Annotated in this window: 41 protein-coding genes and 1 riboswitch (1 of these 42 running past the window's edge); of the genes, 23 read left to right on the forward strand and 18 right to left on the reverse strand. The window is 40.0% G+C overall.

What is annotated here, in order from left to right:
* Positions 1-619 precede the first annotated feature (619 nt).
* Genes AACZ73_RS16125 through AACZ73_RS16135 form a run of 3 tightly spaced genes read left to right on the forward strand, consistent with a single transcriptional unit; the run spans position 620 to position 3,820 of the window.
* Positions 620-916 carry a hypothetical protein gene (locus AACZ73_RS16125; RefSeq protein WP_339879417.1) on the forward strand — a complete coding sequence of 99 codons (297 nt, stop codon included), beginning with the start codon at positions 620-622 and terminating at the stop codon, positions 914-916.
* 2 nt (positions 917-918) lie between these two features.
* Positions 919-2,754 carry a tyrosine/phenylalanine carboxypeptidase domain-containing protein gene (locus tag AACZ73_RS16130; protein ID WP_339879419.1) on the forward strand — a complete coding sequence of 612 codons (1,836 nt, stop codon included), beginning with the start codon at positions 919-921 and terminating at the stop codon, positions 2,752-2,754.
* Between the two features lie 22 nt (positions 2,755-2,776).
* The gene (locus tag AACZ73_RS16135) at positions 2,777-3,820 is read left to right on the forward strand and encodes a glutathione synthetase (RefSeq protein ID WP_339879421.1); all 1,044 of its coding nucleotides are present in this window, start codon (positions 2,777-2,779) and stop codon (positions 3,818-3,820) included.
* Positions 3,821-4,023: 203 nt separating this feature from the next.
* Here the strand turns inward: AACZ73_RS16135 and AACZ73_RS16140 are convergent, their stop codons facing one another.
* Positions 4,024-4,974, reverse strand: a complete 951-nt coding sequence (locus AACZ73_RS16140) for a succinylglutamate desuccinylase/aspartoacylase family protein (protein ID WP_339879422.1) — start codon at positions 4,972-4,974, stop codon at positions 4,024-4,026.
* Positions 4,975-5,508: 534 nt separating this feature from the next.
* On the opposite strand from AACZ73_RS16140, the gene AACZ73_RS16145 reads away from it, so the two are divergent.
* From AACZ73_RS16145 to AACZ73_RS16210, 14 genes are all read left to right on the forward strand, one after another.
* Positions 5,509-5,892 carry a hypothetical protein gene (locus AACZ73_RS16145; protein ID WP_339879423.1) on the forward strand — a complete coding sequence of 128 codons (384 nt, stop codon included), beginning with the start codon at positions 5,509-5,511 and terminating at the stop codon, positions 5,890-5,892.
* A 453-nt stretch (positions 5,893-6,345) separates the two neighbouring features.
* Positions 6,346-6,458, forward strand: a riboswitch (TPP riboswitch).
* A 30-nt stretch (positions 6,459-6,488) separates the two neighbouring features.
* A complete protein-coding gene (gene pnuC, locus AACZ73_RS16150; protein ID WP_339879425.1) occupies positions 6,489-7,115 on the forward strand; it encodes a nicotinamide riboside transporter PnuC in 627 nt (208 codons plus the stop codon).
* Positions 7,093-8,166: an acyl-CoA dehydrogenase family protein gene (locus tag AACZ73_RS16155; protein ID WP_339879427.1), complete on the forward strand. Its 1,074-nt coding sequence runs from the start codon at positions 7,093-7,095 to the stop codon at positions 8,164-8,166. The genes pnuC and AACZ73_RS16155 overlap by 23 nt, the downstream gene beginning before the upstream one ends.
* Positions 8,167-8,308: 142 nt before the next feature.
* Positions 8,309-9,811 carry a rhamnogalacturonan acetylesterase gene (locus tag AACZ73_RS16160; RefSeq protein WP_339879429.1) on the forward strand — a complete coding sequence of 501 codons (1,503 nt, stop codon included), beginning with the start codon at positions 8,309-8,311 and terminating at the stop codon, positions 9,809-9,811.
* A gap of 57 nt (positions 9,812-9,868) precedes the next feature.
* A complete protein-coding gene (rhaM, locus tag AACZ73_RS16165) occupies positions 9,869-10,186 on the forward strand; it encodes an L-rhamnose mutarotase (RefSeq protein ID WP_339879431.1) in 318 nt (105 codons plus the stop codon).
* Positions 10,187-10,197: 11 nt separating this feature from the next.
* Positions 10,198-12,978, forward strand: a complete 2,781-nt coding sequence (locus AACZ73_RS16170) for a glycosyl hydrolase (RefSeq protein ID WP_339879433.1) — start codon at positions 10,198-10,200, stop codon at positions 12,976-12,978.
* Positions 12,979-13,421: 443 nt separating this feature from the next.
* Positions 13,422-14,849: a hypothetical protein gene (locus tag AACZ73_RS16175; protein WP_339879435.1), complete on the forward strand. Its 1,428-nt coding sequence runs from the start codon at positions 13,422-13,424 to the stop codon at positions 14,847-14,849.
* Between the two features lie 2 nt (positions 14,850-14,851).
* The gene (locus AACZ73_RS16180) at positions 14,852-15,043 is read left to right on the forward strand and encodes a hypothetical protein (RefSeq protein ID WP_339879436.1); all 192 of its coding nucleotides are present in this window, start codon (positions 14,852-14,854) and stop codon (positions 15,041-15,043) included.
* A 256-nt stretch (positions 15,044-15,299) separates the two neighbouring features.
* Positions 15,300-16,577: a sugar isomerase gene (locus AACZ73_RS16185; protein ID WP_339879437.1), complete on the forward strand. Its 1,278-nt coding sequence runs from the start codon at positions 15,300-15,302 to the stop codon at positions 16,575-16,577.
* 400 nt (positions 16,578-16,977) lie between these two features.
* Positions 16,978-17,208 (forward strand): acyl carrier protein, encoded by a 231-nt coding sequence (locus AACZ73_RS16190; protein WP_339879438.1) that lies wholly within the window; start codon positions 16,978-16,980, stop codon positions 17,206-17,208.
* A 105-nt stretch (positions 17,209-17,313) separates the two neighbouring features.
* Positions 17,314-18,525, forward strand: coding sequence for a hypothetical protein (locus AACZ73_RS16195; protein ID WP_339879439.1), 1,212 nt, complete (start codon positions 17,314-17,316; stop codon positions 18,523-18,525).
* A 171-nt stretch (positions 18,526-18,696) separates the two neighbouring features.
* A complete protein-coding gene (locus AACZ73_RS16200; RefSeq protein ID WP_339879441.1) occupies positions 18,697-19,278 on the forward strand; it encodes an RNA polymerase sigma-70 factor in 582 nt (193 codons plus the stop codon).
* A gap of 4 nt (positions 19,279-19,282) precedes the next feature.
* On the forward strand, positions 19,283-20,266 hold the full coding sequence (locus AACZ73_RS16205; RefSeq protein WP_339879442.1) for a FecR domain-containing protein: 984 nt from the start codon (positions 19,283-19,285) through the stop codon (positions 20,264-20,266).
* Between the two features lie 93 nt (positions 20,267-20,359).
* Complete coding sequence (locus AACZ73_RS16210) at positions 20,360-22,129, forward strand: hypothetical protein (protein WP_339879443.1); 1,770 nt, start codon at positions 20,360-20,362, stop codon at positions 22,127-22,129.
* Between the two features lie 204 nt (positions 22,130-22,333).
* Here the strand turns inward: AACZ73_RS16210 and AACZ73_RS16215 are convergent, their stop codons facing one another.
* Positions 22,334-23,278 (reverse strand): DUF4097 family beta strand repeat-containing protein, encoded by a 945-nt coding sequence (locus tag AACZ73_RS16215; RefSeq protein ID WP_339879445.1) that lies wholly within the window; start codon positions 23,276-23,278, stop codon positions 22,334-22,336.
* Between the two features lie 300 nt (positions 23,279-23,578).
* Between AACZ73_RS16215 and AACZ73_RS16220 the strand changes: the two genes are divergently transcribed.
* Positions 23,579-23,896, forward strand: coding sequence for an antibiotic biosynthesis monooxygenase (locus AACZ73_RS16220; RefSeq protein ID WP_339879447.1), 318 nt, complete (start codon positions 23,579-23,581; stop codon positions 23,894-23,896).
* 113 nt (positions 23,897-24,009) lie between these two features.
* On the opposite strand, the gene AACZ73_RS16225 is transcribed toward AACZ73_RS16220, so the two are convergent.
* Positions 24,010-24,576, reverse strand: a complete 567-nt coding sequence (locus AACZ73_RS16225; protein WP_339879449.1) for a hypothetical protein — start codon at positions 24,574-24,576, stop codon at positions 24,010-24,012.
* Positions 24,577-24,732: 156 nt separating this feature from the next.
* Between AACZ73_RS16225 and AACZ73_RS16230 the strand changes: the two genes are divergently transcribed.
* Together AACZ73_RS16230 and AACZ73_RS16235 are read left to right on the forward strand one after the other, a co-directional pair.
* Positions 24,733-25,302 carry a hypothetical protein gene (locus AACZ73_RS16230; RefSeq protein WP_339879450.1) on the forward strand — a complete coding sequence of 190 codons (570 nt, stop codon included), beginning with the start codon at positions 24,733-24,735 and terminating at the stop codon, positions 25,300-25,302.
* Positions 25,303-25,306: 4 nt separating this feature from the next.
* Positions 25,307-26,374, forward strand: a complete 1,068-nt coding sequence (locus AACZ73_RS16235) for an alpha/beta fold hydrolase (protein WP_339879452.1) — start codon at positions 25,307-25,309, stop codon at positions 26,372-26,374.
* 57 nt (positions 26,375-26,431) lie between these two features.
* On the opposite strand, the gene AACZ73_RS16240 is transcribed toward AACZ73_RS16235, so the two are convergent.
* The 12 genes from AACZ73_RS16240 to AACZ73_RS16295 all read right to left on the reverse strand — a co-directional run bounded on the left by AACZ73_RS16240 (position 26,432) and on the right by AACZ73_RS16295 (position 51,064).
* Positions 26,432-28,333: a sialate O-acetylesterase gene (locus AACZ73_RS16240; RefSeq protein ID WP_339879453.1), complete on the reverse strand. Its 1,902-nt coding sequence runs from the start codon at positions 28,331-28,333 to the stop codon at positions 26,432-26,434.
* Positions 28,334-28,428: 95 nt separating this feature from the next.
* Positions 28,429-30,174, reverse strand: coding sequence for a glycoside hydrolase family 9 protein (locus AACZ73_RS16245; protein ID WP_339879455.1), 1,746 nt, complete (start codon positions 30,172-30,174; stop codon positions 28,429-28,431).
* Positions 30,175-30,221: 47 nt separating this feature from the next.
* Positions 30,222-33,491: a VCBS repeat-containing protein gene (locus AACZ73_RS16250; protein ID WP_339879457.1), complete on the reverse strand. Its 3,270-nt coding sequence runs from the start codon at positions 33,489-33,491 to the stop codon at positions 30,222-30,224.
* A 198-nt stretch (positions 33,492-33,689) separates the two neighbouring features.
* The gene (locus AACZ73_RS16255) at positions 33,690-34,970 is read right to left on the reverse strand and encodes a glycan-binding surface protein (protein WP_339879458.1); all 1,281 of its coding nucleotides are present in this window, start codon (positions 34,968-34,970) and stop codon (positions 33,690-33,692) included.
* 27 nt (positions 34,971-34,997) lie between these two features.
* A complete protein-coding gene (locus AACZ73_RS16260; protein WP_339879459.1) occupies positions 34,998-36,662 on the reverse strand; it encodes a RagB/SusD family nutrient uptake outer membrane protein in 1,665 nt (554 codons plus the stop codon).
* Positions 36,663-36,680: 18 nt separating this feature from the next.
* A complete protein-coding gene (locus AACZ73_RS16265; RefSeq protein WP_339879461.1) occupies positions 36,681-39,839 on the reverse strand; it encodes a TonB-dependent receptor in 3,159 nt (1,052 codons plus the stop codon).
* A gap of 422 nt (positions 39,840-40,261) precedes the next feature.
* Positions 40,262-41,260 carry a glycoside hydrolase family 5 protein gene (locus tag AACZ73_RS16270; protein ID WP_339879463.1) on the reverse strand — a complete coding sequence of 333 codons (999 nt, stop codon included), beginning with the start codon at positions 41,258-41,260 and terminating at the stop codon, positions 40,262-40,264.
* 109 nt (positions 41,261-41,369) lie between these two features.
* Complete coding sequence (locus AACZ73_RS16275; protein WP_339879465.1) at positions 41,370-45,467, reverse strand: two-component regulator propeller domain-containing protein; 4,098 nt, start codon at positions 45,465-45,467, stop codon at positions 41,370-41,372.
* Positions 45,468-45,618: 151 nt separating this feature from the next.
* Positions 45,619-46,932, reverse strand: a complete 1,314-nt coding sequence (xylA, locus tag AACZ73_RS16280; RefSeq protein WP_339879467.1) for a xylose isomerase — start codon at positions 46,930-46,932, stop codon at positions 45,619-45,621.
* A gap of 45 nt (positions 46,933-46,977) precedes the next feature.
* Complete coding sequence (locus tag AACZ73_RS16285) at positions 46,978-48,477, reverse strand: FGGY family carbohydrate kinase (protein ID WP_339879468.1); 1,500 nt, start codon at positions 48,475-48,477, stop codon at positions 46,978-46,980.
* 11 nt (positions 48,478-48,488) lie between these two features.
* Entirely contained in the window at positions 48,489-50,132 is a 1,644-nt protein-coding gene (locus tag AACZ73_RS16290; RefSeq protein ID WP_339879469.1) for a sodium/sugar symporter, read from the reverse strand.
* Positions 50,133-50,251: 119 nt separating this feature from the next.
* Entirely contained in the window at positions 50,252-51,064 is an 813-nt protein-coding gene (locus AACZ73_RS16295; RefSeq protein ID WP_339879471.1) for an aminotransferase class IV, read from the reverse strand.
* Positions 51,065-51,231: 167 nt separating this feature from the next.
* Here AACZ73_RS16295 and sdaAB point away from each other — a divergent pair, with 167 nt between their 5' ends.
* From sdaAB to AACZ73_RS16310, 3 genes are read left to right on the forward strand one after another with little or no spacing between them, the layout of a single operon-like run.
* Positions 51,232-51,909, forward strand: a complete 678-nt coding sequence (gene sdaAB / locus AACZ73_RS16300; RefSeq protein ID WP_339879473.1) for an L-serine ammonia-lyase, iron-sulfur-dependent subunit beta — start codon at positions 51,232-51,234, stop codon at positions 51,907-51,909.
* 7 nt (positions 51,910-51,916) lie between these two features.
* Complete coding sequence (locus AACZ73_RS16305; RefSeq protein ID WP_339879474.1) at positions 51,917-53,266, forward strand: TolC family protein; 1,350 nt, start codon at positions 51,917-51,919, stop codon at positions 53,264-53,266.
* 3 nt (positions 53,267-53,269) lie between these two features.
* Positions 53,270-54,583 carry an efflux RND transporter periplasmic adaptor subunit gene (locus AACZ73_RS16310; protein WP_339879476.1) on the forward strand — a complete coding sequence of 438 codons (1,314 nt, stop codon included), beginning with the start codon at positions 53,270-53,272 and terminating at the stop codon, positions 54,581-54,583.
* 92 nt (positions 54,584-54,675) lie between these two features.
* Here the strand turns inward: AACZ73_RS16310 and AACZ73_RS16315 are convergent, their stop codons facing one another.
* The 3 genes in view from AACZ73_RS16315 to AACZ73_RS16325 are tightly spaced (at most 1 nt apart) and all read right to left on the reverse strand, a layout consistent with a single transcriptional unit that may run on beyond the window.
* Positions 54,676-55,263: a Maf family nucleotide pyrophosphatase gene (locus tag AACZ73_RS16315; RefSeq protein ID WP_339879477.1), complete on the reverse strand. Its 588-nt coding sequence runs from the start codon at positions 55,261-55,263 to the stop codon at positions 54,676-54,678.
* The gene (locus tag AACZ73_RS16320) at positions 55,232-56,542 is read right to left on the reverse strand and encodes a DUF1015 domain-containing protein (RefSeq protein ID WP_339879478.1); all 1,311 of its coding nucleotides are present in this window, start codon (positions 56,540-56,542) and stop codon (positions 55,232-55,234) included. The genes AACZ73_RS16315 and AACZ73_RS16320 overlap by 32 nt, the downstream gene beginning before the upstream one ends.
* A gap of 1 nt (position 56,543) precedes the next feature.
* On the reverse strand, positions 56,544-57,671 hold the 3' portion of the coding sequence (locus AACZ73_RS16325) for an acetyl-CoA carboxylase biotin carboxylase subunit (RefSeq protein WP_339879480.1). Its footprint extends 369 nt past the window's final position; the window shows 1,128 of its 1,497 coding nt (coding positions 370-1,497); its start codon lies off the right edge, out of view — the gene reads right to left on this strand; its stop codon occupies positions 56,544-56,546.

A 57,671-nucleotide genomic window follows, 5' to 3' on the forward strand; every position in this document is an offset into this window, starting at 1 on the left:
TCATATCAATCAAAAGCAGCTTAATCTATTGTCCAGTTTTTTGTTGCAAATCCACTCCATGTAATCATAATATCACTCCCTTTGCCGCCGTTCGTGTCTTCACGAATGGCTTTTGAATCGGGACCAGGTTTGATGGACACAGGTGGTTTGGTAAAATATAATTGGAATCATTTCCATCCTCCCACATCAACGTACGTTTCCATAGGACGATATTGGGCAGAGGTGAATCATTTGTTTATCTCTTTACCCCCAGTTGAAACCAGGGGCTATCGAAAAATTGGAGCACTATGTAGTCACTTAATACCATATGCTTTGGTGACCCGAGAACATATGCTGCTTAATTCGTGATCAAAAGAATAAGAAAAAAATGGCTACAAGTCGTATTTAAAAATGGACACAAAAATAAATTGTAGCGCTGCTAGTCCTCCCTACCCAAACTGGGAACAAACCTACTCAAGAGTCCATACCAAGCATTTTTTAATCTGAAGCTGATCCTCCGTAATTCACGCACAATCATGCTATGGGGCTTGTAAGGCTAGATTTAACTTTTTTAAAGAAGTCACAAATTCAAAGGGCATCCTGATTGCCTATTCTATTCCCACACTAAAATGTATTTAACATGACTACGAATAATTCAGAAAACCACAAGAACTCCATCCAAAAAACTACCGAGCAACTAGCAGAAGAAGCCAAAGTCACAAAAGAAGATCTGGATGCATTAGGACCGAGAAGTGCAAATCTTAGTGACGATGATGGAGATGATGAGCTTTTACTTCAGAGAAAAGAAAGAGTTGACTTTGCCGGAGAGGAACTGGATGTACCGGGAAGTGAACTTGATGATGAGCAGGAAGAAATAGGTTCTGAGGACGAAGAAAACAATTCCTACAGTCAGAGTAATGAAGATGAGGACAAATAGATATGATCAATAAGAAGACAAAAGATGCTATTTCTAATGCCTTAAAAACAGGTAATGCGCTTAATATGCAATTGGGCAAGAAAAACCGCTTTAAGATAGAACGGCGACTACCCTTTTTATTGATTCATAGATATAGAGAAAATGAAAGGTCTCCTATTTCAGATCTGGTAGCAACGGAAAGCTCCTATCTGATCGCGGATGCTTCCACGGATAATAACAGCGATACCGCAATTTTGGTCAAAGAACTGGCTAAGGAAATCGCTGATGATTATGGAAGTGTGATGCTTTTGGAGGTATGGATAGGCAAAGCTGATAGCACATCTTTTATCATCAAGTCAGCAAAAGATAAGGCTCCAAATACAGTGAAAGCTTTTCAGGATGGCCTGAAGAAATTTACAGAAATCCAACCTACACTGGATGTAAAGGTTGAGGAAACTACGATCAGACATCCGGAAGGTATCTCTGATTTCCTAACGCTAAAGCAATGTCAGGAGGCTGGGATTTATCTGATGGGTTTGGAGATTCCTCCTTTCTTCCAAAATGAACTTACAGGCGAGTTTTATTACCTGGTGTTCAAGGAATTTAAAAGGGCTTTTTCCGGAATCCTTAGAAAATCGATTTTCGAATTTCTTAGAGTGCAGACATCTTTTGATATAGAAAATTATCAGCGATTGGGAAGTACAGCCATCGACAATGCGGTTTGGGAAGTCGATAAAAAGCTATCTGAGATAGAAGCAAAATACCAATTTCTGATGCTTATCTCTCCTACTAATACGCTTCAGGCTAAGGAAGAATTCATCGCTAAGCAGCATAAAATCAATCCCAAATTCCTTTACAGAAATCTACCTGTAGATCCTGACAGACTGAAGGAAGAACTTTTCTCCATCAATCTAAGGGATATAGAAGATCCTACGCTGGCGTTTTTGTACACAGAAAAGCGGGAGGAACTGGAAAAGCAGATTACAATGCTGAAAGAGCGTGGCACAAAGAACTTTATGTACAGCAGCATTCGCCTGTTCAGCTCGCCTGGGGTAGAGCTCTACGAAACTGCCAAATATCTTCTGAAAACACTTCCACCCGATAATTATGAAAATGTCAAATGGATAGATTGCTACGATCTCGCGAAAATCTGCACTGAAGAGATCTCCAAATACAGGGAGGTCTACCCGTCATTGGATGCCAAAGTGCAAGTCAAACATGACATAGTAGGAATGCTTGTTTCCAGAGGACAACTCTACATAGGTGAAAGTTTCAAAGTTCCTGAGCATAGGGTTCAGGCACTGGTCCATCACGAAGTAAGTACACATGTGCTTACCTTCTACAATGGTAAAATGCAACCATTTGGTCAGATGAGCAGCGGGTTTGCAGACTACGATGAGCTGCAGGAAGGCCTAGCAGTATTAGCAGAATACCTTGTAGGTGGATTGACAAATAACCGATTGAGAATCCTTGCAGCAAGAGTGATTGCTGGTAGGACTTTGACCGAAGGTCAGACTTTCGAGGAAACGTATAGAACACTCACGGTAGATTATGCAATGTCACCCGAGCAGGCATTCCAAATAACAGCCCGAACATATCAAGGCGGCGGATGTACCAAAGATATAATCTACCTCAGAGGTCTGATCAAACTGGTGGAATACCTAAAGAATGGTGGGGAACTTGAGCCTTTGTATGTAGGCAAAATTGGTTTTAAGCACATCCCACTAATTAAGGAGCTAAGGATCAGAGGAATTATTAAACCCTCCCCGCTCTTCCCCTCCTATCTCAAAACCCAGTTTGCAAAAGAAAGACTGGAAAAACTTAAAGCAGGAATGGACCTTCCCGAGCTTGTCAATTAACTAAACCACTAACTATAATTATATGAAAATTGGAATAGTAGTAAATCAAATCGAGACCGAAACGGCTGCTTACAGCACCACCATGATCTCATCTGCAGCCGTTCATCGCGAGCATGAAGTTTACCTTATTTCTGTAGGTCAGCTCAGCTATCTTGAAAACGGTCATATGGGAGCGATAGCAACTAAAGCTCCCAAAACTAAATTCAGAAGTCTGGAAAAATACATGGATGCAATCCATAGTCCACAGGCTGAAAAAGTAAGTATTTCTTCCGCGGATTTGGATGTATTATTTCTCAGAAACAATCCTTGCGAGGAATTTGGGGAGCGTGCCTGGGCACAGACCGCCGGAATGATCTTTGGCCAGATAGCAATGGCAAATGGAGTACTGGTCGTAAATGATCCTTACTCCTTGATGTCTTCCTTCAATAAAATGTATTTCCAACATTTTCCTGAGGAAGTTCGCCCTAAGACAATAATCAGCCGGGATTCAGAGGAGATCAAAGAATTTTATAAGAAAGAGAAGAAAAAGATCATCCTGAAGCCTCTCCAGGGTTCCGGAGGAAAAGACGTGTTTCTGGTGGACTCTGACAAGAATATGAATCAGATCGTAGAAACTATTAACAGATATGGTTTTGTGATTGCCCAGGAATATTTACCTGCTGCCAAAAATGGAGATATCAGAGTGATTATGATGAATGGAAAAATCCTCCAGATAAAGGGAAAAGTTGCTGCAATTAATAGAGTTAATAGCAACGACATCCGAAGCAATCTGCATACAGGAGGAAAAGCTATTCATGCTGAAATCACAGATGATATCCGAAGACTATGTAAAATAGTTGGCCCAAAACTAGTCCGCGATGGAATGTTTTTGGCAGGTATCGATATCGTGGGAGACAAAATCATGGAACTCAACCTCGACAGTCCAGGAGGTATCAATGCGATGCACAGATTGGAAGGAGTAGATTTCTGTGGAGAAATGATTGCCGCACTGGAGCGAAAAGTGGAATATCAAAGGTATTACGATGGCAATCTGCCAAATGCTTATTTGGCGACGTTGGATTTATAGATCGCTCTTTAAAATTTATTCAATAATGCCAGTCTCATTAGATTCTTTACATCTTTGGTCAGAAGACGGAAGACTGAAGTAGCCTCAATTTTAAAATGAGACAAATTCTAAATTGCTTTTGCTTCTTTAATTGAAGAAAAGTGTTCACACATAAAACAGACAGGGAAAGCTTCCATTAGTTTTACCTGTTTTTTTCGTTTGAACTAATCTGCAGGCATTACGATAAAGAAACCGTCGGAGCCTTGTTGTTGATAAAGAGGTAGAAATACTCTTGCGTCTGAATCTGCGAGAATTTTCTCACCGTCTAACTTTGCCAAAAGCTGGCCTTTTTTAATTTCCGAGAAATTTTCAAATCCTTCCTCCATAGCAAACTCACATCCGTCTTTGAGATTTAGCCTATAGGTAACTTCAAAGTTATCCCTAGTAGGCGATGATTCTTTTAGCAAATTATGATAATGGGCATAATCGATCACGCTCTTATCCAGCATTCCATTATCCACCATTACCACCCAAATCGCTGCTTCATGAAAATCTACTGATTTGGGATCATCATGTTGACCTGCTTCCATGGTAAACCCTGTGTGTCCCTTCAATGTTAAAAAATGATCGAAGTGTCCGGGAATAAATTTTTCAATTCCTTTTACCACGGGCAAAGGCATTTTCTTAGCGAAGTCGAAATTTTCCTTTTTCTTATTAACACTTATATAAGGAGGCGTCCTGGATGACGTAGTGTGCAAATCCATAAATAAAAACTTCTCCTGCTTTTTGTTATTTTCTATAGCTTCCACTATAGCCGCAAGGTCATGAAATTCAGATCCTTCCTGAAAATCAGCTATTTCTCCCGACTTTAGCCGATCAGCAAATTCCGGAGTACAGACTCTGTTCAAATCCTTGTCTATTAGCCTTACCCCTTTCTTTAGAGCTGTCATATTTCCGGAAACCCCTATGAGTCTACCTTTAACAAATGGTTTACTTGTCTTAAGTTTTTTGAACACGCGCTGAAGTGCCAGAATCCCACTTGGTTCATTACCATGAATACCTGCACTTGCCAGCAAAAATGGGCCTGGTCTGGAAAACATCCCATCTGTTGGGTATTCACCTATAATCCGTGTCAATCCATCAGCATTGAATAGTTCGCTATTTTTAGTTTCCATGATTCATTGGTTAAGTTATCATTTGGAAAATTCCAAAGACCATACCTTAAAAGTCATCTAGGAACTCAAATATGGGCGATTCAGCCAAAAATGAATTATAGGACATAAAACAATTGCATAAAATTTTCAGACGCGAAACCTAACTGTTAAGTGATTTACAAAATACGTTAATTCTGAGAGGTAAATTCCTCGATCTGAGCATTCAAAATCGCCATCTTTATTCTCCGCATTTTGGGTATTAAAGAGATCAAAATGAGCAGATTATAAGCAAATTATTTACCGTAAAATGTGTTCTTAAAAGTCGTCTTCCTAAATTATTATTTTTGACAATTCAGTAGGTTTTTAATTAAAAGCAAACAAAATTTTCTTTTTAAACTGCAAATTCAATTAAAAAATTAGATTTCAGAATTTTATTCCGAAATCCGGATGGACAGAATATTCATTTATTTCAGCTACTATCAAATTGGGTAGAATTTTGCCAGTGGATTATAAATACATTTTTCACATAAGATGTATTTATAAAACAACACAACTATGAGAACTCAATTAGTTATCTATCCAGCAATGATCGCATGTCTCAGCATGTCATGCGGAAAAAACAAAGACGATGTCAATACAGAAAGTATCGAAGCTCAAAATGAAATGAGTGGAGCTGTGCATGAGAATGATACCAATATGGTAAAACGCGACGGAACCTTATTGGATGGCGCTATGGACACTGCAGACTCCGTAAAATTACCATCTGCAGTCCTAGAAGTAATAGCTAAGGATGAAGCAATCTCCGAAGATAAGATCCAGAGTAAACGGGAATTCTCAGAAAATGGAATAACTTACTACGAAATTAGCTTTTTGACCGCCCAAGGTCAAACACATACAATGACATTTGACGAAGATGGCAAGTTAAAATCCGAGGATTAAAACCCATAGATATTAGAAGCGATGATGCCTCCATCGACCGGCTGTAGGTCACCAAAAGTTTACTATATTTATTAAGCCTCATACGCGTTAATCAAGGCCCAACAAGTAGACCCAAAATAGATTCAACTAACGAGTAGTAGGATCAATAAAAACCACAGACGAGAGGAGGCGCCATCGTTTTCATTTTTATACATGCATATCCACTTATATTACTGTAAAGAGAAAAAAGTAAAATACTATATTATAAACATATAAGTTGAGGCCACTTCTGCCTGTCCCGCCACTGCGGGAGTTTTTTAGCTTCGGTCTTCCCCACCAAATAATCAACCAGTCTAATCCGACATCCATCTCGGCAGATTATCATAGTATTTTTTTTATAAATGGTAATCGAATCTTCCCGGGATTTCTTTCTTCCTTTTTTGACGCAAAAACTAAAACCTAACTATATTAGCAAAATCAAATAAGGGGTGCCCTAAAAGTTACGGGCTGAGATCATACCCATCCCGATTTATCGGGAGCACCTGATCCGGGTAATGCCGGCGTAGGGATTAGATTACTGTTCTCCCTTTTTTGAATAATCATAAAACGTTATTCAAATGTTATTTTCTATTGACCTGAGTCTGCTCGCTGAGCAGATCAAAGCTACCAGTTTGTTGGAGTGGATCGCCGTTTCTTTTGGAGTGACTGAAGTCCTGCTCGCCCGCAAAAACAATGTCCTACTCTATCCAGCGGGTATTATCGGTATTTTATGTTCAGGGTTCCTGCTTGTAGATGCCAAGCTCTACGCTGAAACTTTACTTCACGCCTATTACCTAATCATGAGTATTTATGGTTGGACGATGTGGAAAAACAGATCCAAATCAGGAGCATCCCAAATCTCCCGAAGTTCAGTTTCTGAACAGAAAATCACCTGGGCCATTGCACTTGGAGGTTGGGCATTTCTCTATTTCATGCTTACTAACTTCACAGATTCCGATGTTCCTGTCATAGATGCATTTGTTTCATCTACTGCCTGGGCAGGCATGTGGCTTTTGGCAAAAAGAAAGCTTGAAAACTGGATTTGGCTGAACGTGTCGAACCTGATTGCGATTCCTTTACTCTTCCATAAAGAGCTGATTTTAATCTCATTACTAACCATTTTCCTTTTTGTCGTAGCTATTTTCGGATATTTCGATTGGAAGAAAGAACTAGACCAACGCCATGAACAACTCAAATCTGTTTAATCACGAACTAGCCGCAAAGGCAGAGAGCCTCGGGTATCTTCCAGAGGAATGGCTTGCTGAGATTTATGCTGAAAAATGGTTCAAGATTTTCGTTCCTGAAGAACTTGGTGGTTTGGGTTGCACCTTACCTGAAGCCCTGAAAATCGAGGAAAAACTAGCCAAACTAGACGGAAGTCTGGGCTGGACAGTAACGCTTTGTGCTGGCGCAGCTTGGTTTGTGGGATTTATGGATGAGTCAGTTCGAAAAGACATTTTTCCTGATGAAAAACTATGTCTTGCTGGAAGCGGATTTGTGGGTGGGAAAGCCGATAAAATCGGAGAAAATTACCTCATCTCCGGTAGCTGGACCTATGCTTCTGGAGCTTTACATGCTACACATCTCACTGCAAACTGTGAGATATTCGAAGAAGGAAAAGCACTACTAGATAAAAAAGGAAAGCCGGTAGTCAAAGCCTTTGTTTTGGATAGAAAAGACGTAGAAATTCTTGATGGCTGGAATTATATGGGGATGATAGCCACAGGAAGTCATGCCTTTCGATGCGAAAACTTAAGTGTTCCTTTAAATCGATGCTTTGAAATCCTTCCCAACAAAGCTCAACTCAAAGCTCCTGTATACCAATATCCATTCCTTCAACTTGCCGAGGCAACCTTAGCTGCGAATATTCTGGGTATTTCCAAACATCTGAAAGAATTGATTGAGCAATCTTTCTGGAAAAGACACGAGTACAGAAAGTATGACAAAAAACACCTCAGGTACTTCCAGGATCTACTAACCAAACAAGATAAAAAGCTTCAAAAGCTGAGAGATGAGTTTTATGGTCAAGTGAATTCTTCTTGGGAAGAATTGGAGCAAAAAGGTAAAATCTCTGATTCGCGATTGAAAAAAGTCAGCAAAATAAGCCGAAAACTTACCCAGCATTGCAGAGAAATAAACGGTAAACTTTATCCATTCTCCGGATTGGAAGCTGCAAAAACCCATACCGAACTCAATCGCGTTTGGCGGGATTTCAATACTGTTGGACAGCATGCCTTGCTGATATTTCCTTTTTAGAATTCAACTGTATTCAGTCAATTTCATAGGCAAAATGAATATTGACACCTTTAAAAGGTCAGCACAGGCAAGTTCGAAAAATTTTCTTCATTACATTAGGTCAGTGAAAAACAACACCTTTTTTTGCAAATCCTAGTGAAAAATGAAATTCAACACCCCTATCAAACCCTTTTTAATTCTTGTTTTAGCCCTCCTATTCACCGCCTTTCACGAGTACAAGGAAGAAAAGAAAACGCTTTACTTAATCGGTGATTCTACCGTCAGAAACGGCGGGGAAGGTAATTTACAACGAGGTTGGGGAAATGTCCTCCAGGAATTTTTTGACAGCACCAAGCTTGAAGTAAGCAATCAAGCCATGGCCGGCAGAAGTACCCGAACCTTTATCAAAGAAGGCAGATGGGAAAAAGTGCTGGAGACTCTAAAACCTGGCGATTATGTAATCATGCAATTTGGCCACAATGAAGGATCTGTTCCAGATACAACAAGGGCTGGGTATAGAGGTGTTTTGCGTGGAATGGGAGATGAAACCAAGGAACTTACTTGGCCAGATGGCACTAAAGAAATTGTTCATACCTACGGGTGGTATTTGGAGAAATTCATCACAGAGACAAAAGCTAAAGGCGCTATTCCTATCGTAGCCTCCATGATTCCCCGCAATAAATTCCAGGATGGAGATGTAGAAAGAGCCAATCAGGATTTTGGAAAATGGGCAAAAGAAGCTGCACGGCGTAAAGGCGCATTCTTCCTTGACCTCAATTCAATAGTAGCAGATCAATACGATCAATGGGGTCAGGAAGTCGTGAAAGGGCTTTTTGAGAGAGATCATACCCATACAAATGAAGCTGGAGCCAGAATCAATGCTTGGTCAGTCACTGAAGGATTGAAAGAGATGAAGGATTGTGATTTGAAAGATTATTTGAAAAAGGATAAGCCTACTCTATTTCTAATCGGCGATTCTACTGTGAAAAATGGACAAGGCGATGGAGCAGGTGGACTTTGGGGTTGGGGAGATTTTATAACGCCTTATTTTGATGAGGAAAAGATCAAAGTGCAAAACCATGCGTTGGGTGGCACCAGTAGCCGTACATTTCAGACCTACGGCATGTGGCAGAAGGTTCTGGATAAATTGGAGCCGGGAGATTACCTGATCATGCAATTTGGTCACAATGACTCCAGTCCATTAGACGATGAAGCGCGCGCTCGAGGCACGATCAAAAGTGCTGGATTGGAAGCTGAAAATATTTACAATCCAATCACAAAGAGTCAGGAAACTGTCTATTCTTATGGGCAGTATTTGCGGCAGATGATTTTGGCGGCAAAAGCAAAAGGCGTCACTCCTATCGTTTGCTCACTTATTCCTCGTAATAGCTGGAAAGAAGGGAAGGTTGTTACTGCTGAAAATGATTATGGACTTTGGGCAAAACAAGTGGCTGAAGACACCAAAACGGCATTTATTGACTTAAACCAGTTAGTGGCGGATCAATATAATGAGCTGGGAGAAAGCTATGTAAAAGCTCATTATTTTAATAACTCAGATCACACACATACAATAGAAGAAGGAGCCAAACTGAATGCAAAGATTGTAGCTAAGGCCATTAATGGTCTAGATGAAATAGGTCTAAAAGAATTCTTGAAAAATGAATAGTTTGGAAACAAAAGTGCTTTGCAGTTTCATCAATTCTATCTAAAAACTTCAACCAAAATGCCTCAAAAACTAGCCTTTCGAATGAAACTAATTCCAGGTTTCGAAGAAGAATACGAAAGAAGACATCGTGAGATCTGGCCTGAATTAGTTACTTTACTCAAGGATACAGGAATCATTGATTATCAGATATTTTTGGATAGAGAGACATCCTATCTTTTTGCATATCAGGTGATAGATGGAAATGCAAATTCCCAAGACTTGGGAAGCACAGAAATTGTGAAACGATGGTGGAAATACATGGCAGACATCATGGAAACGAATCCTGATAATTCTCCTATTTCAGTAGCCCTTCCCAACGTTTTCGAACTTCAATAACCCAACCCAAAATGCACGCTAAGTTCAAAATCCTACTCTTCCTTTTATCAATACTTCTTTTCTTAGGTTCTCAACAGATAAGTAAAAAAACTGCAGCTTCAAGTGAATGGCCTGAGATCACTCAAACGGCTAAACCCTGGACTCGCTGGTGGTGGATGGGAAATGCTGTGGATGAAAAGAATCTATCCAATCTGCTTGAAACCTATCATGAAGCAGGACTTGGCGGCGTGGAAATCGCTCCTATTTATGGAGCAAAAGGATATGAAGATCGATACATAGACCTTCTGTCTGAAGACTGGCTCAGCATGTTGGATTTTACGGTCACTAAGGCACATGCACTTGGGATGGGAGTCGATATGACTCAGGGGACTGGATGGCCTTATGGAGGGCCTCAGGTGAGCCTAGAGCATGCTGCAACTTGCATGGTAATTCAGAATTATGAGAAAGTAGATGGAAAAGAACTGGAGACTCCAATCGTTTTCGAAAAGAAGAAAGACTCTCAGCCTGATGCGCAATTAGTTGCCGTGATGGCCTATGATGCGAATAATAATGCCAAAGAAATTACCGAGTATGTTGATCAGGGTGGTAAACTGAACTGGAATAAAGCCGGAAAATACCAGATCAAAGCTATTTTCTTGGACAAAACTGGTCAGATGGTAAAGCGGGCGGCACCTGGTGGAGTTGGCTTCACGCTAGATCACTTCAGCAAATCAGCGGTAGATTCATACAATGAATATTTTGAAAAGGCATTTGCCGGAAAAGATTACGGCATTCGTTCATTTTATAATGACAGCTTCGAAGTCTATGGAGCAGATTTTACAGCTAGCTTTTTTGATGAATTTGAAAAGCGGAGAGGTTACGATTTGAAGGAGTTTCTTCCCTATCTGGAAAGTGAAGATGATTCTGAAATAGTTAGAAGGGTAAAATCCGATTATAGAGAAACAATCAATGATCTTCTGCTAACTAATTTCACCCAAAACTGGACAAATTGGGCGCATAGTCAGTCTAAACTTACCAAGAATCAAGCTCACGGTTCGCCGGGAAATTTGCTCGATCTTTACGCATCGGTGGATATTCCGGAATGCGAGACTTTCGGATCCAGCTACTTCCCTATTCCTGGCTTAAGAAGAGATAGTGCGGATATCAGAAATGTTGATCCAGATCCAATCATGTTAAAGTTTGCCTCTTCCGCAGCTCATTTGACCGGCAAAAACCTTGTTTCTTCTGAGACTTTCACTTGGCTTGGAGAGCATTTCAAATCATCATTCTCCCAGATGAAGCCCGAGGTGGAGCAGGCATTTTTGGCCGGTGTGAATCACATTTTTTACCATGGGGTCACTTACAGTCCCGAAGATGTCTCCTATCCAGGTTGGTTGTTTTACGCTTCGCTGAATCTTACCCAGCAAAATAGTCTTTGGCCACATTTCAACGGATTCAATGACTTCATTGCTAGATCACAGGCTATTTTGCAATCCGGTAAAGCAGACAATGAATTGCTTGTTTACTGGCCCGTTTATGACGTTTGGGCGGAGCCAAAAGGTAAAATGGAAATGATCACTGTACATGCTGTGGACGAATGGCTACATCCCACAGAGTTTTACAAACAGTCCAAGCAATTGATGGAATCTGGTTATTCTCTGGATTTTATTTCAGACGATATGATTTCAAAATCACAGGTTAGCAAAGGATTGATTCAAACTTCAGCTCAAAATTCTGCCAAGGTTTTGATCATTCCTGAGACCGAATTAATGCCTATCGAAACGCTACAGAACATTCTCAAACTAGCGGAAAATGGAGCAAATGTAATCTTTCAATCCAAGCCAAAATCTATTCCAGGATATCATGCTGACCAAGAGTCAAAAGAAAGTGCTTTCAATCAGTTATGGGGTTCTATTGCATTTGAAAGAGGAAAATCAAATGTTGGTAAAGGCGAAATCTACCTTTCCAGCGACCTGAGCAAAACATTGGGAGAGTTAGAAATTTACAGGGAAAAACTAGTGGATTCAGGATTGGGTTTTATCCGTAGAAAAGTAGCTGATGGGACGTATTACTTTCTTGTAAACCATAGCGCTACTACTATTTCCCAAACCATTTCCCTGAATACCAAAGCAGGAACAGTGATGGCAATGGATCCCCTGACAGGCAAGCGAGGCACTATTTCTTCAGAAAGCACAGCAGATGGAACAAGAGTTACCCTTTTCCTAAAATCTGGCGAATCAATTTTCCTCAAGACTTTTAATGACAAGGTAGATCTAGATATACCTGCTTGGCCAGACTACGGCAAATCAGCATCTACCACAGATATTTCCAAGAATTGGAAACTCACTTTCACTCAGGGTCAACCAAAACTTCCTCTTGCCCAATCTATGGACCAAATCAAACCTTGGACGAATAATGGTGATTCAATAGCCAATGATTTCTCAGGGCAGGCGACATATTCCTCTGAATTTGATTTCAAAAAGTCGGAAGGAAAGCACTATTTATTGACTATTTACAAGGTATATGAATCTGCCAAAATCTGGATCAATGGACAATATGCCGGTAATAGTTGGAGTATCCCTTACCAACTGGATATCACTGAGCAGTTGGTAAATGGTCAAAATACAATCAAAATAGAAGTGGCAAATCTGATGGCGAATAGCATTCGCTATCTGGATAGAAATGGCATTGAATGGAGAAATTACCATGAAATCAACTTTGTCAATATCGATTATAAACAATTTGACGCGAGTAACTGGAAAACCATGCCGTCTGGCCTGGGCGGGAAAATTCAGATATCACAGTTTGACTAGATCTAAATATCTTAATTCTCAATGATGCCATTGTACTTGTTTTCTTTGGTTTGCAGGCTAAAAGACCGAAGTCGGAAGACTCCCGCAGTGGAGGGACAGGCAGAAGTAGCCTCTACGCTAGAGTTAGTCAATTCCCCCAGTACTTATTGTACTTTTCAGGTAGGAGACTTATTTAAAGGAAACCATGTATAAAATTATGTATATGCGCTTTGCTATCAGTAAGATGTCAAAAGCAATATAAGATATGTTAAACTTAAAAATTGAGGCCACTTCCGTCTTCGGTCATCGGTCTTCCAACCTGATAAGCAAAGAATCTAAGGTGACTGGCATCATTGGGGATAATCAAATAAAATAAAAACTAAATGCACTCTTCACCCATATAGCACAGGATACTTGACAACTGTCGCTGGTATAATTTAAACTTCAAGCCCAAAAGAAAACCTATGTCATCAACCCAAAACCTAAAGCAGCGGCTAGAAGCTGTCAATGAATACGAGCGAACTCCCATTCCCAAAAACAAACTTAAAGGCTGGAAAAGCTTTATCGGAACCTACGCCGGAGAGCATACCGCAGGAACTGAGTTTGTGCTTGGGCCACTTTTCGTAGCTCATGGTGCTTCAGCTGGAGACCTGGTTAGCGGCTTGATTGTTGGAAATATTCTTGCCGTACTCAGCTGGGCATTTTTTACAGGAAAAGTTGCGGTCAAGACAAGAACTACGCTTTACTACCAACTGGAGAAAATCGCTGGAAACCGATTTACGCTGGTTTATAATTTAGTCAACGCTGCATTATTCTGCTTTCTCGCAGGTTCCATGATCGCAGTTTCAGCTACGGCAGTTGGTATACCTTTTAATCTTCAGATGCCTTCACTCACCGATGTTTACCCTAATAGTGTGGGATGGGTAGTTACAGTTTTCGGAATAGGTGCAATTACTACTGTTGTAGCCATGTTTGGCTTCAATGTGATTTCAAAATTCGCCAATATCGCTGCTCCTTGGATGATAATGGTATTTATTGCCGCTGCAGTTGGTGTACTACCTAGACTTGGGATCAATTCATTCTCAGACTTTTGGCCTGTGGCGGATAGCACCATTTGGAATGGAGTACCTCTGGAAGGTCAAAGCAAGTTTACGTTCTGGCACATTATGTTTTTTGCCTGGTTTTGTAACATGGGCATGCATATAGGAATGGCTGATATGTCTCTGCTTCGATACGCAAAGAAATGGACCTATGGATTTTCATCTGCTACGGGTGTTTTCCTTGGACACTTTATCGCCTGGATGGCTTCTGGAATTTTGTATTCCTTATTCTTGATTGAGTCGAAAGGAAGTTTGGTTTTCGCACCAGGACCGATCGCCTATGAAGCTGCAGGAATTGCAGGAGCTGTTTGCGTTATTATCGCAGGCTGGACAACTGCAAACCCTACCCTTTACAGAGCCGGTTTGGCAATTCAATCTATTAACCCAAAATGGAAAACTTGGAAGGTGACATTATTTGTAGGTTTGGTGACAACCATCGCTGCCTGTTTCCCTGCCTTGGTGATGCAGCTATTGGAATTTGTGGCACTTTACGGATTGATTTTGATGCCACTCGGAGCAGTGATTTTCCTTGATGTTTTTGTCCTTCGAAAAATGGGTCTGGCCAGCAACTATGCTGAGTTGACCAAATCCCATTTCAATCCAGCAGTAGGAATTACCTGGGCAATTTCACTAGTCTTCTGTTTAGGGCTTAATATTTATGGGGGAATTGAAATCTTCTTCCTAGGACTTCCAGGTTGGTTTGTAGCAGTGATTGTTTACCTAATCGCTTCAAAGGTTATTCAAAAGAAAACCATCATAAACGCAGCAACCTATACCAAATTAAGCTATTGATTATGAAATCATTACTTAAAATAATATCATTTATAGCTTTAGCAGTTACTCTTTTTCCTTCCTTTCTGGTTTTTAAGGGAATCATAAGCCCGGAACTTTCCAAAACACTTATGCTAATTGGGACGATCGTATGGTTTGTTTCCGCTTCTTTTTGGATGAATAGCTCTGATGAAAAGGAGGAAACTGACAACTAATCAGTAGTCCAGCTTCTGGAGATGCATGACAACTTTAGGAAAACGAAAATTTTGAAAAATAAGACTGCGTCCTTTGCATAATCTTTGTGCTCTCCTGCGGTTAAAAATGAATGATTATGATCCAGCAAAGTCCAGCTTCTGGAGAAGCAGGACAACAACAATTTCTTAAGAAGCAGTCTAACTGCTAAATTAACTTATAAAATTACTGCGCCCTTTGCGTGACCTTTGTGTCCTCCGCGGTTAAAAAACAAAATCCATGAAACTTACGCTCGACCAAATACAAGATCAAAATAAAACTCAAAGCAATGAGCATTCCCGAAGCTTTGAATTCCTTGCCGAAAGCTTAGACAAAAAAGGAAACAACGTAGAAGAACTGATTTCCAAGCTTCAAGCCTTACAAATCGCAATACCAAGTTGGGCGCTGGGAACAGGCGGAACACGATTCGGGAGATTTTCAGGAGGTGGAGAACCGGCAACCTTAATCCAGAAAATTCAGGATGTAGGCATAATTCATACCCTCAATCAGTCAAGCAACGCCATTTCCCTGCATATTCCTTGGGATATCCCAACTGATTACCAAGCCATCAAAGAGACTGCATCAGAAGTTGGAATCGGCTTTGATGCAGTGAATTCCAATACTTTTCAGGATCAGGCAAACCAAGCTCATAGCTATAAATTCGGTTCTTTGGCGAATTCAGAAGATGCCGTCCGTGAATTGGCAGTGGAGCATAACAAGCAGGTAATTGAAATTGGTGATAAATTAGGGTCCAAAGCACTAACCGTCTGGCTGGCTGATGGAAGCAGTTTTCCAGGTCAGCATAGTTTGAGAAAAGCACTCGAGAATACGCATTTGTCTTTGCAGGAAATTTATAAGGCTGTGCCAGAAGACTGGAAACTCCTTATTGAGTATAAACCTTACGAACCTTCCTTCTACAGCACGGTGATTCAGGATTGGGGAACCTCATTCCTATTGGCAAATAAGTTGGGTAAAAAGGCTTATACGCTTGTAGATCTTGGTCACCACCTTCCAAATACAAATATTGAACAGATCGTGGCAACGTTGATGACCGAAGGGAAATTGGGTGGATTCCACTTCAATGACTCTAAATACGGAGATGATGATCTGACGGTGGGTAGTGTTAAACCGTATCAATTATTCCTGATTTTCCAGGAGCTGGTAAAAGGCTTTAGCGAAACGAATAATCCCCCACTTTCATGGATGATCGACGCCAGTCACAATCTAAAGGATCCAATGGAAGATCTAATTCAATCTGTTCAAGCCATCAAACTTGCCTATTCCCAGGCGCTATTGGTAGATAGTAAATCCTTGGAAGGTGCCCAGGAAACACATGACGTGGCAGGAGCTCAGGAGATTTTGCAGGATGCTTATAGAACAGATCTTCGTCCTTTGCTCGCCGAAGCAACCCGCAGATCAGGTGGAGCAATTGATCCTATCAAAGCTTTCCGCACACTTAAAGTAAGAGATACACTAATTGAAGAAAGAGGCTTAAAATCAATTGCTTCTGGATTGTAAAGAATGTTCTTTTCAGCAACTTAGCCAAGAGATATAACCTCTGCGCTCAGCTCGACCGAAGACCGGTGACCAAAGCTCCCTCAATCCTAGTGTTTCCCAAATCCTATTATTAATGGTAGAAAACTGTATGTACAAATCAATGCCTTAAAAAGTAACTATTCCAAAATTCAAGACTTTGGAATAGTTACCAAACTCTATAATTAATTTTTTAACCAAAAGTACTCGTTCATTAAAATATTAATAATAAGATTCAAAGCCTTAACTAATTTTTTCAGCTAATATTTGTAGCTCTCCGCGTATTCCTCCGTGTGCTTTGCGGTTAAATTTTATTTTTTTCCAAACTAACTAAGGGTAGTAAGTTCCTCAGCTGTCATAAACACAACATCACAAAAATGACAACATGGGAAAATATAGCCAACTCCGAAAAATCACTCAAGTCTTCAGCGAATACGGAATCGTATTAACTGGAGCCCGAAAGCACGATCATTTCATCTTTGATCTAAGGATGGACAAAATCTCCCTCAATTGGTTGATTTTCGAATTGGAATACGCCCTGAACATTGAACTTGATGACCATAAAGTCATGAATGTGGACGCCCCATCTCAATTGATTGCCCTACTTCTCGATTGAATTTCATCACAACTCTAATCACATCCCCCTTCTATAATTCTATTTCCAGAATACAGCTAATCCTTGTTTTTCACGAGAAAATAGATCTAATCAAATACTTCCGCAATGAAAACATTCACATTTAAAATCGCCCTCTTAAGTACTTTCCTCTTCATCTTATTTTCAACCGCATTTGCTCAGGAGGAAAGTCCAGCTCACCTTGGTTTTTTCTACCCTATTTCCACGCATGGAACGGAGGCTTTGAATTACACTAATAATTTCAGTTTCCATGTACTTACTGGCCTTTCGGGAGGAGAAAATGGAGCTGCTATCTATGGTTTGGCAGGAATGGTCAAAGGAGATGTGAAAGGTGCCCAGATCTCAGGACTCTGGAATAATGTCTCCGGAAAAGTAATAGGACTACAAGTTGCTGGGTTACTGAACCAAAGTTCCGAAGCTAGCGAAGCAGCTCAGATAGCCGGATTAAGTAATATAAACCTAGGCAATTCGGCATTCCAGGCTTCAGGTATCTTCAATAAGGCAGTATTGGTAAATGGAGCTCAGTTTGCGGGAATCTCAAATATTGCTGATCAGATTGACGGAATTCAAGCATCTGGAATCACAAGTTTGTCTAGATCAGTGATGGGAATGCAAGTGGCTGGGATCGCCAGTATTTCACCAGAAATAGACGGAGGACAGGTCGCAGGGATTTCCAGTATTTCTAAATCAGTTAAAGGAATTCAAATCGCAGGGTTATCAAATGTGGCCGAAAAAGTTGAGGGAATTCAGATTGCCGGACTAGTTAACCAAGCTAAAACTGTAAAAGGTATGCAAATTGGCCTGATCAATATCGCGGACAGCAGTGATGTCACTATCGGACTCATCAATGTTGTGAAAAATGGCGATCATCGATTGGGTGTTTCTGTCGATGAAAACCTCAATTCCTTCCTGACTTTCCGCTCTGGAGGAAAGAGAGTTTACGGAATTGTTGGCTTGGGCACCAACTTGGAAGTGGAAGATTTGAAATACGGATTTGAGGTCGGCTTAGGACTCAATTTGGCTGAAACGAACCATTTTCGTCTGGATGCAGAAGGAGTCAGCAAATACCTAACTGATTTTGAGGGCAATGATTTCTCCAAATTCAGCTTTCAATTACTTCCTACTTTGAAGATCACTAGGAGCATTCATCTATTTGCAGGACCTAGCCTTTCCTATATGCACTCAAGCGATATTGAAGCTGTAGATCATACTGGCTTGACAATTTGGGATGAGACTTGGAGAGAAAATTACCACGCTGCGATATTGGGATTTACTGCGGGAATTAATGTGAGGTTTTAAAAAAAGTTTTTGATGTTGGATGCCCGATGACCGATGTAGTCTGCATCGGTCACCCGACATCGGACATCCAGCAAATACCACATTTCCCAATAATCCCATATTTTTACTATATGCACTAAGGGTAAATTCTGTTCAGCTTGTCATACTTATGAAAGCATCAAAAAATTGAAGGTGACTGAGATACACTTAAATCCGTCAAACACTCCCACACTCGTTGATGAAGAGTCATTCGAAGCCGTTTTCAAAACCTATTTTAAGGCTTTGCATGCTTATGCCATGGCGATTCTCAAAGAATCGGAAACTGCCGAGGAAATCGTACAGAGCGTTTTTCTTAAGCTGTGGGAAAAGCGGGAAACCTTAGAAATCAGCAGTTCGCTAAAGGCTTACCTCTACCGAGCTGTTTACCACGACAGTCTGAACCACATCAAGCATCTACAAGTGAAACGAAAGCATTGGGACCATGCACACTACGAAATGACTCAGGGCAAACCTGAGCAGGTCGGCGAGCAGATTAAGGGACAGGAAAACGAATTATATGAGCGCTTTCAATTGGCGCTGGAGAAACTGCCAGAGAAATGCAGGATGGTATTTAACCTTAGCAGGTTTGAGGAACTGAAATATCAGGAGATAGCCGACAGGCTAGAAATTTCCATCAAAACGGTGGAAGCGCATATGGGAAAAGCACTGAAAACGCTGCGGATGGAACTTGCAGAGTTTCTACCGTTGCTTTTGATCTTTTTGTTAAATCTATAAAGCTATGGAAACCATGAACGAAGAAAAATTGATCAAATATTTGCTTCAGGAAAGCGATTCGGAGGAAACCAAAGCTGTACAGGAATGGATTTCTGAAGATGAGAAGAACCAAAAGCAATTTGAAGAAATCGAATGGGTTTGGAATTCAAGCAAGATCCTACTTGATAAAAGTGAAGTGGATGAAAATAAGGCTTGGCAAAGATTCACTGAACTTAGAAATGAAAAAGTGGGCTCTAAGCCAAAACAAAACCAGCGCTTTTTACAGAGCAACTGGTTTAGAGTAGCAGCTGCAGTTACTTTACTATTTGTATCAGCTTGGGTCTATTCAGCATTCCTTCCACAATCAGGAAGAGCTTATTTTAGCTCGGTTGAACTTCAGTCAGAAGATTCTCCTATCGAAGTATCATTACTTGACGGAACGCAGATCACGCTGAATAAGAATACTGCCTTAGACTATACACAAAAGCTTTTTGCAACCCAAAGAAAAGTTAATCTGAAAAGCGGAGAGGCCTTTTTTGATGTGAAAAGGAATGAAAACAAGCCGTTTGTAATCCAGAATGAGAAGGTTCAAATAACAGTTTTAGGTACGAGTTTTCATGTCAAAACATCCCAAAATACTACAGAAGTAATCGTGGTTAGCGGCTCTGTTCAAGTGGAGATAGATGGTAAAAAAGAAGTGCTTAAACCAGATGAAAAGCTAAGCGTAAATCAACTGACTGGGGAAATGATCAAAACGCTACCATCCAATAAACTCTACAATTATTACGTCAGCAGGAAGTTTCAAGCAGATGGTATTCCTTTGGAAGAGTTGGTGGCTACCCTGCGTGAGGCATATGGTGCGACTATAGAAATAAACAGAGAGGAAATAAAGACTTTACCTATTACCACAACTTTGGAATATGGCTCACTTAGCAAAAATCTTGAGGTTCTCAGTGAAACCCTAAACCTTAACATTTCCCAACGGGATAGTAAATTCATTATCCAATAATTAGAAGTTTTTATAAAAATAGAGGACTATGGTTGAAAAAATCATAGTCCTTACTTTGTTAAATTAACTCCTGTTTTTAATCCTAAGATTGTAATGCTGCCCAATAAAGCACTTTTTCAGGGTTCTCTCCTGTTTATCCTATGCTTAGTTTATTCTGTGAATGGCTTCTCACAGATGATGCTGGAAAAGAAAATCCAGATTCAGCGAAGTGACGACCTCAGTCTTAGACAACTATTGGATACACTTTCGGAGCAGAACAATTTTTATTTCTCTTATGAAAGCACTTTACTTCAGCTGGATCAGCCAGTCGAAAATGAGCAATTCTCAGGTACGATTGGAGAGTTTCTTCTGGATGAATTAGGGGATTCCTATGAATACAAAGAATTGCCAGGCTATATCATCATTCGCTATGCGCCGGAAAAACTGGATCTCGATGCGGATATGGAGACTAGGTTTAAAACAGTCACAGTTAAAGGCTACATAAAAAATGCCCGGACTAATGAAGTAGTGAGCCGAGCAAGTATCTATGATAAAAACAGCCTTGCTTCTACCCTAACCGATGAAGACGGGTATTTTAAACTCAAATACAAAAAACAGAACTCCTCGATTTGGCTCACCTTAAGTAAGGAAAACTACCGGGACACCTCTTTTTTGCTAATGCCTACCGTCAGCATTGTGGCCGATAAGGAAAATAACAGATTCCGATACATTCCCGGCGACAGTTCCACAAAAGCGCTGGAAGAGAGTTTTCTTGGAAGAGCATTTATCGGTTTTAAGCAAAGGCTACAAGGCATCAACATGGGAAGTTTTTTTGCAGAAAGCCCAGTACAAATGTCTCTTATTCCTGGGTTAAGTACCAAAGGAATGTTCAGTAGCCAAACCATCAGCAAATTTTCTTTGAATTTAATCGGTGGGTATACTGCGGGCATTGAGGGAATGGAAGTCGCAGGGATTTTCAACATCAATAAAAGAGATGTCAAATCATTACAAGTAGCAGGGATATTTAACTTGGTTGGTGGAAGTTCGAAAGGAGTTCAAGTCGGCGGAATCTACAATTCTGTCTACCAAAATGTAGATGGATTACAGGTTGGAGGAATATATAACAATGTGCGGGGGAATGTGAGAGGACTCCAAGTTGGAGGAATCATCAATACAGTGGGAGAAACTGCTGGTCCTCAGATAGCTGGAATTGTGAATCAGGCCAAAACTTCCAATTCTTTTCAGCTCGCTGGAATCGTCAATAATGCATCAACCTCTGCTGGTTATCAATTAGCTGGGATTACCAATTTCGCTGGTGGTGAAGTTAATTATCAGATTTCATCGATTGTAAATAGAGCAAAAAAAGTGAATGGCTTTCAATTCGCATTGATCAATATTGCAGAAGAAAATGATTACTCGCTTGGCCTATTAAACTTCATTCAAAATGGTGAAATGGGAATCTCAGTAAGCCTAGATGAATCAAGCTTTTCCCATCTAAACTTCAAATCTGGGGGAAGAAAAATGTATGGAATTTTAGGCCTTGCTTATAATCTACGAGATATTGATACTCCTATTGGACTGGAAGCTGGACTTGGAATTCATCTGGTTCCGGATCATAGATTCTCCCTTGATTTGGAATTTCTATCCATGACAGCTAGCGATTTTGAGCTAACATCAAATCATATCCAATCTTTTAGACTATTTCCCGGCTTTAGATTTGGCAATCATCTTCGCATTTTTGCCGGTCCAAGCCTCAATTTTGCATTCCTAGATCCAGGTCAAGAAGACTTCACTAATGGTTGGAATATCCTGGAGAAAACTACTAAAAATGGCATCTACAGAAGTTATGGAGGGGTTACTGGCGGAATGCAAGTGATTTTTTAGACAAGTGAATTAGTAGGTTTAATTCTGCTATCAGATTTAGGTATTGCGATTTGGACCTAAAGAAGTTCCGTTTGACTTCGCACTAATCTAGAATCAGAGCGAAAAATTTTTGGCCCCTACAGTTTGTTACATTTCCACAAAAATAGAGCATAAAAAACCCGGACGAAGCCGGGTTTCTGGGTGATTTGAAAATATCTATTTTTTTTAGTTTACTATCATGATGTTGCCACTTGACACAACACCTGACACGGTATAAGGAGAACCATTATTTATCTTTAATGACCCGGAGGAATTGCTCTCTCCTACTCTTAAGTTCCCGCTGGAGCTTTTCAAATCAAAGTTAAAATCATTCAAATTTGAATCTGTCTGAATGTCAAAATTCCCGGATGAACCTTCAAACCTTGTATTCGCGCCGAGGTAAGAATCATTTACAGTGTAATTTCCTGATGAAATCTTCAGAATACCTAGTTCCTGAACTCCATTCAAATCTCCATTTCCAGAATTTAAAGAAGTGTTTACTTTTCCATTGATCATTTTGAAAGTAAATTTTCCACTTGATCCTACTGCGTTTAAATCTCCTTCGAGATTGGAAATCGTAGCATTTCCTGATGAAATTTCCAACTCAACATTTCCTACCAGATCGTAGGCATTGATTTTACCAGAACTCAGCTCCAAATCGAGTTGCGGCGCACTAATATTTGATAGCTCCACATTACCGGAACCTCCATCGAACTCGAATTCATCAGCAATTACTTGGCTAATCATAACCTCTCCTGACCCAGCTTCCAGATCTATATTCATCAGTTCTGGTCCTGTCAGATTAATGTAACCACGGTTGTTGCCTGCACCAGAACCATTTCTCTCTACCTCTATGATCAATTTATTTTGATCAACTTTGTATTCTATAGAATAATGTCCTGCTCTACTGGACTCCAAAGCTCCAATGAGTTGAACCGTTTCTGCATTTGGGTTACCTAAATAGGTTACATCCAGGAAAGATGATTCGATCTTTATTGTAGTTATGTTGGTAAACTCTTCATTGATAGATTGAACCAATTCTAGGTTGGTATCGCAAGAGCTTAAGGCAGCGAAAGTTGAACTTAAGAGAACCAATGCTCCTAATCGAACTTTAATTTGTTTTGTTTTCATAAACAGAAGGTTTTCAGAATTAACTGTTGATTTTTTTTAATACCTATTCTGCAATCGACGCTGATTCAAAAGTGCTCTCATTTCTTTAATTCAATTACTTAATCTAATTATATCATCAGATTAAAACTTTAGCATGGAACAAATACTGAATAAAAATCTATCTAAGACTTATGTTCATCAAAAATTCTATGCTAGCTAGATAATTTAAATTTTAAGAAATAGAAACAGATTTTCAAATCATGTTTAGCAGATATAGCTAAGACAGCTACATTTGCTTTTACCCTTAGTTAAAATATAAAAATGATAGCTAACACTCCAGCCCCTCCCTATTTCGCAGTGATTTTTTCAAATATGCGTACCGAAATTGAAGAAGGATATGAAGAAACCGCAACTGAAATGGTACGCTTAGCCGAGGCTCAAGATGGGTATCTGGGACATGAAAGTGTGAGAGATGGTTTAGGAATAACCATTAGCTACTGGGCAAACCTAGATTCTATCCGAAATTGGAAACAACAGACAGATCACCTTCTAGCCCAAAGAATGGGTAGAGAAAAATGGTATTCAGCTTATAAAACAAGAATTTGTTTGGTCGAGAGAGATTACGAATTCAATATTTAAAGTATAAGAATGATATTATAAAAAAGTGGCTTCTCACTGAATATTAGAAAAGGCTAAGGAATCATTGTCCATAGCCTATTCTATTTTTAAATTATATAAACTATTTGCTAGTCTTAGAAAGCATATCCAAACCCTACTCCACCATACAAAGGCCAGAATCCATTGTTATTAAAAATTGGATTGATGTTAATTTTCCAAGTAAAACCTCCATCAACTGGGACCCTTCTGTATCCAAAATTCATGGTACCCATGATACTTGGTGAACTATCGACGTCAAGGATAAAGCTATAAGAATAAGGTTCATAAGTAATGCAGGTGGAGATTCCTGTATTAGGATCATATATGCTATCTACACAGTATCCATCATTATCAAAAATAAAAAAAGTAGCTCCCAGCCCCACTTCAAAGTAATGTGGCCCCTTGCCCATAAGCCTGTTCACCATGACAGGCAATGAAAAAAATGACTCATAGTTCGTAGTATAACCACCAAAACCAACTCTCATTCCCCATGACTCCATTCGTGTTTTATCAAAACGGAAATCATAATTAAAGCTATAAGGCAATCCAGCTCCACCCAATTCCACATAAACAGACTGAGTTGGCAATTTTGTGTCTTCTTCTTGAGCCATCGCAAATTGACTACTTATAAGCAGTACGATTCCGAGTATTACACGTTTCATAATTTATGGTTTAAGATATATTAATACGAATTAACGCTTTTCAAATTCAATAGATGATTAGATTTGATTAATTTTTACTGTATAATTAGTTTTTATATTTCGAAAATCATTAGAATAACCAAAATGTATACTATTTTAAAATTAAAAAGGCTAAAAATGACAGCGGCAATTCTTACTGCATACCTGTCTATGATGATTTTTGTTGGATGTGGCGATGATCCGGATATGAGTCCTTTCGGAGAATGTGGCGGCCCATATAAGGTAAATGCTATAGATTTAAGTCTATTCTATGAGCCATATGAAAACAATCAATATGCAAGTGAATCTGATACGGTTAATCTGGATGAATTCAATATCTATCTAAAAATTGAATCTGAAGCCATCTCGGAAGTATCATCTAGAACTGCTAGTTTTCCTGGTGTGGCCTATGCGCTTTCCTGCGCTCCAAACTTAGATTTTCAAAACATTCAAGGTATAACCATGATTCTTCTTGAACCTTTTGGTGACAAGGTAGCTGGAACCAATATTTCTAACTTGGTAACTACTCACGATAACGTAAAACTTTCTGATTTAAGGGAATTTAAGGGATCACTAGGACAATATAGGCTAAACATAGATCTTCAACCAGATAACAAATCCCAATTAAAAACCAGAACCATCTTAAAGCTAAGAAATGGAACTGAGAAAATCTTTGAGTCCACATCGCCTGTACTTTTGACCAATTGATGCTATGCTAAGAAAAATACTTTTGGGCATTTTTGGTGCTGCTATCATTCTGGCAATAGTGTACATGTTAGGACCAAAACTTAAGCAGCAGGAACTGACCATAGAATTTCCCGAAATACCTACTAGATTATCCGAATTACAAAACTACATCCGCCAGAGAGAAGATTCTGTAATAGGTCTCAAGCCGGGAAATGAAGCTTATATTGTTTGGTCGGATAGTTTGAATAAACGAAAAACTCCCTACTCTATAGTTTATATTCATGGATTTGGCGCAAGTCCCATGGAAGGAGATCCAGTGCATAGATTCCTTGCTGCCCATTTTGGAGCAAATCTTTTTGTCACCAGGCTCCCTGAACATGGCATTAAACGTGATAATGGGATGGAATACCTGAGTGCTCAGCTGCTTGCAAATGCTGCCGGGGAAGCGTATCAAATTGGGAAAAGTCTTGGTGATGAAGTCATTGTAGTGGGTACATCTATGGGCGGAGCACTGACTTTGTTATTGGCAAGTCAGCAACCAGATATAAAAGCTGTAGCTGTGTATTCTCCTGCGATGCGTGATTATGGAGAGAAACTTTCCGCATTTTTTTCTCCCTGGATGCAAAAATTAATGGAGATGACAATGATGGAAAATAAAGTGATTCATCAGAAACGTGAGGGTGAAAAAGCTATGTATTGGTCAGAGGATTATCACATCAATGCTTACAAAAGTCTCGCACTCGTCATGTATAGTAATATGAATGAAGACACCTTCAAAAAAATTAAACAACCTTTATTTTTAGCTTATTATTACAAAGACAATGAAGCTCAGGACAATGTAGTTTCCGTTCCGAAGATGCTGGAAATGTATGACCAGATAAGTACGCCAAACGATTTGAAAAGAAAGAAAGCTTTTCCCAATGCAGGAGACCATGTAATTGGAAGTTCTATTACTTCAGGAGATTGGGAAGGGGTACTTTTCAGCACGATTGATTTCTTGGAAAATGTGGCAAAAATCCCGGCAAAGCCGGAGTATCAGGAAAAAGTGGACGAACTACTGGAAGTACAGGAGTCTATGGGCAAAATAAAGTGATCAAAAAGAGGTCATGCTACCAACATGACCTCTTATCTTTCATTATAATAATATTTTTTACTCAAACTTGGCTCTAAAAGGCTCCGCTGGAAGATTGAGATTATTAACCAAATTCACTTCCGGATTATCAGCCCAAGCATACCGAATTTCACCGGCCTCAAACCCTTCAGGAAGTATGATTTCGACAGACTCTTTATCTGCTATGGAAGCCGTTACTTGTTCGAATTCTCCACCTTCTTTTCCTACGATAAAGCCTTTCACTTCCTCGCCTTCTTTCAATTTCAATCCTTCTCCTACAGATTTAAATTTCACAAGTAATACGCTGTCCTGTTTGGAAATTGAATCAAACTGTGGTCCCGAAGCAAGGTTATTTTCTCCATAAGCCACTTTTTTTGCCTGTAACCAGAGTCTTTCACCTACATCTTTCTTATTTCTAGGATGAATATCACCTTCTTCTCCAATGTCTATAATGGTTACCATTCCAGTCTTTGGAAGCTCTAAAGTTTGCTTCTGCGCTTCTCTCAAAAATGCCCAATCACTCTCCGGCTGCACATCTTTTCTTTCCATGAAATTTGCCAATTGTACAAATAGAAATGGGAAATCACCTAAGCCCCAATCCTTTCTCCAATTCGTAATCATCGTAGCGAAAAGTTCATTGTATTCTTCATGGCGGCCTGCATTACTTTCACCCTGATACCAGATGGCACCTTTGATGGTATACTTTGTAAGTGGAACTATCATCGCATTATACATCATCCCCGGCATCCAGTTGAAATACTCCACTTTAGGAAGCGTAGGCTCCACTGCTGAGTTTGAATAAGTCCAAGTTCCTTCCAACGAAATTTGCTTTCCTGACTCCATCAGATACATTTCCCCTTCCTCTCCTATTGAAGGTTGGTTATTCCAACTATTGATGGCTCGAACAGATAATACATTTGTACCCTCATTCAGTAGCTCTGCCGGGATTTCAATATCAGGCATTGTTGTTCCCCAATCCTTGTAATGAAGCAGTTTTCCATTCAAATACACATATGCCATCTGATCAATATATGGCAAGTGAAGCGTTACGTTCTCGGTGCTTGTTAAGGAAAATTTCTTTCTTGCCCAGGCGATATATTGCAAAGGATTGGATTCAGGGAGACTTATTTTTGTCCAGCCTGAATCATCGAAAGTTATAGCTGAAGCATTTGCCGCTGCAATTGAATCAGGTTTGCTTACCAAAGAATCCCTTAATTGACGATTCTTTTCATTTTCGTCCAGTTTAGCAACCCAGCTTTCATTGTTATCTACTACATCTTTTGCCTGCTCATTGAATGACCCTTCCATCTCTGCGAGGATCTCGGCATTCGTCCATCCTTCTACGGGTGTTCCACCCCAGTTTGACTCTATAATTCCTACTGGTACTTTCTTTTCAGCATTATTTCGTTTTGCAAAAAACCAAGCTACAGCCGAAAAATCTTTCATATTTACAGAATCAGCTACCTTCCACTCTCCTCCTACCACATCATCAAGTTTCTCTGCACTGTATGAATTTGGGACTTTAAAAAACCTGATCTGTGGATCTCCTCCCTCAGCAAATTCCTTTTCTGCACCTATTACCTGAGATTTCAATCTCCACTCCATGTTGGACTGTCCTCCAGCTACCCAGACATCACCTACATATACGTCATTGATTTTTTGTTGATTGATTTCGAGTGTATGAGGTCCTCCAGCTTTCAGTTCAGGTAGTTTAATCACCCAAGTACTATCATTATTTACAGTTCCGCTGGTCACTGCACCTGCTAGACTCACACGTACATTCTCACCTGGAACACCTTTTCCCCAAACAGAAATAGCTTCATCCCGCTGAACGACCATGCCATCTCCAAAAAGTTTAGGAAGGGTAACTTGAGATTCAAATTTTGACGATCCGCAGGAAAAAAGAATTAATAAGGTGAATATTTTCCAGATGTGTTTCATACCATATATTATTTCAATTGGGAATTTGCCTAAAAAATCTGAAACATCTAAACTTAATTCAATGGAAGAGTATGCAATTGCTAATCTTAAACAATTTATTGATTAATAGCTTCCAATGAATTTGCCAGGTATGCAAAAGGAGCATTCCAGTTGATAGCGATTTCATTGGAAGCATAGCTACAACTTTCATCAGAATAGGATTCATCTGCGAATTTGCTCGAATAGCTACATCCATCTTGCTGGCCTGGATTTGCTCCCCCCACTATGAATCCTGGTAAGGGCGGTAGATCAGGTCTTGATTCAGCAAGTCTATGGTGTGGGTGAAGTGGAGTTTTACTTCCAAAACCGGTCACATAAGAATATCCGGTAGCATTTCTTCCTAGAATATAATCCATATTATCATATGCTCCCTCCAGAAAAGCATGTTCCCCATTTTGCTTGTAAGCGTACTGGAGGAGAATTCCTTGATTAGCAGCAACTGCATTGGAGCCCCAAATAAAATTCTTGACATTGCTTTCCATCGGGCTTCGAAAAGCCACACCATTTAAACCGTCAATTTGAGCTCTTGCAGCGGAAAGCAGATTTATTTTCAGCATAGCCATCCACTCTTGGGGAAGTAATGAAATATTTTCCTGATGTCTTAAAAGCGAATAATAACCTAACCAAGCGACTTGATTCCAGGAAGGAAGCTTGAAGCTCTGATCAGCATCTATCAATTCTTCCCAATAAGTCATGTTGTGTGTGGTAATAAAAAGCTCAGAAGCTGCCCAAATCTTTTCATCCACCGCACTGAAATCCCCGTAAGCCCCAGTAGTCACATCCGGATCAAAGGATTCGTTTAATTCATTTTGCTTATAAAGAACATTTGGATTCTTATTCGCCCAGTTCCAGGCATTTTCTGCGGCTTTCAAATACATCACTGACTCTTCAGGATAATATGCTTTGTACACACGGGAAGCCTGAGCCATTACCGCTGCAAAATCCAACGTTGCCGTAGTGCTTTTTGCCACCACATAGCGCTGGGAGTTTGCCAAATGTGGCTCCAACATTCCTTCAAATTTGGCAGTAGTAAGTTTATGATATACACCGCCATCATTTGGATCCTGCATAGTGATCATCCAGTCCAAATTCCACCGGACTTCATTCAGTAAATCAGGAATTTGATCACTTGACTCAGGTATATTCAAATCAAGTTTTTTGAAATAATCTGGATAATCCTCAAAAAGTGACAAAAGTGTACCCACGGTAATCCCTGAATTAACAATGTACTTGTTGTAATCACCGGCATCGTACCAGCCCTTTGGAGCTGTTAAAATATCACCTGCTTTTCTGAAATTGGATGCAGCAGAAGGATGAATCATCACCTGATCATCGGGATGCCCAAGTGCTCTTGCCCAGATACCTGCATGACTTTTTTCTATTTCCATACTTGCTCTCTGATAATAGAAAGCTTTGATACTGGCTTTTCCGAGCTCTTGATTTATTTTAGGATTGATCTCAAACGGGTAGGATTTCGCTACTCCACTTAATATCAATACATATTTGCCAACCTTATTGAATTGTGAAAAATCGGCGATTCTGGATGTCTTACCGGAGAAAGTCTTGATAACTTCCTTAGAAAGTTTTCCTTCGTATACGATATTTTTTTGATCATCGTCCCAGAGAACAAAATCTTCTACATCTTCATGATTAATGATGACGGCGATTTTTTGCTGATCTGGATAAAAGCCTACTTGGTTTAATCGGATAGATTCATCGACAGTTAGGTTTTCATCTACGATTGGTGCTTTGCATGACATGATGCAAAGAAATCCAAACAGAAGAATATGCGAATATTTCATTTTATTTAAATAACTGAAATTCAATTTTTTATTAATCATCACTTAAATCAATATGCATAATTAAAAACACCACGATTAGGAACTCCTACCCAGAGCTTATTACCGATTGTCAAGGAGCTGGAAACATTGTTTCTCAACTTCAAATCGGAGTACATAGGCTTTAATATATTCCAATTCCCTTTTTCATCTTTTCGAAGTTGCCATCCCGGATTAGCATCTATCCTACCGATTTTAAGTCTGGCGTATTCCTGATTACCGAGGAGTAGCAAGTCAACTCCTTTCGGTTTTTTGATAGCTGAAATAGCCTGAACAGGTGATGATTGAACCATAGTTGGCAAGTTCACTTCTTCAAATACATTATTCTTAAGTGTGTACATCTTCGTTTCCAACGATTGAACTTTAAGAACTTTTGCTTTGTCAAGCTCTTCAGCGGTAAGTATGTCCTCGATTTTAGCTTTGGAAAAAGCTTCATGAGAAGAGAAAAGTACCTTCTTCTTATACATCTGCGCAGCTAGCTCATCTCTGGAAAAAAAGGGGAATTCCTCTCCCATTACAGGAAAAGTCATCAGCGGATCTACAGATCCATTGTTGTCAAAATCTTCGTAATAGATACGGACAGGATTTTGCTGATCCGTTTGCAATCTGGAATTTAGGCCCCAATTCCCCGCAATCATTTCTGGACTTCCGTCTTTGTCCAAATCCTGAATCAAAATCGATGACCAAAGACCAGATTTCCCATCAGGCAAAAATTCATCTGATCGATCCATTACTTTACCATCTTTGATATTAATGATACGAATGCGATCAAACTCCGATACGATGATGAGTTCATCCAATCCATCTTGATCTAAGTCATAGGTTTGGGATGATTTGACACGGGAAATAAAGTCCAGGGAAATTGGAGAAAAAGTTCCATCTCCTCCGTTAATCCACAACTGGCTGGGTGCAGATTCAGGCCATCTTCCCGGTAAATAGCCTGATCCTATGAATATATCATCCAATCCATCTCCGTTTGCATCCCAAATTGTGACGAACTCCGTAGGCATTATTCCAAAATCAGTGTTGGATTCAGTAAATACTCCATTGCCGTCATTTATTAGCAGTACATCGGTCTGTCTGGAATCTTCTACTTCCAAATCGAAATATCCTCCTTTTCCTACATATAGATCGAGATCCGAATCTCCATCTGCGTCAAGAGCTACTATTGAAGTGATGTTTGGGAAATCGGTAGTATAAATCAATTCAGTTTTATCCGGCTTAAAAGAATTATTCTCAGAAATCAACTGGACTGACATGCCGTTAGAAAAGATAATTTCACCTGCTCCGTCACCAGTGAGATCAGCATGAAGTAGGCTTACTTTCTCCTGAGACAAACTGTAAAGCAGTTGGCTTTGACGCTTAAAGTCATTAGGAAGCACAAAATTCGATTCGCTTAGGAAAGAGGACAAAAGAATAAAAGCTGGTTCTGTTTTAGCCTCAATTTCGTATTCGATTTCTGCATCGGATTCATCTACTTCAAGCATCTGATTGATTCCGGGATTTTTAATCCTGCTGATTTTATGATTTTTCCAGCGTACCTCCACGGAATCTACTTCCTCATCTCCTAGTCCAAAGTGAATGGTTGCACTAACATTTCCCTGATATCCCTTGAAAATCTGTTGTTCTTGATAGTTGATTTTGCCTTGTTGATAGACGCTAACCCGTGCCCCAATTCCATCTGAGTTTCCTTCCAAACCTCTCAGTCGGATTTGCAGATAGTTTGATGTAGAATCATCCGAAGTCTTGTTTTCAAAAATCTGAGCAGGTTCATTCAGATTATTCAGAACCAAGTCCAGGTCACCGTCCCGATCCAAATCTGCATAAGCTGCTCCATTGGAGTTGCCTGGCTTTCCTAGCCCCCAACTGTCAGATTGATTTTCAAATTGAATTCCATTGATATTTCTATAGCCATAATTACCAATTTTCGTAGCTGGCATTTTTGCGATCAAATCATTTATTCCTGCAGATGAGACTTTTGAGTTTTGCAGGTATTCATTTCTGTAATTGATGAAATCGAGACTGGTAAAATCCTTTAAAAATCCATTGGATACAAAGAGATCAGTAAAACCATCATTATCAAAATCAGCAAATAATGGTGCCCAGCTCCAGTCTGTGGCACTGACCCCAGCAAGTTGACCTACTTCAGAAAAAGTACCGTCTCCATTGTTCAACTGTAGCATATTTCGCATTAGTTGGTGATGAAGTCCGGCTTTCAGAAATAGATTGTAATGCTCATAATTCTCCGGACTAAATAGCAATTTCTGCCTCATGTTATCCTCTGGAAGCATGTCAAGACTTATCAGATCCAATTTCCCGTCTCTGTTGATATCAGCAGCATCTACTCCCATAGTGTAAAGGCTGGTATGACCAATACGCTCTTCTATTTGGTTGACAAATGTTCCATCATGCTGATTTATGTACAGATAGTCGGATGCAGAATAGTCGTTTCCCAAATAAATGTCAGGAAATCCGTCTCCATTGAAATCTGCAATGGAAGCACCCAATCCGTAGCTCAAACCAGTCTCCGTCAAGCCAGACTCTTTGGTAGCATTTTTGAAAACTCCATTTTCGTTCTTGAATATCTTTGAGCTGCTCATAGAATCTGCAGAAGTCAGCATTGCTTGAAAAGCATTGATAATAAGATTACTGAAAAGTCTAGGGTTGTGATTCAGTAAAAGCATATCCAAATCTCCATCCTGATCCAGATCAGAAAAATAAACAGCCGTACTGTAGCCGGGATCGTCTAATCCATATTCGGCTGCCATTTCCTTAAAAAATGGTATTTTATCTTTATCCAATCCCTGATTTACAAACAATTGATTTCTTCGCTGCACTTCGGGCAAATCTCCAGAATAGCAGACATAAATATCTTTGAGGCCATCTCCGTTGATATCAACGATAGCTGTGCCTGTTGTCCAAGCATTGTCTTTACCAGCTGTGCCAGTGGCTAAAGTAATGTCCCGGAATTTTAGGTTTCCCTGATTTAAAAAAAGCTTGTTCTGTCCCTGATTGGCCGTGAAATAGAGATCTTCCATCCCATCATTATTCACGTCACCGACTGCAACTCCTCCACCATTATAGAAATATTGATAAGTGAGGATATTGGCAGCTTCTGTTTCTTGTATTTGATTGATAAAGATAATGTGAGTTGAATCAGCACTTATTTCTTCGAAAAGTGTAGGAACCCTTTCCACATTTTTCCTGTCACAGGCAGAAAAAAACAAAACTGCACCCAATAGGATGAATTGGTGAAATTTTGATGAGTTGCATTTAAACATTTTGAGTCGGGACTTCAAGCTCAAGAGAGGGTTTGACTGAAGAAATAGTCTTGGGCAGTTGAAATAGATAAAACCACCAAGCTCTTCTTAAGAGAGATTTAAATTCTCATTGATTGATAAGAGAATTTTAGAAAAAATCTCCGAGGCAAAACGCTTCACCCCGGAGATCCAATTAATAAACCTCTTATGCTATACTATTTAATTAACTGCTCTTACAACTCTGATATTATCTATCCCAAGTACTGCAGGAATATCATTAGATGTCGAATTTATAACCACTAATCTAAGTTGTTTTGTATTAATACCTTGATCGATGAATGTACCTGCCAAGAAATCAGCATAAGTATTCAATCTTGTAGATCCATTGGTAAGTCTTGACATATTAAGGGACATGGTATACCAAGATCCATCAGTCGCTTTAACAAAATCACTCATTGGGATATTGTAACTCAATTCATTTCCATTGACATCGGGAAACCAAACCTGCATCTGAAGTCCTTCAATTGAAGCAGTAGTATTGATTGCTACTTCAAATCGAATGTCAAAACTGGCAGCAGGCGTAGAAGGTTCATAGCCTTCTCCTGTAGGAAATATTTGAACTCCGCTGTTGTTTCTTAGGTTGAGTACCTTATCATTATTCCAGCCCCAATTTGCTGGAAATGCCTGATTCATTCCTGCAAAACTTCCCTCTAGACTTGCCACTCCTGGCTGAGATGGGCGGATCATATCTCCTGACAATCCCCAGCCCCAGTTATCTGGATATTCAAGTGCACCGTTGGTGTCAAAATCCGCAACCATACCTTTTTCAGCATAGATCTGGGTATTTCTATTTGTAGCTGATCCTCCTGATTGGGTAACAACTCTAATCATTTGCCCATCTGAAAAATCAAGATTATCAGGAACTTTTACTGTCAATGACGAACCTGTGGAATTAGTCTCAATCCCTGAAGTGACAAATGCATCTTCACCAGGAAAATATACGGTGTCCACGAAGAAGAAATATCTTCCCAGAAGAGTCAACTCATCGCCAGCTTTTACATATTGATTTTTCACCTGGGTGATCTGAGGAGCAGGAGGAAGTGTAGTGAATTCCATCAAAGCCTCACCCGCTTTATTTACCAATCTTAAAGTATTTGGCACATTAGGGTCAGTGGCTACGGTAGGAACTGAGTCACCAACGGTAACTATTACCGTGTTATTAGTCACATAGGCCGTGTTTACCCCAAGCGGATAATCGTTAAGATATACCTCCTGTGTTCCCAGAAGATTATTTCCCAAAATCGCAAGCGTGCTTCCCAATGTCGCAGAAGTAAAGGAGCTGTCTGCTGAGGAAGGATCTGTATTTCGCACACGCTCTATAGTTGGGGGACCGACATTTATTTCATCCTCATCCTTACAGGCGCCAAGGATCAGAACCATTACCAGCGCTGAAGCTACCAGAAGTGAATGTGAGGAGCTTATATTTTTTATGATTTTCATATGTATATTTTCAATAGAAGTGCACAATTAATTTTCGGCTGAGAAATCGTACGGTACAGCTGGCTTTCTCAGGTTTGGTGCTCTTGACAACTCCGAAGAAGGAATTGGAATCTTAAAATTAGATTCATTCACTGTAAAGAATCTTGGGGAAGTATCGTCTGCAGGGATCTCAATTTCCCACAAGGTAGGATCAGGAATCTGGTCAGCATAAATCCTGAATGTGCCTCGATCCTGGGCGGAAAGCATGCTGTATGCTTTAGCCGGATCATAATACTCCAACTTGGTAAACTCGTACCAAGCCTGTCCTTCCATCGCAAATTCTTTGATACGTTCTTCAAATACATCTTGCCAAGTGACGGAAGTCAGGGCATTTACACCAGCTCTAGCTCTTACTCTATTCACATATAACAGTGCTTCAGAAGGGTTTTTATCCAAAATTGCCTCTGCATAAGTCAAGTAAACATCTGCCAAACGAAGGATGTAGGTATTTATCTCAGTACCCTGCTGAACGACTTTTCCATCGTTATCTTCGGGTCGGCCAACCACATACTTTTTCACCCAAGCTCTGGAGTTGAAAGGTCTACCGCCCTCAAGGCTACGTGCAGGCACTTCCAATTCTTGTGCTGATCCACCAGGAGGCACTTGAGTAATATAGGAGTAGTGATCACCAGGGAACATAAAGCTTCCTTTTCTTCTTTTGTCAAATATTAGATCATCATACATGTCAAGTAACCACTTGGATGCTCCAATATCTCCGCCCCATCCGTCACCGAACCCGGTGATTTCAGATCCAAAAGCCAAGAATGCCTGTACTGAATTTTGAGCACCCCACTGACCAGCTTGGCCGGCATTATAAACCCACTGCAAAGCAGCTAGTGTTTCCTTATTATTGTTGTTGGCAGTTTTGAAAAGATCTTCATACTCATCCATCAACTCTGCTCCACTGTTATCAATTACCCGCTTCGCAAAATATGCTGCTGAGTCCAAATCAGATTGATTACGTGTTCCAGAAACACCTGCTTTCGTCAGGTACATTTTTGCAAGGACACCTTCAGCGGACCACTTAGTCAGACGACCAGTCAACACAGAACTCTCAGGAAGATTCTCCGCCGCATAGCGAAAATCTTTTATGATAAATTGCCAAACTGTTTCTTCGGTATTTCTGGCGATAGTCGTATCCTGAAGCAATGCGGTATTGTTGGTGATAATAGGCACTGGTCCATAGTTTTGAACTAAGTAAGAATAAGCCAGACCACGCATGAATCTTCCTTCAGCGATACCATGATTTTTGATTCGTTCAGTTACATCCTCACCGGCAAAAGCATGGATGTTATTAATTAATGAATTTGACTGAGCTACTACATTATAGAAGGCTCTCCACGCCTCTCCGTTTTCTGAAGTTTCTCCTGTAGTATTGAACCGCACGTTTTCTAGCTGGTAGGATCCTGAAGTAAGAGTTCCTCCTCTTGCATCACCTATCCCGTGGCTTGCTTTATCATTATAAGCAAACCAAACTATATTGTAAAGTGGCGCCGAAGCCGCCAAAATCTGATCGTCAGTTTTGTAGAAGTTTGCATCTACAATCGCGTCCAATGGTGGTCTATCCAAGAAATCTTCTGAACAGCTCACCATTCCTCCAAGTAGCAAAGTTGCTCCAAGGACTATTTTATGGAATTTCGTGTTTGTTTTCATGTATATATGATTGTTGGATTAGAAGTCTACACCTAAGCTGAATGTGTACATTCTTGTCTGAGGATATCTGCCATAGTCTACGCCGATTAACTGGCTGTTTGCTTGTACATTATTTCCTACAGAAGCCCCTACCTCAGGATCATATCCTTTGTATTTGGTGAAGGTGAATGCATTTTGTACTCCGAAGGCTAGCTTTAGGCCTCTAACCACATTTTGCTTTTCAAGCAATTCTGCAGGAACCGCATAAGAAAGATTGATATTTTTCACTCGTACGTAAGAACCGTCTTCCACAAATTTGTCAGAGATTCTTGTACCGTTACCGTTTAGATCTGTTGCTGTAATCCTAGGGACGTCTGTACCAGCATTTGCTATGAAAGGATTTCCTGATTCATCCATCTCGATCCTAGCATAATCATAGGTTTCCAAAAGCATATTTCTACCCAAGTTCACATTGTTTGGGTTGATGTTAAGGAATCTGTTGTAGTTATAGATATCTACTCCAAGAGCGCCAGTGAACAAAACATCCAGAGAGAATCCTTTATAAGCAAATTGCTGAGTCATACCAAAAGTGAATTTTGGCCAAGGATTACCGATGAAAGTCTGATCACGCTCATCTATTACCCCATCACCGTTCAAATCTTTGTATTTGATATCACCCACATATATACCATTATCACGATCCACCTGGATAGGATTTCCGGAATTATCCACCGGTCTTGCACTTGACTCTACTTCTTCTATTGACTGAAACAAACCATCCGTCTGATAGCCATAAAACAACCATGGCGCCTGGCCAGGAATAGCTCTCGCAGTAAAGTTGTTCAACCACCATGCAGTACGGTCAATGAAAGCTGTTTCAGAGAAGAATTTTGTTACTTCTGTTCTAAAGCCTGAGAAATTGTAATTAGAACTCCAAGAGAATCCAGTAGCTCTATTATCTATGTTGATCGTGTTGATCGTAATGCCATAGCCTCTATTTTCCAAAGCACCGATATTCACTGTAGGAGTACCTATACTTCCTTCAGCGGAGGTTCCCATGTACCAAGGCAATGGGTTTGGCAAAAGTAAGTTGTCAGTTTTCTTCAGGTAAAAATCACCTTCGATTTGGATTCTATTATTCAGAATATTTAAGTTGAAACCAAGATTGACAGTAGAAGTCTCTTCCCATTTCAAATTTGGATTACCAAATCTCGATACCAAGAAGCCACCGCCCCAAGGAGTTGGAACACTTGGCGAGCTAAGAGGTGCGAATATTGCACCTGCATCTCCTTGGTTACCTGTTAGGCCTGTTTCGAATCGGATCTTTAACTCATCCATCCAATCAGCATTCTGTAGGAAGCCTTCTTCGGAAACTCTCCAAGCTGCAGACATGGAAGGGAAATAACCCCATCTGTTCTCAGGTCCAAAATTTGCAGATCCATCTGCCCTGAAAGCGCCTAATAGGATATATTTCTCATTGAAGGTGTAATTTGCTCTAGCAAAGAATGACTCCATCGCCCAGCTATTAGCCCCGCCGCTGTTAGTAGCTCCTTGAGCTGATCCTAAACCAAGTTCCTGAAGATCATTTGAAGGAAAATTCATTCTGGCACCGTTCAAGTATTCAAATTGAGATTCCTGTGCCTCATGGCTACCCATTAAGTCCAACGCATGCTTGCCCCAAACGGCACTGTAGGTCAACATTTGGTTCCAGTTCCAATAGAAACTGTTACTTGATTCTTCAGCAAGCGTGTTCGTATCATTAGTCACTACACCAAGCGTATATGTTGGGGTGAAGAAGTGGCCATTGTTATAGTTAATGTTTGTGTTAACCATCGTACGGAACTTCAACCCCTTAGCAAGGTCTATTTCAATATTGAATCCACCCTGTGCACCTCTTCTCTTATAGCTTCTATCCAATAGATTTGCCAAAGCGATAGGGTTAGCTGGAGTAAACTGCAAGCTTGATCCATTCACAGGATCCGCACCACCCCAAGATCCGTCAGGGTTTTTTACCGGTACATTTGGAGCCATCTGAATCGCATTGTTGATCACATCAGAGCTACCGGTAGCCAATTGCTCATCCGTATGAAAAAGCTGTAAGTTCAAACCAAGTTTCAACCATTTTCTAGTTTGGTTGTCTATGTTTGTTCTCAAAGAATATCGGTCAAATGAAGATCCAATCGCTACACCTTCTTGGTTAAAATATTCACCGGAGATATAAAACTTTGTCTTTTCGTCTCCACCGCTAAGAGTAATATTATGCTTATTCAGGGGCGCAGATTTGAAAAGTGCATCTTGCCAGTTAGTACCTTCTCCTAAAAGTGAAGGATCCAAGAATGCCGCTGGAGAATCCCCACCGGTGATTTCGCGGATATCATTAGTCATAGTCGCATATTGGCTCAATGACATCACCTCCAAATTTTCAGGCTTGTCCTGAAGTGTGTATAGGTAGTTGTAAGTTATTTTGGTTTCACCGGCCTTTCCGCGTTTGGTGGTAATCATGATTACACCATTTGTACCTCTAGAACCATAGATAGCAGTAGCAGATGGGCCCTGCAGTACTTCCATAGATTCTATATCACTAGGATTCAATCCAGCCAATGGGTTGGTAGAAGAAGTGTTGCCATAAGATACAGCAGCTGGTTGAATCTGAACACCGTCGATTACATACAAAGGTTGGTTAGTACCGCCAATAGAGTTGACGCCACGGATATTTACTGAAATCCCTCCTCCTGGCGCACCGGTATTTTGCGTCACATATACACCTGCTGCACGACCCTGAAGTGCTTGCTCCACGGTGGTATTGACTGTACGTTCTATATCTTCAGACGTCACAGACACCTGTGCACTGGACATATCTCTTTTTTTCATCGTACCATAGCCTACCACTACTACTTCATCCAAGGAAGCCATATCTTCTTCCAGCGTGATATCAATTGTAGATTGGTTTCCTACTACGATTTCTTGGGACTTATAACCTATAAAGCTATAAACAAGGGTAGATTCTGAAGATGGTACCGTAATAGAATACGTCCCGTCTCCTTCTGTTGCAACACCAGTAGTGGTTCCTTTCACCAGTACTGTTACTCCTGGAAGTGTGAGTCCATCTCCGGCAGAATTCACGGTACCTGTGACCGTGACTTGTGCCTGAACCACACCTACCAGAAGCATTAGCCAAAGTGGTAATAGTTTTTTCATCATGAGGGGTTTAGTTGTAATAAATTGGTATATAGGTTTGATGTAGGAAAAGATTTTCCTGAGGTAAAATTGAATTTGTCTGCTAGACGGTTTTGTATCATTCAGTTGGGTTTTTGTTAAAAAATCATCGAAACAATCACCAAAAACTGAGATGTATTCCTATCTCCGAAATGTACTATCGGAATGAATTGAATGTATAAAATCCAATTTGAAAAGAAATAGGATCAGGTTTTTGGGTTTACTTCTTTGATCCGAATAAATGTAGTTTTACTAAGCTTGGGAGAGGGTATTCAAATGTTTTTAATAGGGGTATCAAATGTTAACCGATTCGAAATCGATTGAAAACAAGGGTTTTACAATCTTAAACTCCTCTACTTTTCACTAAAAAAGTGCGAAACATTGTGTGAAAAGGACCAATTGAACTATTCTAAATTCTTTTCTAACGCCCTCTTCACCAGCTTACCCCAAGGTTTGATCTGTGAGTCGGTCCAGTTTCCGTTTGAAGAAGCATCAGGTAAGATCATGGAACATGTCTCATCTTTGTCAGCGATCGACCAAGCTGCCCACGAAACATTTCTACTTTCCATCCAATCTATCCAAGCGTTCCAAGAGTCCGTGTCTATAGCACCATCTCCTGATGCTTCCATCCCTGCACATTCGGTAACGAAAATAGGTAAGCCATTTTCAAATACTTTATCAGCTCTTTCTCTTAAGTAGTCTTTGTGCGTAGCGGCATAGAAGTGCAGCACGTACATGATGTTCTCCTGATTCAGTATAGGATTCTCAGCCACTATCTGAATGTCCTGACTCCAATTGGGCGAACCAACCAAGATCAGATTATCCGGATCGTATTTTCTGATTTCGGTAATAATATCTTCACTATATGCCTTTACTTCTTCCCAGGTCTCAAAGTCTGGTTCATTGAACAGCTCATATATGACATGCGGATTTTCACCATAAGTCTTGGCCATTTCCACAAAGAACTTTTTGGCTTGCTCCGGATACAAATCATGACTATGCCAATCTATGATCACATACATATCTTCCGCTATGGCAGCATCTACCACTGCTTTAATTTTTTCGAGGGCAAAGTCCGGGTTTTCCAGGTACGCACCGGATGGATCAACACCCATGGCAGCTCTTACCAAATTTGCATTCCAGTTGCTTTTAAGAAATTGTACAGCTGAAGCATTGTAAAATCTAGGCCACCAATTGTGCCACCCAAAGCTCACTCCGCGTAGCATTACTGGTTCTCCATCACTATTCGTTAATTTACCTTCCGTTACTTTTAGGTGTCCGAAAAATTCAACCTCACCAGCCGGATTTGTATCGTTAAAAATTTCTGGAGAAATAGGATCTGTAGTCGAGGCCTCGGAGCAGGATGATAAAATCAATCCTACCATAAATAGAAGTTTTTTCATTTGTTGGGTTTGGTTAATTGAGCTATCAATTTTACGCCAACGTGACTTCTAAGGTGGGTATCAATTGTTGCCGATTAGGGGGTGAATCGTTAAATACAGATAAAATTTATCATTCTGTAGTGATTTCCTGTTGCTTGGCAGCATATTCCGAAGGAAGGATATTGAATTCAGCCTTGAAATGCTTCGCAAAATACTTGGCATTATTGTAGCCAACCATATATGCAATCTCAGAGATATTGAGTTGACTTTTTACCAAAAGCTGGCAAGCCCGTTTTAACCGTATCAATCGTATAAATTCTATCGGACTTTTTCCCGTGATTGATTGCAGCTTTTTGTATAAATGAACTCTGCTCATCGCCAATTCCTTGCTCAGGAATTCTACTGAAAAATCGGGATCTTCCATGTGCTTTTCTACCAAAGAAACAGCCTTCTGGATCAACTGGTCATCTAGGGAAGTGACTTTTACTTCTGAAGCATTGATTTGGATTTTATTACGGTTTTGCTCCTGAATCACATTGCGCTCGCGTAAAAGATTTTTGATGCTCAGCTGCAAAATCTCCAAATTGAATGGCTTGGTGAGATAAAGATTACACCCGCTATCCAAGCTTTGCACCATCGTTTCTTCTGATTTCTTGGCAGTCAAAAGAATCACTGGTATATGTGAGGTTTTGATATCCCCCTTTACTTTTTGGCAAAATTCCTTCCCATCCATCTGAGGCATCATCAAATCAGAAATGATCAAATCTGGAATATGCTGCTGGGCAAGATCCCATCCCTGAACTCCGTTTGCTGCTGTGATTACCTGATACGTGTCCGAAAGGCAGTCTTTGAGGTAATTCCTAAATTCCACATGATCTTCCGTAATAAGAATTACCTCTTTCACATGTCCATTATCAAGGTCTTCTTTTTCATCCTCTTCATACCAATTGTCCGGAATGATCAAAGCTATCGGAATAGTAAGAGTGAATACAGAACCCATATTTGGCTCACTTTCTACTGTAATCTCACCTTTCATAGTCCGCGCAAAATCCTGAACGAGAGATAGTCCGATTCCACTTCCCTGATTAAGCTGTTGCTTGTGTCCCTCTGTTGTGTAAAAACGCTCAAAAATCTTATGCTGATCTTCGACAGAAATACCTACTCCTGTATCAGAAACGGCTAGAATTAAAATGCCTTTTTCCTCACTTTCCTGCTGCAATTCCAGTGTGACTGTAATTGCGCCATCTTCCTCAGTAAACTTGAAAGCATTAGATAGCAAATTGAAAAGCACTTTTTCCAATTTGTCAGGATCAAAAATTGCCTGCTGTCCATGAGTATTCGTCTCGAAATTCAGATGAATATGCTTATTCTCAGAAAGTTCATGGAAATCAGCTAAACAGTCTTTGATAAATTGAACTATGTCACCTTCGGAAGGATGAAAAGTCAATCCCCCATTTTCTACATTTTTCACGTCCAGCAGTTGATTTATCAACTTAAGCAAACGCCTTGCATTACGCTGTATGATCTTATATTGACTTAGCAGCCCCGTATTTTCTGTCTCCGAAATCAAATGCTCTGTAGGAGTCAAAATCAGCGATAATGGTGTTCGGAATTCATGACTGAGATTGGTGAAAAACTTGGTTTTCAAACGATCCAAATCTTGAACACGCTTAGCTTCCCGGATGGCTTGCTCCTTATCAAATTTCTCTCGTTGTCTGGTAAGTAATTGATTCCTGAAATAGAATATAATGGCCACGAAAACCATTAAATAAAGAAAATATGCAATAGGAGTTTTCCAAAAAGGCGCCAGAATCTTGATATCCAGTTTGTAATCATTCTGGCTCCATCCATCCAAAACTGTCCCTGGCTGCACTACTAAAGTATAATTTCCCGGATCCAAATTGGTAAAGGTTACTTTTGCCAAGTCATCATTCAAATAGATCCAATCATCATTGAATCCCAGAAGCTTGTAGCGATACTTGTTCTTCTCGGGATAAAGAAAATTCAACGCACTAAAACCAATCGAAAAAATATTCTCATCATGTCTTAGAACGAGCTGGTCCATCTTGTCTAAGGACTTGGGAAGCAGTATACGATTACTCAGCTCTTCTCCCACCTTTACTTCCTCATTGAAAAGTTGGAAATCAGTGAATACCACAGCTGGATTATTTTGCTCGAAAGCAAAATTCTCAGATTTGAATATGTTGTAACCATTTGGCCCTCCAAAAATGAATTCATTCTTACTCGTTTTCAGGGCTGAATTCTTATTAAACAAAGCAGCTTGAAGGCCATCTTTCTGATCAAAATTCTGGAATGTGATAGAGAAAGGATTCACATTTCTATTTATCTCTGCATAGCTGAGACCCATCTGAGAGCTGATCCAGAGATTACTGTGATCGTCTTCCAGCAAATCCACAAGGTAAGCAGTAGGCAAACCTTCCTCCTCTCCAAAGTGGACAAAGGAATTATCTGGCTTATTGAAATAATACAGACCACTCATGGTAGTAATCCACAAAACCCCTTCACTGTCCACAAATAAATCAGTGATATTCGAATCTATCAATCCATTCTCATCAGTGTCAGAATAAAAAGCGCTGGCGCCAGTTTCATAGTTCAGCATATTCAGTCCGCTTCCACCGGATACCCAAATATTCCCGTCCTTATCCTCTGCAAAACCAGTGATGTATTGATTATTGGTAAAAAATGGAGGACTTCCTGCTGGGTAATTATGAAAGACCTTTCTGTCTTCGTCAAGCATGGAAATCCCTGCACGAAGTGTTCCTATCCAAATTCTTCCCTTACTATCTTCAAAAAGTTTCCAGATGCTTGGCCCGGGAATTCCTGAGACATCTTCTGGTAAATAATGGTAGTTTTTGAATTCATTTCCATCAAAACTGCCCAGGCCATTCAAGTAACTTCCTATCCACAAAATCCCTTTGTGATCTATCATCAAGTCAACAATCACATCCCCTGTCAAGCTATTTGACACACCTGGATTATGCTTGTATTGATTATAAGTATTTGTTTTTCTATTGTAATATATAAGTCCCCCACCATTGGTTCCTATATATATATTACCTAAGCTATCCTCAGCAAACGCATTCACATCATTGAAAGGAAGGGAATTTCGGTCAGCAAAATTTTTACGAACGTGGGAAAATCTAAGCAATCCTTGATGATAATATGCAACTCCCTTTTTGTGTGTTCCTACCCAAATAATGTCTTCGTTATCCTTATACAATGAATAAATCACATTATGCGGCATAGAATTATCCTGTGCATTTTCCCCTGTCAGAAACCGGACAGTCTTAGTATTTTTATCTATTATATTAATCCCTCCATGATCTGTTCCCAACCATATTTGGCCTTTTTTAGCTTCCACTATGGTCTTAACCATGTTATTATTCAGCAGATAAGTACCTTTATCTTCTTTATTAGTCTCTATGCTATGGGTAAATCCATCCACTATAAATACACCCAAGTCCCGATCAGGATCATATATCCATGCATCGCCATCTGAATCTATCATGAGTTCATAAGTAGCCAGAGTAGGAATTTCACCTTTAGGCAATCTCAATGTTTTGGTGACTATTAACCGATTGGGATCCATTAGATCAATGATGCCTGAACTATGAACTATCCATATTATACCATCGGGAGCTTCTGATATGGCCGCAATCTGATTTGAAGAAAGACTTCCCTTTTCCTGTGACTTCTGCACATAGACTGTTTTACCTGTTTCCTCATTAAAAATGCTTATGCCTTTGGTAGGATGGGTAAACCAAAATCTATTCTGTCGGTCTTTTATTAGCATTCCTACCGAATCAGAAGCAAGATGATAAGTAGAATTATAAACAGTGACCCCTCTCGAAAAATACTCATTCTCAGGATTGTAGATATCAAAAATCCCATTTACATTCTTCACCCAAAGTTTGTCTTCCGGGCCCACAAAAATTCTAAGAATGTTATTGTGTGAGATCGATGCGGAGTCTTTAGTATTCAAAAAAATCTTGGTCCGGGTGCCATCGTATCTGTACAATCCATAGGCTGTTCCATACCACATCATACCATCAGCATCTCTGATCATAGAGAGAATATTGGAATTAGAGAGACCTAGACTTTCATCAAGATTACGAAATACTAGTTTTTCAACTTCGGTCTGACCAAAAGCTGATCCTGCCCAAAACATCATCAAACAAGCTATCCCACGTATCACTATTCCTTTCATACTCCAGTAACTATAGTCGCCAAATTATGGGTTTTAAAGGAAACATCTCATTTCCTTGTTTATATTTTACAAATGGCGGCATTATTTTTCATTAAAAAAGTCCGATTGAGATAACTCAACCGGACTTTCAAAAATTATTTATAAAAGATGCTTAGATAAATCTATTCAAAAGATTTTCGAAGTACTCTTGTTTTCCGCTAGTCTGGATAGGCTCCCCTACTTCAGCTGCATAGTTTCTCAAATCTTCAAGTGTGAAATTACCAGTTTCGAAAGACTTGCCCTTTCCAGAGTCAAAGCTTGCGTAACGGTTCTTTCTTCTTTCCAGGTAATCAGATTTGTCCAAAATATCCTGAGCAATCAGCATGCCTCTGGCAAATGCATCCATACTTCCTATGTGAGCCAGGAAAAGATCGTCCATGTCTGTTGAGTTTCTTCTGATTTTAGCATCAAAATTTACTCCACCACCTTGGATGCCTGCTGAAGTTAAAATCACCAACATAGCTTCAGTCATCTCCTGCAAGTTCATTGCAAACTGATCGGTATCCCAACCATTTTGGTAGTCACCTCTATTTGCATCAATACTTCCAAGCATACCTGCATCCGCACATACCTGAAGCTCATGCTGGAATGTATGCCCAGCTAAAGTAGCGTGGTTAACTTCAATATTTAATTTGAAATCTTTGTCCAGACCGTGCTGTCTCAAGAATCCAATTACAGTAGCTGCATCATAGTCATACTGGTGCTTGGTTGGCTCCATTGGCTTAGGCTCGATGAAGAATGTTCCTTCGAAACCATTCTTTCTACCATAATCACGGGCAACAGTCAAGAATTGGGCTAGGTGCTCTGTCTCACGCTTCATGTCAGTATTTAGCAAAGACATATAACCCTCACGACCACCCCAGAACACATAATTTTCACCTCCGAGAGCGATAGTTGCATCGATTGCATTCTTCACTTGTGCTCCAGCATACGAAACCACATTAAAATCCGGATTGGTAGAAGCGCCATTCATATAGCGAGGATTGCTGAATACGTTAGCAGTTCCCCAAAGCAATTTCACACCAGTTTCTGCTTGCTTTTGCTTCGCATATTCGGTGATGATTTGCATTCTTTTCTCATATTCTGCTAATGTTGGGCCTTCATCGATCAAATCAATATCGTGGAAGCAGTAGTAAGGAGCTCCAATTTTAGTGATGAATTCGAAAGCTGCATCCATTTTATCTTTTGCTCTCTGGATTGGATCAGCTGCTGCATCCCAAGGATGTACGATGGTTCCAGGTCCGAATGGATCTCCGCCAGTTCCGCAGAAGGAATGCCAGTAGGCAATAGCAAATTTGAAATGCTCCTTCATCGTTTTGCCAGCGATGATACGGTTTTCGTCGTAAAATCTAAAAGCCAACGGGTTATCGCTTTCTTTACCTTCGAAAGGTATTTTATCGATTGAAGAGAAATAAGTTTTTGACATTTTTACTGTGTTTTATTAGGTAATTATAGGTTTGAAATTCAACTATTAACTCATTTTCTGGATAGCTTCCAAATGGTTTTTCCAATTAGCATATACTTCTTCGTATTGCTCGTAGAAATGTTCGTTTGGCTCTAAAGTTTCCAACAACTCCAATCCTTCAAATGCTTCTGCTTCACTGGCAAATACCCCAGCACCAATGCCAGCTCCTCTGGCAGCACCTTGGGCACCATCTGTATTGAATAATTCCAGTACCACTTTATTCATATGCACAAAAGTCTTTCGGAAAACCGGACTTAAAAACATATTTGCCTTTCCTGCTTTTACTGTCTTCAGATCCAGTCCCATCTCCTGCATAATCCGGAATCCGAAGGTGAGTGCAGATACAATTCCTTCCTGTGCAGATCGGATCATATGTCTCTTGTCATGCTTCAGCAAATCCAAACCCATCATATGGGCACCGACATGTTGATTCTGCATGATACGCTCTGTCCCGTTTCCAAAAGGAATGAAAGCCAATCCTTCTGAACCAATTGGAACAGAACCTCCCAGGTTATTCATTTCATCATACTCAATATGGGCTGCACCCATTACTTTTTTGAGCCAACTATTCAAAATACCTGTCCCATTTACACAAAGCAACACTCCATACGAAGGATTGTCCTCTGAGTGATTTACGTGTACAAAGGTATTGACTCTGGATAATGGATCATGAAGTGGCTTATCAGCGACTCCATACACCGTCCCTGAAGTACCGGCAGTCGTCGCAAGTTCCCCAGGTTCCAATACCTGAAGTGAAAAAGCATTGTTTGGCTGATCACCTGCACGATAGGAAATAGGAACTCCCTCCTCTATCCCAGTAACCTCTGATGCGAAAGCTGATACTCTACCCTGAATAGAATAGGATGGCACTACTTCAGGAATCCATGATTTTGAAATTTGGTAATTCTCAAGAACCTTATCACTGAGGCCATTCTTTTGAAAATCCCAAAATATTCCTTCTGACAAACCTGTCTCCGAAGTCACGATATCACCGCTCAATTTCATCGCAATGAAATCTCCAGGCAGCATCATTTTATGAATTTTAGCTGCAAGCTCTGGCTCATTTTCTATGACCCAGCGAAGTTTGGAAGCAGTAAAATTACCTGGTGAGTTTAATAGGTTTTTTAAACAATATTCCTCTCCCAGCTCTTTGAATGCTTTCTCACCAATTCCAACAGCTCTACTATCACACCAAATAATGGATGGCCTGAGGACATTTTGGTCTTTATCCACTAAAACCAACCCATGCATTTGATAGGCTATTCCAATTCCTTTTAGCTCTCCTGCCTTTACTGAAGTCTTATTCAATACATATCGGATGGAATGTTGAACATATTTCCACCATATTTCAGGATCTTGCTCAGCCCACCCTTTTTCAGGAGAATCGATAATCATCTCCTCTTCAGGAAAAGCTTTTGAAAGCAAAGACTTTCCTGTGTCTGCATCAAGCAATGAAGTTTTGACAGAGGAGCTTCCAATGTCAATCCCTAATAATAAGCGTCTCATCAAAATATTTTTTACCAGAATACGATATACAATGCTGCAGTAATCCCTGCAATCAAAACAGCTCCAATTTTAAATGTGGTGCTTGTGCTAAACAGCTCTTTATTAATTTCAATGCTGTTAGGATGATCTTTTCCTTTACCTTCTACCAAACTAATGATGATCATAAGCAATGCGAGAATCAAGAAAACTATCCCCATCCTATCTATAAAAGGCAATTCTGGAAATGCAATCTTCAAAACCACAGAAAGAGGAATACTCAATGCTGCACCTGTCAAAGCTGCATTAGAGGTGGTCTTCTTCCAGAAAACACCAAAGAAGAAAATAGCAAAAACTCCAGGGCTAATGAATCCAGTATATTCCTGAATAAATTGGAAAGCCTGATCAAGTGCACCTAGTGCAGGAGCTACGATAGCCGCAATACCAAATGCTACAATAGCTGCGATACGACCTACTCTTACCTGCTTGGCTTCAGAAGCATTATTTCCAAAATGCTTGTTATAAATATCCATTGTGAAAATGGTAGAAGTACTATTTGCCATAGATGCAAGTGAAGATACAATAGCTGCGGTCAAAGCTGCAAATGCCAGACCTTTCAGACCCACAGGCAACAGTTGAAGCAAAGTTGGGTAAGCTCTATCAGACTTTACCAATCCTGTGATTGGGTCCTTCATCGACTCAATAAATGTGACATCAATTCCGTTTTTCACAATTACATATGCTGCAATACCTGGAATTACGACTATCAAAGGCATCAAAAGCTTTAAGAATCCGGCGAAAATCATCCCTTTCTGGGCTTCATCCAGATTTTTTGCCGCCAGGGCTCTCTGAGTTATATATTGGTTAAATCCCCAATAACTCAAATTAGTGATCCACATTCCTCCCACTAAAACGGAAATTCCTGGCAAATCCAAATAGGCATCCCTTACTCCTCCTGCACCATCAGGAATCATCATTTCACCTTCTGAAAGAATCATTGAAAAATGTCCTGGCACTTCTCTACGTAGTAAACTTAATCCTTCCCAAGCATCGCCGGAACCGACCATCTGAAGAGCTATATAAGTAGTGGCTAGACCACCGGCTATCAAAAACACAACCTGAATAACATCCGTCCAAGCTACCGCTTTCAGTCCTCCATAAATGGAATAAATCATGGCAAAAAGAGCCAATCCTACAATACCATAACCCATTGGTACATTCAGAATGGTATTTAAACTCAATGCTCCTAAATATAAGACTGAAGTCAAATTGACGAAAACATAAAGCAATAGCCAGAAAATAGCCATTGTAGTTCTTACTCTCGTATCATAACGATCAAGCAAAAATCCAGGCATCGTATAAATACCCTTCTTAAGATAAACCGGCAAAAAGAAAATAGCTACTACCAACAAGGTAACTGCTGCCATCCATTCATAGGTAGAGATCGCCAGCCCTAGTGCGAAACCTGAACCTGACATTCCAATAAATTGCTCAGCAGAAATATTAGATGCAATCAAAGAAGCTCCAACTGCCCACCACGGCAAAGCTTTGGACGCTAGAAAGTAATCAGAAGAGTTTTTTACGTGGCCTTTTTTCTCACGGGAAACAAAAATCCCCATCCCGACGATGAGTAAACAGTAGCCTATAAAGACGGCCAAGTCTAAGGGTTCTAATAACATAAAGTGTTAGGTTAGGATTTGGGCAGTTAGTTTGGGTAAATGACTAATCTTCATTCAATAGGGCGATAAAGATAATATTTTCATGATAAGGTCAGTAATAAAAAATACCTATTTAAAAATCATTCAAAAATTTCTTTTAAAACCGACAATGGTTCAGTAGTAAATTTCGTTCCCACAAAACTTTCCAAATAACTGATGCCCGTGCAGTTACTCACAAAAACCTGCTCAGCATTTTGTAATTCTGATACTGGAAACTCCCCTTCGGAAAAAGGAATATTTTTGATAGACAAATGTTCTAGAATCATCTGACGGCTCACTCCATTAATACAACTACAACTTAAAGCTGGAGTGTAGATCACCTCATCCCGAATCCAAAAGATATTAGAAGCACTTGCTTCAGATACAAACCCCCTATAATCGAGCAAAATTATTTCATCCAATCCTCTATTTTTTCTTTCTTGGTTTGCCAAAACATAGGGTAAGGCATTGAGTGATTTGAAGCCGGACCATGGAGTTGGAAATAATTTTATTTCCTTCGAAACTCCCACTTTCACTTTCAGAATTGCTGCAGGACTGAAATCGGAAATTTGCAGAGTTTGATTTACCTCGGAAATCTCAGGAGTGTACTTACCAGCTCCAGCTCTGAAAACACTCCATCGAATTCGTTTTTTTTGCGTTGGAAATTTTTCACTAAATGATGACACTAATTTATCAGGATTGATAGAATTAGAGTCCAATCCCAAAACTTTCATCCCTGACAAAATTCTATCCACATGTTTATCTAAAAACCTAATTTCCCCATTGTTCCAGACCATTGTTTCAAACAACCCATCACCGTAGTTCATGGCTCGGTTTGGTAGTTTGATGTGGTCATCTAAGAACCAAGTTTCGTCTGAGGATGATTTTTGAAAGAATGTTTCGATTTCGTTCATAAAACTGTTCATAATCGGTCATATCTCCGATTTGTCAAATTAAGAAAATGTTAAACTATATAAACATGACACCATTTACATGGCATTCTCTACAATAAATATGAAATTTTGCATGAATTCATAAGGAGGATTTTACCTTAGCATTAAAATTGGAACATTGGGGGCAGATGGCAAATAAAAGTAGCGTTTTTGATATGATCGGACCAATAATGATAGGCCCATCTTCTTCCCATACTGCGGGAGTTGTTAGAATTGCTAGAGCTGCTATCCGTGTATTGGGCGGTATACCAGATGATGCCTCCATTACTTTTTACAATTCTTTTGCAAGAACCTATGAAGGGCATGGCAGTGATCGGGCTATTATCGGAGGTTTGATGGATTTCAAGACTGATGATGCAAACATTAAAAATGCCCTTGAAATTGCGAAGGAAAAAGAATTTGTATACAGGTTTAAATCAATTGGTAATTCATCCATACATCACCCAAATACCATAAAACTTAATCTCAGAAAAGGTGAGCGATCTGTGGAAGTAGTTGGAGAAAGTCTGGGTGGTGGAATAATAAATATCTCAGAAGTGGATGGTTTTGTCGCCAATTTTTCTGCAGCAGATCACACACTTATTATTAAGGCGGAGGATATTTCTGGGGCTATTGCTTTTATTTCAGCGGTGATCGCACAGGAAAAAGCAAACATTGCGACCATGTCGGTATCCAGAAAAGGCAAAAATGACCTAGCATGCCATGTTATTGAAATGGACTCCGGAATAAAAGAAATTACTTTAAAGTACCTTAAATCTTTATCCTGGATTACAGAATTAATTTATATACCTGACATTGACCTTTAATTATACTATGAGAAAATTCCTACTAGGATTCGCTTTAGCGACTGGGATTGGTTTTTCAACTTTTGCTCAAGAAACAGCTATTCCCTCTGGACCTATCGATCTGGAAACTGCAGTTGCAATTGCTTTAGAAAACAACCTTACGCTAAAAAGAAGTGAATTAAACCAATTAACCAACGAAGCAACTCTCATCCAAAATCAGGGATCCAGATATCCAAATCTTTCTGCTGGAGCAAGCTCTGGCTATAGATGGGGTAGATCAATTAACCCTGTAACTAACTTGTTTGAAACTGCGAGGATTGGTAATATAAATGTCTCTGCCTCATCAAATGCAACAATTTTTGCGGGAAACCAAATCAATAATTCGATCAAGCAATCCAAAGTAGATCTGGAAGCCGGCTTATATAATATTGAGGCCACAAAAAATGACATTATACTAAATACCATTAACTTATTTATAAATGTTGTTTACAACAGGGAACAAGTAAATGTGGCTGAAAATCAATTAGGTAGCACCAAAGATCAATTAACAAGAACTACCAAGTTGGTAGACGCAGGATCATTGCCTTATTCTGATCAATTGGATATCCAAGCGCAAAATGCTACAAACGAGGTTAACCTTATCAATGCCAGAAACGACTATAACATTGCCAAGTTAAATCTTGCGCAAGCATTACAGATTCCCTATACACCGGAATTCTCAGTAATTGAGCCTGAGTTTGAAATCAATGAATTATTGATGGCGACTGAAACTCCAAAAGATATTTATGGGGTAGCTGTAGAAATTATGCCAGAAATAAAAGCGGCAAAAGCTAATGTTCTAAGTGCTGAATATGGTGAAAAGCTTGCTAAGGGAGGATATTATCCTACACTGGGAATTGGTGCTAATATTTTTTCCAATTATGTGGATCAGGTATATGGGACAGATAGACCTTCTTTTGGCCAGCAGTTAGACAATAACTTATCTGAGGCAGTAAATCTTCAGTTAAGCATCCCACTATTTTCCAGATTAAATAATAAAGCAAACGTTCAGCGTGCAAGAGTTCAAAAGCAAATCAGTGAGGTGGCCGCATTGGAAGCTGAAAATCAGTTGAGAAATGATATCGAAACTGCTTATAATAGCGCTCTTGCAGCACAACTGACTTACGAATCATCATTAGTTCAGGTAGAAAGTTTAAACGAGACTTTTCGTATTGCGCAGCAACGCTTTGATCTAGGGGCAATAAATTCAGTAGATTTTCAAGTAGCACAAAACAATCTTTTCAATGCACAAGCAAATTTGCTAAACGCTAAATACACTTATATTTTCAGAGTAAAAGTTCTTGATTTTTACTTGGGTAATCCTATTAACCTTAATTAAACCATGGCAAATAAGAAATCGAATAAGCTTTTGTATTACCTCTTAGGAGGTATTGTAGTACTCATTATTTTTGCGGTGATTGCCCGTAATGCCGGATGGGTAGGTGGTGAAAAGGAAACTCAAGTTGAAGTCACTACGGTAAAAAGAGTGCCTATCATTGAGAAAGTAAGCGCCTCCGGGGAAATTCAACCGGAAGTAGAAGTAAATCTAAGTCCCGATGTTGCCGGTGAAATTATCACTCTAAATGTAAAAGAGGGAGACTCTGTAGCATCTGGAATGCTACTTGTGAAAATCCGACCTGACAATTTTATCTCTGCCTTGGATAGAACAAAGGCTAATTTTAGTCAGCAGGAGGCTAATTTATCACAATCACGTGCCGCATTGCAGCGATCAGAAGCCCAGTTCACTCAAGCTGAACAAAATTTTAAAAGACAGAAAACACTTTATGAGTCGAAAGCTATTTCTGATGCAGATTTTGAGCAAGCACAGGCAGATTACATCACCAGTCAAAAAGATTTGGAAGCTGCAAAGCAGAGTGTACGTGCGGCTGAATTTGTTGTAAAAAGTTCTCAGGCTTCCGTAGATGAAGCTTCTGAAAATCTGAGATTGACGAATGTTTACTCTCCAGTGAGCGGGATTGTTTCCAATCTTTTGGTAGAACAAGGTGAACGTGTGGTGGGAACTCAACAGATGGCAGGAACTGAAATGCTGACTATTGCAGATCTATCTAAAATGGAAGTTCGCGTAGATGTCAATGAAAATGATATTGTAAGATTAAGCTTAGGAGACACCACGATTATTGACGTGGATTCTTACGCTTATACTGGTAAAACTTTCAAAGGGGTGGTTACAAGTATAGCAAATACTGCCAATGAGAAAGCTTCTGCGGATGCTGTGACGGAGTTCAAAGTGAAAATCAGAATTTTAAATGACTCCTATCAAGACTTAGTGGATGAAGGCAAGAAATATCCATTCCGTCCGGGAATGACCGCTTCTGTGGAAATCCTCACAAATACTAAAAACGATGCTCTTTCTGTTCCTTTGGCTGCTGTGACTACAAGAGAACATAAGCAAGACACTTTAGTGGCTGGTACTACCCGCTCTAAAGAGCTAGTCTTTGTAAACGAAGGTGGAGTTGCAAAACTTAAAGAAATCAAGACAGGAATTTCTGATTTCCAAAATATCGAAGTACTGGAAGGACTGGCTGAAGGTGATCAAATCATCTCTGGGCCTTACTTTGTAGTGAGCAAAGACCTTAAGGAAGGTGATAAAGTAACTTCTGTGGATGGTAAAATAACTGCCGCCAAAAAAGACTAAATAGGTAAGGAATTGAAAAATTTCTATTGACTAAAAAGCCCTGAGAATAATTAATTCTCAGGGCTTTTTCCTCTCAATAGCTAGATAATCAATTACCATTTTTTCAACTGTGAATACACCAAGTGTAGAGGAAAACCCATCACATTGTAATATGAACCTTCAATCTTCTCCACTCCCATATAACCAATCCACTCCTGAATTCCGTAAGCTCCTGCTTTATCCATAGGCTTATAGTGATGGATGTAATGCCAGATTTCTTCCTCTTCCAGAAAGCGGAATGTCACGATTGTTTCATCCTCAAGCGTAATTTGTCTTTTTCTATCTCTAAATGTAACAGCCGTCATCACGGAATGTGTGGATCCAGAAAGGCTTTTCAGCATGTCAAAGGCATCCTCTTTTGTAGTTGGTTTTCCCAAAACATGGCCGTCCGCAATCACCACCGTATCGGAAGTTATCAGGATTTCTCCATCAGCTAACTCTCCCGGAAAAGATTCGGATTTCAGTTTAGATAAATAAGCAGCAACATATTCTGGCTGAATATCCTTTGGGATAGTTTCATCAACAGAATTTACCCGTACTTCAAATTGTATCTCTAAGCCCTTTAACAGCTCTTGTCTCCGAGGAGAATTAGAGGCAAGTATAATTTTTTTATCCCTCAGATTGCTCAATAAAGGCTCCATAATCGAATTCGAATTCATCTTGTTTAATACTGGCGAAAAGCAATCCGCCTAACGCCTTTGGATAGAAATAGGTGGATTTCTGAGGCATCACTTCTCCGCTTCTGCACACTTCAAGCACCTGCTCAAGTTCTAGTTCGCGAGTAATTAAAGCAAAACTTGCATTTCCAGTACGAACTTCCTGAATACACCTGGAGAAATTTCTCTCATACACGATCTGATCTGAATTCCTCTGATCAGCTACAGGAATACTTAAAATCCTATCAAATAGCACCTCATGTAGCACTGCCAAATCCAGCTTTCTAATACTCTCTGGCAAGTGAAGGTTAATCCGATCAATCAACTCTTCCTTCAAATGTAAAGTGTAGCTCTCCTCTCCTATTACTAACCCAAAGGTATGAGGTTTGTGAAAAGCATAAGCACCCAATTCTTCGGGATCAGCAAATTTTTTCACAGCAAACCATTTTTTGATCGCTTCCAAAAAGGAAGATGGAGAAAGTTTCAACCCATAAAATAAGCGGTGAGTCGGAAGTATTTTCAGGTGATTACCGCTGGTATTTGTTAGGTACATCAAATGATAATCAAAGCCTTTCCATCTCTCATTTGGTAGCTCTCCTCTCATCAATTTCCTGTATTCTATGGCTCCTTCGAGTCTGTGATGACCATCAGCGAGGATCACTTGTTTACCTTTTAAAACCTTCAAAAAATGACTGATAATTTCAGGTTCTCGAATGACTGCCAATACCTCACGGACCCCTTGGTAATCCTCTAGCTCATATAAGGGCTTAGATATGGCGTCATCCATAAATTGTTCGAGTTGCTCATCTGGATCTTCATACAAACCATGGGTTGGACTGGCCTGTATTTCTGTAGCTTTCAGAAGATCGATCCTGTCATTCACGGCAGATACGATCGTGTTTTCATGCCTTAGGATAACCTGCTCATTCCATTCGTAGGCTTTGATCTGTGCTATAAACCCTTTTCTGCAACGCTCATCACGCTCTCCTGGGACACGAAAATATTGGTAATACACATAGATTCCAGGCTGCTCATCCTGCTGGATAACCCCTTCAGCTTTCCAGCTTTTGAGTGTTTCAAGAGCTTTTTGTGAAGGGTTTTCTCCTTTGGGAACAGAAAGATGTATGCTATTCAATGGGTTTTCATAGAGTAATTGTCTTTGCCGGGCTGACACTACATCAAATAGTGGGGCTGTTAATTCTTCTATTTTAGGAGACAAAGCATCTGCATATCTCCAAGCTTTTAAAGGTAATATCTCGGCCATTCTAGAGAAGTCTGTTTTTCCAAGCGGAAGGCTTTCGAAAAGTTGATTCAGCTTTTAGGTTGCTCGCAGGCTTATTTTTGGAGAAAAACTCAACTGCCAAGGCAGACAACAATTCCATCTCAAAATCATTAATCTCCTCGTTGAGAATCTCAGGCTTAAAGTAATTCTCCACAAATTTGGTATCAAAAGCTCCGCTGACAAAAGCTTCATGCGTGATAGCAAATTTGCAAAAATCAAGTGTAGTCTGAATTCCTACAATCTTATAATCTTCAATTGCTCGAACCATCTTGCCGATTGCAGCATTTCTGTTTTCTGCGTAAGTGATCAGTTTCGCAATCATGGGATCATAATAGATAGGAATGTCCATTCCTTCTTCAAATCCATCATCCACCCGAATGCCCGGCCCCTGAGGACGTCTGTAAGTCTCGAGCCTCCCTATGTCCGGCAAGAAATTATTTCTCGGGTCCTCCGCATATACCCGGACTTCCAGCGCATGTCCACTGATCTTCAATTCGTCTTGGGTAAAAGAAAGCGGGTTTCCTTCAGCTATTAATATTTGTTCCCGAACAAGATCCTTTCCAGTGATCATCTCGGTTACAGGATGTTCCACTTGAAGCCGGGTATTCATTTCCAGAAAAAAGAAATTTAAATCCGCATCGACTATGAATTCCACGGTCCCTGCTCCATAATAACCACATGCTTTCGCTACACCCACTGCCGCCTCTCCCATGGCTTTTCTCATCTCTGGTGAAACAACTGCAGATGGGGCTTCTTCAATTACTTTCTGATGTCTTCGTTGAATGGAACATTCCCGCTCAAACAAGTAAACGATATTTCCCTGCTGATCGCCCAGTACTTGAATCTCAATATGCCTCGGAGAGCAGATGTACTTTTCTATAAACACAGCACTATCACCAAAAGAAGATTGGGCCTCACTGACAGCGCGCTGCATTTGTTCTTCAAATTCAGATTCATTCTCCACTATTCGCATCCCTTTTCCACCACCTCCGGCACTAGCCTTGATTAAAATCGGATAACCAATTTCAGCGGCTCTTTCTTTTGCCATCGGGATATCAGAAATAGCCTCTTCGGTACCTGGAACTAACGGAATATCATATTTTGACACTGC

Origin of the sequence: uncultured Algoriphagus sp., from assembly GCF_963974835.1 — a bacterium.
In the GTDB taxonomy this organism is placed as follows: Bacteria; Bacteroidota; Bacteroidia; order Cytophagales; family Cyclobacteriaceae; genus Algoriphagus.

Excerpts from the sequence above, each read along its gene's own strand:
- AACZ73_RS16285 (WP_339879468.1), bottom strand. The coding sequence starts at position 48,477 with ATGAGACGCTTATTATTAGGGATTGACATTGGAAGCTCCTCTGTCAAA.
- AACZ73_RS16320 (WP_339879478.1), bottom strand. The coding sequence starts at position 56,542 with ATGGCCGAGATATTACCTTTAAAAGCTTGGAGATATGCAGATGCTTTG.
- AACZ73_RS16135 (WP_339879421.1), top strand. The coding sequence starts at position 2,777 with ATGAAAATTGGAATAGTAGTAAATCAAATCGAGACCGAAACGGCTGCT.
- AACZ73_RS16230 (WP_339879450.1), top strand. The coding sequence starts at position 24,733 with ATGACAGCGGCAATTCTTACTGCATACCTGTCTATGATGATTTTTGTT.
- AACZ73_RS16240 (WP_339879453.1), bottom strand. The coding sequence starts at position 28,333 with ATGAAACACATCTGGAAAATATTCACCTTATTAATTCTTTTTTCCTGC.
- AACZ73_RS16265 (WP_339879461.1), bottom strand. The coding sequence starts at position 39,839 with ATGAAAAAACTATTACCACTTTGGCTAATGCTTCTGGTAGGTGTGGTT.
- xylA (WP_339879467.1), bottom strand. The coding sequence starts at position 46,932 with ATGTCAAAAACTTATTTCTCTTCAATCGATAAAATACCTTTCGAAGGT.
- AACZ73_RS16205 (WP_339879442.1), top strand. The coding sequence starts at position 19,283 with ATGGAAACCATGAACGAAGAAAAATTGATCAAATATTTGCTTCAGGAA.
- AACZ73_RS16315 (WP_339879477.1), bottom strand. The coding sequence starts at position 55,263 with ATGGAGCCTTTATTGAGCAATCTGAGGGATAAAAAAATTATACTTGCC.
- AACZ73_RS16130 (WP_339879419.1), top strand. The coding sequence starts at position 919 with ATGATCAATAAGAAGACAAAAGATGCTATTTCTAATGCCTTAAAAACA.
- AACZ73_RS16170 (WP_339879433.1), top strand. The coding sequence starts at position 10,198 with ATGCACGCTAAGTTCAAAATCCTACTCTTCCTTTTATCAATACTTCTT.
- AACZ73_RS16160 (WP_339879429.1), top strand. The coding sequence starts at position 8,309 with ATGAAATTCAACACCCCTATCAAACCCTTTTTAATTCTTGTTTTAGCC.
- AACZ73_RS16225 (WP_339879449.1), bottom strand. The coding sequence starts at position 24,576 with ATGAAACGTGTAATACTCGGAATCGTACTGCTTATAAGTAGTCAATTT.
- AACZ73_RS16270 (WP_339879463.1), bottom strand. The coding sequence starts at position 41,260 with ATGAAAAAACTTCTATTTATGGTAGGATTGATTTTATCATCCTGCTCC.
- AACZ73_RS16310 (WP_339879476.1), top strand. The coding sequence starts at position 53,270 with ATGGCAAATAAGAAATCGAATAAGCTTTTGTATTACCTCTTAGGAGGT.
- AACZ73_RS16175 (WP_339879435.1), top strand. The coding sequence starts at position 13,422 with ATGTCATCAACCCAAAACCTAAAGCAGCGGCTAGAAGCTGTCAATGAA.
- AACZ73_RS16275 (WP_339879465.1), bottom strand. The coding sequence starts at position 45,467 with ATGAAAGGAATAGTGATACGTGGGATAGCTTGTTTGATGATGTTTTGG.
- AACZ73_RS16195 (WP_339879439.1), top strand. The coding sequence starts at position 17,314 with ATGAAAACATTCACATTTAAAATCGCCCTCTTAAGTACTTTCCTCTTC.
- AACZ73_RS16250 (WP_339879457.1), bottom strand. The coding sequence starts at position 33,491 with ATGTTTAAATGCAACTCATCAAAATTTCACCAATTCATCCTATTGGGT.
- AACZ73_RS16215 (WP_339879445.1), bottom strand. The coding sequence starts at position 23,278 with ATGAAAACAAAACAAATTAAAGTTCGATTAGGAGCATTGGTTCTCTTA.
- sdaAB (WP_339879473.1), top strand. The coding sequence starts at position 51,232 with ATGGCAAATAAAAGTAGCGTTTTTGATATGATCGGACCAATAATGATA.
- AACZ73_RS16220 (WP_339879447.1), top strand. The coding sequence starts at position 23,579 with ATGATAGCTAACACTCCAGCCCCTCCCTATTTCGCAGTGATTTTTTCA.
- AACZ73_RS16155 (WP_339879427.1), top strand. The coding sequence starts at position 7,093 with ATGAACAACTCAAATCTGTTTAATCACGAACTAGCCGCAAAGGCAGAG.
- AACZ73_RS16260 (WP_339879459.1), bottom strand. The coding sequence starts at position 36,662 with ATGAAAACAAACACGAAATTCCATAAAATAGTCCTTGGAGCAACTTTG.
- AACZ73_RS16145 (WP_339879423.1), top strand. The coding sequence starts at position 5,509 with ATGAGAACTCAATTAGTTATCTATCCAGCAATGATCGCATGTCTCAGC.
- AACZ73_RS16255 (WP_339879458.1), bottom strand. The coding sequence starts at position 34,970 with ATGAAAATCATAAAAAATATAAGCTCCTCACATTCACTTCTGGTAGCT.
- AACZ73_RS16125 (WP_339879417.1), top strand. The coding sequence starts at position 620 with ATGACTACGAATAATTCAGAAAACCACAAGAACTCCATCCAAAAAACT.
- AACZ73_RS16295 (WP_339879471.1), bottom strand. The coding sequence starts at position 51,064 with ATGAACGAAATCGAAACATTCTTTCAAAAATCATCCTCAGACGAAACT.
- AACZ73_RS16235 (WP_339879452.1), top strand. The coding sequence starts at position 25,307 with ATGCTAAGAAAAATACTTTTGGGCATTTTTGGTGCTGCTATCATTCTG.
- AACZ73_RS16190 (WP_339879438.1), top strand. The coding sequence starts at position 16,978 with ATGGGAAAATATAGCCAACTCCGAAAAATCACTCAAGTCTTCAGCGAA.
- rhaM (WP_339879431.1), top strand. The coding sequence starts at position 9,869 with ATGCCTCAAAAACTAGCCTTTCGAATGAAACTAATTCCAGGTTTCGAA.
- AACZ73_RS16180 (WP_339879436.1), top strand. The coding sequence starts at position 14,852 with ATGAAATCATTACTTAAAATAATATCATTTATAGCTTTAGCAGTTACT.
- AACZ73_RS16305 (WP_339879474.1), top strand. The coding sequence starts at position 51,917 with ATGAGAAAATTCCTACTAGGATTCGCTTTAGCGACTGGGATTGGTTTT.
- AACZ73_RS16290 (WP_339879469.1), bottom strand. The coding sequence starts at position 50,132 with ATGTTATTAGAACCCTTAGACTTGGCCGTCTTTATAGGCTACTGTTTA.
- AACZ73_RS16185 (WP_339879437.1), top strand. The coding sequence starts at position 15,300 with ATGAAACTTACGCTCGACCAAATACAAGATCAAAATAAAACTCAAAGC.
- AACZ73_RS16210 (WP_339879443.1), top strand. The coding sequence starts at position 20,360 with ATGCTGCCCAATAAAGCACTTTTTCAGGGTTCTCTCCTGTTTATCCTA.
- AACZ73_RS16140 (WP_339879422.1), bottom strand. The coding sequence starts at position 4,974 with ATGGAAACTAAAAATAGCGAACTATTCAATGCTGATGGATTGACACGG.
- AACZ73_RS16245 (WP_339879455.1), bottom strand. The coding sequence starts at position 30,174 with ATGAAATATTCGCATATTCTTCTGTTTGGATTTCTTTGCATCATGTCA.
- pnuC (WP_339879425.1), top strand. The coding sequence starts at position 6,489 with ATGTTATTTTCTATTGACCTGAGTCTGCTCGCTGAGCAGATCAAAGCT.